The sequence below is a fragment of the Bradyrhizobium sp. WSM4873 genome (assembly GCF_055811355.1).
Genome location: NZ_JBVVPS010000036.1, coordinates 1 through 56,580, shown reverse-complemented (window position 1 = coordinate 56,580; position 56,580 = coordinate 1). Strand labels below are relative to the sequence as shown.

52 protein-coding genes and 1 tRNA gene (1 of these 53 only partly in view) are annotated in these 56,580 nt (G+C 63.9%); 24 read left to right on the top strand and 29 right to left on the bottom strand.

Annotated elements, in window-relative coordinates; genetic code table 11:
* Positions 1 to 10, bottom strand: partial view of a LysR family transcriptional regulator gene (locus AC0L21_RS32205; protein WP_473265706.1) — the start only. It extends 902 nt beyond the left edge of the window; the window shows 10 of its 912 coding nt (coding positions 1–10); its start codon is at positions 8 to 10; the stop codon falls past the left edge of the window.
* A gap of 276 nt (positions 11 to 286) precedes the next feature.
* Between AC0L21_RS32205 and AC0L21_RS32200 the strand changes: the two genes are divergently transcribed.
* From AC0L21_RS32200 to AC0L21_RS32190, 3 genes are all read left to right on the top strand, one after another.
* A complete protein-coding gene (locus AC0L21_RS32200; RefSeq protein WP_473265705.1) occupies positions 287 to 1,468 on the top strand; it encodes an HlyD family secretion protein in 1,182 nt (393 codons plus the stop codon).
* A gap of 116 nt (positions 1,469 to 1,584) precedes the next feature.
* Positions 1,585 to 3,204, top strand: a complete 1,620-nt coding sequence (locus AC0L21_RS32195) for an MDR family MFS transporter (RefSeq protein ID WP_473265704.1) — start codon at positions 1,585 to 1,587, stop codon at positions 3,202 to 3,204.
* A gap of 29 nt (positions 3,205 to 3,233) precedes the next feature.
* The gene (locus AC0L21_RS32190; RefSeq protein ID WP_007615070.1) at positions 3,234 to 3,695 is read left to right on the top strand and encodes a carboxymuconolactone decarboxylase family protein; all 462 of its coding nucleotides are present in this window, start codon (positions 3,234 to 3,236) and stop codon (positions 3,693 to 3,695) included.
* Between the two features lie 158 nt (positions 3,696 to 3,853).
* Here the strand turns inward: AC0L21_RS32190 and AC0L21_RS32185 are convergent, their stop codons facing one another.
* From AC0L21_RS32185 to AC0L21_RS32160, 6 genes are all read right to left on the bottom strand, one after another.
* The gene (locus AC0L21_RS32185; protein WP_473265703.1) at positions 3,854 to 4,714 is read right to left on the bottom strand and encodes a D-amino-acid transaminase; all 861 of its coding nucleotides are present in this window, start codon (positions 4,712 to 4,714) and stop codon (positions 3,854 to 3,856) included.
* Positions 4,715 to 4,901: 187 nt separating this feature from the next.
* On the bottom strand, positions 4,902 to 5,633 hold the full coding sequence (locus tag AC0L21_RS32180; protein ID WP_473265702.1) for an amino acid ABC transporter ATP-binding protein: 732 nt from the start codon (positions 5,631 to 5,633) through the stop codon (positions 4,902 to 4,904).
* An 8-nt stretch (positions 5,634 to 5,641) separates the two neighbouring features.
* A complete protein-coding gene (locus AC0L21_RS32175; RefSeq protein ID WP_007597029.1) occupies positions 5,642 to 6,334 on the bottom strand; it encodes an amino acid ABC transporter permease in 693 nt (230 codons plus the stop codon).
* Between the two features lie 4 nt (positions 6,335 to 6,338).
* Positions 6,339 to 7,070: an amino acid ABC transporter permease gene (locus AC0L21_RS32170; protein ID WP_473265701.1), complete on the bottom strand. Its 732-nt coding sequence runs from the start codon at positions 7,068 to 7,070 to the stop codon at positions 6,339 to 6,341.
* Between the two features lie 127 nt (positions 7,071 to 7,197).
* Positions 7,198 to 8,109 carry an amino acid ABC transporter substrate-binding protein gene (locus AC0L21_RS32165; protein ID WP_473265700.1) on the bottom strand — a complete coding sequence of 304 codons (912 nt, stop codon included), beginning with the start codon at positions 8,107 to 8,109 and terminating at the stop codon, positions 7,198 to 7,200.
* Between the two features lie 99 nt (positions 8,110 to 8,208).
* The gene (locus AC0L21_RS32160) at positions 8,209 to 9,618 is read right to left on the bottom strand and encodes a M20 family metallopeptidase (protein ID WP_473265699.1); all 1,410 of its coding nucleotides are present in this window, start codon (positions 9,616 to 9,618) and stop codon (positions 8,209 to 8,211) included.
* A 241-nt stretch (positions 9,619 to 9,859) separates the two neighbouring features.
* Here AC0L21_RS32160 and AC0L21_RS32155 point away from each other — a divergent pair, with 241 nt between their 5' ends.
* Positions 9,860 to 11,239 (top strand): LLM class flavin-dependent oxidoreductase, encoded by a 1,380-nt coding sequence (locus tag AC0L21_RS32155; RefSeq protein ID WP_473265698.1) that lies wholly within the window; start codon positions 9,860 to 9,862, stop codon positions 11,237 to 11,239.
* A gap of 162 nt (positions 11,240 to 11,401) precedes the next feature.
* Here AC0L21_RS32155 and AC0L21_RS32150 read toward each other — a convergent pair whose 3' ends face one another.
* The 5 genes from AC0L21_RS32150 to AC0L21_RS32130 all read right to left on the bottom strand — a co-directional run bounded on the left by AC0L21_RS32150 (position 11,402) and on the right by AC0L21_RS32130 (position 17,687).
* Positions 11,402 to 13,063 carry a thiamine pyrophosphate-binding protein gene (locus AC0L21_RS32150; RefSeq protein ID WP_473265697.1) on the bottom strand — a complete coding sequence of 554 codons (1,662 nt, stop codon included), beginning with the start codon at positions 13,061 to 13,063 and terminating at the stop codon, positions 11,402 to 11,404.
* Positions 13,064 to 13,171: 108 nt separating this feature from the next.
* On the bottom strand, positions 13,172 to 13,675 hold the full coding sequence (locus AC0L21_RS32145) for a GFA family protein (RefSeq protein ID WP_473265696.1): 504 nt from the start codon (positions 13,673 to 13,675) through the stop codon (positions 13,172 to 13,174).
* A gap of 162 nt (positions 13,676 to 13,837) precedes the next feature.
* Positions 13,838 to 14,965, bottom strand: coding sequence for an alkene reductase (locus AC0L21_RS32140; RefSeq protein ID WP_473265695.1), 1,128 nt, complete (start codon positions 14,963 to 14,965; stop codon positions 13,838 to 13,840).
* A gap of 157 nt (positions 14,966 to 15,122) precedes the next feature.
* Positions 15,123 to 15,986 carry an outer membrane protein gene (locus AC0L21_RS32135; RefSeq protein WP_473265694.1) on the bottom strand — a complete coding sequence of 288 codons (864 nt, stop codon included), beginning with the start codon at positions 15,984 to 15,986 and terminating at the stop codon, positions 15,123 to 15,125.
* A gap of 204 nt (positions 15,987 to 16,190) precedes the next feature.
* Entirely contained in the window at positions 16,191 to 17,687 is a 1,497-nt protein-coding gene (locus AC0L21_RS32130; RefSeq protein ID WP_473265693.1) for an aldehyde dehydrogenase family protein, read from the bottom strand.
* Positions 17,688 to 17,883: 196 nt separating this feature from the next.
* Here AC0L21_RS32130 and AC0L21_RS32125 point away from each other — a divergent pair, with 196 nt between their 5' ends.
* Positions 17,884 to 18,729 (top strand): SDR family NAD(P)-dependent oxidoreductase, encoded by an 846-nt coding sequence (locus AC0L21_RS32125; RefSeq protein ID WP_473265692.1) that lies wholly within the window; start codon positions 17,884 to 17,886, stop codon positions 18,727 to 18,729.
* Between the two features lie 87 nt (positions 18,730 to 18,816).
* Here the strand turns inward: AC0L21_RS32125 and AC0L21_RS32120 are convergent, their stop codons facing one another.
* From AC0L21_RS32120 to AC0L21_RS32095, 6 genes are all read right to left on the bottom strand, one after another.
* The gene (locus AC0L21_RS32120; RefSeq protein ID WP_007615092.1) at positions 18,817 to 19,023 is read right to left on the bottom strand and encodes a hypothetical protein; all 207 of its coding nucleotides are present in this window, start codon (positions 19,021 to 19,023) and stop codon (positions 18,817 to 18,819) included.
* Positions 19,024 to 19,094: 71 nt separating this feature from the next.
* Positions 19,095 to 19,508: a Rieske (2Fe-2S) protein gene (locus tag AC0L21_RS32115; RefSeq protein WP_027565497.1), complete on the bottom strand. Its 414-nt coding sequence runs from the start codon at positions 19,506 to 19,508 to the stop codon at positions 19,095 to 19,097.
* 15 nt (positions 19,509 to 19,523) lie between these two features.
* Positions 19,524 to 20,636 carry an amidohydrolase family protein gene (locus AC0L21_RS32110; RefSeq protein WP_473265691.1) on the bottom strand — a complete coding sequence of 371 codons (1,113 nt, stop codon included), beginning with the start codon at positions 20,634 to 20,636 and terminating at the stop codon, positions 19,524 to 19,526.
* A gap of 14 nt (positions 20,637 to 20,650) precedes the next feature.
* Entirely contained in the window at positions 20,651 to 21,715 is a 1,065-nt protein-coding gene (locus AC0L21_RS32105) for an amidohydrolase family protein (protein WP_473265690.1), read from the bottom strand.
* A gap of 225 nt (positions 21,716 to 21,940) precedes the next feature.
* Positions 21,941 to 22,216: a YiaA/YiaB family inner membrane protein gene (locus tag AC0L21_RS32100; protein ID WP_473265689.1), complete on the bottom strand. Its 276-nt coding sequence runs from the start codon at positions 22,214 to 22,216 to the stop codon at positions 21,941 to 21,943.
* A gap of 38 nt (positions 22,217 to 22,254) precedes the next feature.
* Entirely contained in the window at positions 22,255 to 22,950 is a 696-nt protein-coding gene (locus AC0L21_RS32095) for a PspA/IM30 family protein (protein ID WP_473265688.1), read from the bottom strand.
* A 102-nt stretch (positions 22,951 to 23,052) separates the two neighbouring features.
* Between AC0L21_RS32095 and AC0L21_RS32090 the strand changes: the two genes are divergently transcribed.
* The 3 genes from AC0L21_RS32090 (at position 23,053) to AC0L21_RS32080 (ending at position 26,940) form a co-directional block, all read left to right on the top strand.
* Entirely contained in the window at positions 23,053 to 23,658 is a 606-nt protein-coding gene (locus tag AC0L21_RS32090) for a TetR/AcrR family transcriptional regulator (RefSeq protein WP_473265711.1), read from the top strand.
* 112 nt (positions 23,659 to 23,770) lie between these two features.
* Positions 23,771 to 25,225 (top strand): dihydropyrimidinase, encoded by a 1,455-nt coding sequence (gene hydA, locus AC0L21_RS32085; protein ID WP_473265687.1) that lies wholly within the window; start codon positions 23,771 to 23,773, stop codon positions 25,223 to 25,225.
* A 95-nt stretch (positions 25,226 to 25,320) separates the two neighbouring features.
* Positions 25,321 to 26,940 (top strand): ABC transporter substrate-binding protein, encoded by a 1,620-nt coding sequence (locus tag AC0L21_RS32080; protein ID WP_473265686.1) that lies wholly within the window; start codon positions 25,321 to 25,323, stop codon positions 26,938 to 26,940.
* Here AC0L21_RS32080 and AC0L21_RS32075 read toward each other — a convergent pair.
* The gene (locus tag AC0L21_RS32075) at positions 26,937 to 28,280 is read right to left on the bottom strand and encodes a glycoside hydrolase family 3 N-terminal domain-containing protein (protein ID WP_473265685.1); all 1,344 of its coding nucleotides are present in this window, start codon (positions 28,278 to 28,280) and stop codon (positions 26,937 to 26,939) included. The genes AC0L21_RS32080 and AC0L21_RS32075 overlap by 4 nt on opposite strands.
* Before the next feature lie 187 nt (positions 28,281 to 28,467).
* On the opposite strand from AC0L21_RS32075, the gene AC0L21_RS32070 reads away from it, so the two are divergent.
* The 3 genes from AC0L21_RS32070 to AC0L21_RS32060 are packed head-to-tail and all read left to right on the top strand — an operon-like array spanning position 28,468 to position 32,265.
* Positions 28,468 to 29,958, top strand: a complete 1,491-nt coding sequence (locus AC0L21_RS32070) for a DUF4153 domain-containing protein (RefSeq protein WP_473265684.1) — start codon at positions 28,468 to 28,470, stop codon at positions 29,956 to 29,958.
* A gap of 19 nt (positions 29,959 to 29,977) precedes the next feature.
* Positions 29,978 to 30,682 carry a response regulator transcription factor gene (locus AC0L21_RS32065; RefSeq protein WP_473265683.1) on the top strand — a complete coding sequence of 235 codons (705 nt, stop codon included), beginning with the start codon at positions 29,978 to 29,980 and terminating at the stop codon, positions 30,680 to 30,682.
* The gene (locus AC0L21_RS32060) at positions 30,679 to 32,265 is read left to right on the top strand and encodes an ATP-binding protein (RefSeq protein WP_473265682.1); all 1,587 of its coding nucleotides are present in this window, start codon (positions 30,679 to 30,681) and stop codon (positions 32,263 to 32,265) included. Before AC0L21_RS32065 ends, AC0L21_RS32060 begins: the two co-directional genes overlap by 4 nt.
* On the opposite strand, the gene AC0L21_RS32055 is transcribed toward AC0L21_RS32060, so the two are convergent.
* A complete protein-coding gene (locus AC0L21_RS32055) occupies positions 32,262 to 32,402 on the bottom strand; it encodes a hypothetical protein (RefSeq protein WP_007597071.1) in 141 nt (46 codons plus the stop codon). The two genes, AC0L21_RS32060 and AC0L21_RS32055, sit on opposite strands and share 4 nt — an antisense overlap.
* Before the next feature lie 79 nt (positions 32,403 to 32,481).
* Here AC0L21_RS32055 and AC0L21_RS32050 point away from each other — a divergent pair, with 79 nt between their 5' ends.
* From AC0L21_RS32050 to AC0L21_RS32035, 4 genes are all read left to right on the top strand, one after another.
* Positions 32,482 to 33,051, top strand: a complete 570-nt coding sequence (locus AC0L21_RS32050) for an alpha-ketoglutarate-dependent dioxygenase AlkB (protein WP_473265681.1) — start codon at positions 32,482 to 32,484, stop codon at positions 33,049 to 33,051.
* Between the two features lie 230 nt (positions 33,052 to 33,281).
* The gene (locus AC0L21_RS32045; protein WP_473265680.1) at positions 33,282 to 33,776 is read left to right on the top strand and encodes a hypothetical protein; all 495 of its coding nucleotides are present in this window, start codon (positions 33,282 to 33,284) and stop codon (positions 33,774 to 33,776) included.
* A 133-nt stretch (positions 33,777 to 33,909) separates the two neighbouring features.
* A complete protein-coding gene (locus AC0L21_RS32040) occupies positions 33,910 to 34,839 on the top strand; it encodes an alpha/beta hydrolase (RefSeq protein ID WP_473265679.1) in 930 nt (309 codons plus the stop codon).
* Between the two features lie 409 nt (positions 34,840 to 35,248).
* A complete protein-coding gene (locus AC0L21_RS32035; protein WP_473265710.1) occupies positions 35,249 to 36,472 on the top strand; it encodes an ABC transporter substrate-binding protein in 1,224 nt (407 codons plus the stop codon).
* Positions 36,473 to 36,708: 236 nt separating this feature from the next.
* Here AC0L21_RS32035 and AC0L21_RS32030 read toward each other — a convergent pair whose 3' ends face one another.
* Positions 36,709 to 38,271: an adenylate/guanylate cyclase domain-containing protein gene (locus tag AC0L21_RS32030; RefSeq protein ID WP_473265678.1), complete on the bottom strand. Its 1,563-nt coding sequence runs from the start codon at positions 38,269 to 38,271 to the stop codon at positions 36,709 to 36,711.
* Positions 38,272 to 38,449: 178 nt separating this feature from the next.
* Between AC0L21_RS32030 and AC0L21_RS32025 the strand changes: the two genes are divergently transcribed.
* On the top strand, positions 38,450 to 39,541 hold the full coding sequence (locus tag AC0L21_RS32025) for an enolase C-terminal domain-like protein (protein ID WP_473265677.1): 1,092 nt from the start codon (positions 38,450 to 38,452) through the stop codon (positions 39,539 to 39,541).
* Here AC0L21_RS32025 and AC0L21_RS32020 read toward each other — a convergent pair.
* The 5 genes from AC0L21_RS32020 to cpdR all read right to left on the bottom strand — a co-directional run bounded on the left by AC0L21_RS32020 (position 39,538) and on the right by cpdR (position 42,560).
* Positions 39,538 to 40,812, bottom strand: coding sequence for a lipase family protein (locus tag AC0L21_RS32020; RefSeq protein WP_473265676.1), 1,275 nt, complete (start codon positions 40,810 to 40,812; stop codon positions 39,538 to 39,540). The two genes, AC0L21_RS32025 and AC0L21_RS32020, sit on opposite strands and share 4 nt — an antisense overlap.
* A gap of 187 nt (positions 40,813 to 40,999) precedes the next feature.
* Complete coding sequence (locus AC0L21_RS32015) at positions 41,000 to 41,245, bottom strand: hypothetical protein (RefSeq protein ID WP_473265675.1); 246 nt, start codon at positions 41,243 to 41,245, stop codon at positions 41,000 to 41,002.
* Positions 41,246 to 41,255: 10 nt separating this feature from the next.
* Entirely contained in the window at positions 41,256 to 41,729 is a 474-nt protein-coding gene (locus tag AC0L21_RS32010; RefSeq protein ID WP_473265674.1) for an L-2-amino-thiazoline-4-carboxylic acid hydrolase, read from the bottom strand.
* 322 nt (positions 41,730 to 42,051) lie between these two features.
* Positions 42,052 to 42,126 (bottom strand) — tRNA-Val (locus AC0L21_RS32005).
* Between the two features lie 74 nt (positions 42,127 to 42,200).
* On the bottom strand, positions 42,201 to 42,560 hold the full coding sequence (gene cpdR / locus AC0L21_RS32000) for a cell cycle two-component system response regulator CpdR (protein WP_007597092.1): 360 nt from the start codon (positions 42,558 to 42,560) through the stop codon (positions 42,201 to 42,203).
* 403 nt (positions 42,561 to 42,963) lie between these two features.
* Between cpdR and AC0L21_RS31995 the strand changes: the two genes are divergently transcribed.
* From AC0L21_RS31995 to AC0L21_RS31985, 3 genes are all read left to right on the top strand, one after another.
* Entirely contained in the window at positions 42,964 to 43,854 is an 891-nt protein-coding gene (locus tag AC0L21_RS31995; protein WP_473265673.1) for an N-formylglutamate amidohydrolase, read from the top strand.
* Positions 43,855 to 44,390: 536 nt separating this feature from the next.
* A complete protein-coding gene (hisN, locus tag AC0L21_RS31990) occupies positions 44,391 to 45,173 on the top strand; it encodes a histidinol-phosphatase (RefSeq protein ID WP_473265672.1) in 783 nt (260 codons plus the stop codon).
* 17 nt (positions 45,174 to 45,190) lie between these two features.
* Positions 45,191 to 46,156 (top strand): Bug family tripartite tricarboxylate transporter substrate binding protein, encoded by a 966-nt coding sequence (locus tag AC0L21_RS31985; RefSeq protein ID WP_473265671.1) that lies wholly within the window; start codon positions 45,191 to 45,193, stop codon positions 46,154 to 46,156.
* A gap of 8 nt (positions 46,157 to 46,164) precedes the next feature.
* Here the strand turns inward: AC0L21_RS31985 and AC0L21_RS31980 are convergent, their stop codons facing one another.
* Complete coding sequence (locus AC0L21_RS31980) at positions 46,165 to 47,055, bottom strand: LysR substrate-binding domain-containing protein (protein WP_368507023.1); 891 nt, start codon at positions 47,053 to 47,055, stop codon at positions 46,165 to 46,167.
* 89 nt (positions 47,056 to 47,144) lie between these two features.
* Here AC0L21_RS31980 and AC0L21_RS31975 point away from each other — a divergent pair, with 89 nt between their 5' ends.
* Entirely contained in the window at positions 47,145 to 47,897 is a 753-nt protein-coding gene (locus AC0L21_RS31975) for a sulfite exporter TauE/SafE family protein (protein WP_473265670.1), read from the top strand.
* A 6-nt stretch (positions 47,898 to 47,903) separates the two neighbouring features.
* Here the strand turns inward: AC0L21_RS31975 and AC0L21_RS31970 are convergent, their stop codons facing one another.
* Positions 47,904 to 48,536, bottom strand: a complete 633-nt coding sequence (locus AC0L21_RS31970) for a LysE family translocator (protein WP_473265669.1) — start codon at positions 48,534 to 48,536, stop codon at positions 47,904 to 47,906.
* A 246-nt stretch (positions 48,537 to 48,782) separates the two neighbouring features.
* On the opposite strand from AC0L21_RS31970, the gene AC0L21_RS31965 reads away from it, so the two are divergent.
* Both AC0L21_RS31965 and AC0L21_RS31960 read left to right on the top strand, forming a co-directional pair.
* Positions 48,783 to 50,579, top strand: a complete 1,797-nt coding sequence (locus tag AC0L21_RS31965; protein WP_473265668.1) for an adenylate/guanylate cyclase domain-containing protein — start codon at positions 48,783 to 48,785, stop codon at positions 50,577 to 50,579.
* Positions 50,580 to 50,755: 176 nt separating this feature from the next.
* Positions 50,756 to 53,518 carry a di-heme-cytochrome C peroxidase gene (locus AC0L21_RS31960; RefSeq protein WP_473265667.1) on the top strand — a complete coding sequence of 921 codons (2,763 nt, stop codon included), beginning with the start codon at positions 50,756 to 50,758 and terminating at the stop codon, positions 53,516 to 53,518.
* Positions 53,519 to 53,713: 195 nt separating this feature from the next.
* Here the strand turns inward: AC0L21_RS31960 and AC0L21_RS31955 are convergent, their stop codons facing one another.
* A complete protein-coding gene (locus AC0L21_RS31955; protein ID WP_018453339.1) occupies positions 53,714 to 54,661 on the bottom strand; it encodes an alpha/beta fold hydrolase in 948 nt (315 codons plus the stop codon).
* A gap of 221 nt (positions 54,662 to 54,882) precedes the next feature.
* On the opposite strand from AC0L21_RS31955, the gene AC0L21_RS31950 reads away from it, so the two are divergent.
* Both AC0L21_RS31950 and AC0L21_RS31945 read left to right on the top strand, forming a co-directional pair.
* Positions 54,883 to 55,344: an Hsp20 family protein gene (locus AC0L21_RS31950; RefSeq protein WP_007597127.1), complete on the top strand. Its 462-nt coding sequence runs from the start codon at positions 54,883 to 54,885 to the stop codon at positions 55,342 to 55,344.
* A gap of 319 nt (positions 55,345 to 55,663) precedes the next feature.
* Positions 55,664 to 56,434: an alpha/beta fold hydrolase gene (locus AC0L21_RS31945; RefSeq protein ID WP_473265666.1), complete on the top strand. Its 771-nt coding sequence runs from the start codon at positions 55,664 to 55,666 to the stop codon at positions 56,432 to 56,434.
* Positions 56,435 to 56,580: the final 146 nt, after the last annotated feature.

The following is a 56,580-nucleotide window of genomic DNA, read 5'->3' as shown; positions in this document are numbered from 1 at the left end:
ATCGGTCCATGCCCGCTGATTATCCGCTCTTGATCGACAATCGCAAGGAATTCTGTCCGATTATCCGTCAGGCCATCTCCTGCGCGACATAGCGGACGCGTTAGCCGCAATCCCTCAACAGAAGCGGCAATCACTCTGGGGCAGTCGAACCTCCGGCTCCGTAAACCTTACGCGAAGGCGAGATGGCCGGACTATCCACTCTCAGCGGATAATCCTTCCGGCATTTCGCCGATTATCGATCGAGCGAAGAAGACCGATAGTCTCAGCCAGCCGATAGGAGACTGCCATGTCCGAGATGCCCCGCACCGAAAACTTCCAGCAAGCGACTGAGATAACTCAAGCTTCCCTCACGGCGCCGGTGCGTGGTCCGGCCCGGAATATGGTCCGGCGGGCGGCGTTGGCGCTGGCGTTCTTCGCGGGCACGGTAGCGATTGTCCACTATGGACACGACTACTGGGTCAACGGCCGCTATCTCGAGACAACCGATGACGCCTATGTGAAGGCCGATTCCACGATCATCGCGCCAAAAGTCTCGGGCTACATCGCCAAGGTGCTGGTCAGCGACAACGAAAAGGTCAAAGCGGGCCAGGTGCTGGCGAAGATCGACGACCGCGACTTTAAGGCGGCGCTCGACCAGGCCCGCGCGGATGTCGCTGCGGCGGAAGCGTCGGTACGCAACCTCGACGCCCAGCTCGAACTCCAGCAGCCGATCATCGAGCAGAGCACAGCCGACGTCGCTGCTGCCGACGCGAATCTGAAATTTGCGCAGGAGGAGCGCGCCCGCTACGACGATTTGATGAAGTCGGGCTCCGGCACGATTCAGCGCGCACAACAGACTGACGCTGCGTTGCGCGCCAGCAATGCACAGCTGCAACATGCCAGATCGGGCCTCGTGGCCGCGCAACGCAAGGTCGACGTGCTCACCACCCAGCGCGCGCAGGCTACGGCCCAACTCGAACACGCGCGCGCGGTCGCGGAGCAGGCGACGCTGAATCTCTCCTACACCGAGATTACCGCGCCGGTCGACGGCACGGTCGGCGCCCGCTCATTGCGCGTGGGACAGTTCGTGCAGGCCGGCACGCAATTGATGGCCGTGGTGCCGCTCGATGCGGTCTATGTCGTGGCAAATTTCAAGGAGACGCAACTCACCCATGTCCGCTCCGGCCAGCCGGTCGAGCTGCACGTCGACAGCTTCCGCAACCAGACCCTGCGCGGCCATGTCGACAGCCTGTCGCCGGCGAGCGGCCTTGAATTCGCACTGCTGCCGCCCGACAACGCCACCGGCAATTTCACCAAGATCGTGCAACGGGTACCGGTGAAGATCGTGCTCGACGACCACAGCCTGACCGGCCTGCTGCGCCCCGGCATGTCCGCGGTGCCGACCGTCGACACCAAACAGGCCGTCATGGCCGAGCGCGAGACGGCAAAGCATCTCGCCGACAACGCGGCCCGTCCGAACGGCGGTTGAAGCCGGAAAGGTCCGGCAGGACTATCAAGCCCTGCCGGATGATCCTTCCCAAACTTCGTCGATTATCGAAACCAACTGCCTGATCCATGCTGTCTCCGTAACGAGACGAGGCTTCCATGAGCACGCTCCAAACGACCGTCAACGCCGCCTCCGCCGCCAATATCCCCGCTTCAGTCGCGGCCACCATAACGCCTGCCGTGTCGACCAAGACCTGGATTGCCGTGATCGGCGCGACGCTCGGCGCCTTCATGGCGGTGCTGAACATCCAGATCGTCAATGCGTCGCTCGCCGATATTCAGGGCGCGATCGGCGCTGGCATCGATGACGGCGGCTGGATCTCGACCTCCTATCTGATCGCGGAGATCGTGGTGATCCCGCTCTCGGGCTGGCTGGCGCAGGTGTTCTCGATCCGCATCTATCTCCTCACCAACGCGGTCCTGTTCCTGGTCCTGTCGGCCGCCTGTGCGCTGGCGCAGGACCTGCCGCAGATGATCGTGCTGCGGGCGGTGCAAGGCTTTAGCGGCGGCGTGCTGATTCCGATGGCGTTCACGCTCATCATCACATTGCTGCCGCGCGGAAAGCAGCCGGTCGGCCTTGCGCTGTTCGCGCTGTCGGCGACGTTCGCGCCCGCGATCGGCCCGACCATCGGCGGCTATCTCACCGAGAATTTTGGCTGGCAGTACATCTTCTACGTCAACGTCGTCCCCGGCACGATCATGGTCGGCATGCTCTGGTACGCGCTGGACGCAAAGCCCATGAAGCTGTCGTTGCTGCGCGACGGCGACTGGGCCGGCATCATCACCATGGCGATCGGACTGTCGGCGCTGCAGACCGTGCTCGAGGAAGGCAACAAGGACGACTGGTTCGGCTCGCCCTTCATCGTCAAGCTGTCCGTCATCGCGGCCGTGGCGCTAAGCGCCTTCCTGATCATCGAGCTCACGGTGAAGAAGCCGCTCCTCAACCTGCGTCTGCTGGTCCGCCGCAATTTCGGCTTCGGCATGCTCGCGAATTTCCTGCTGGGAATCGCGCTCTACGGCTCGGTGTTCATCCTGCCGCAATATCTGGCCCGCATCCAGGGCTACAATGCCGAGCAGATCGGCATGGTGCTGGCATGGACCGGCCTGCCGCAGCTCGTGCTGATCCCGCTGGTGCCGCGCCTGATGCAGAAGCTCGATGCGCGGCTCATCATCGGCGTCGGCTTCGTCCTGTTCGCGGCCTCCAACTTCATGAACATCTACATGACGGGCAACTATGCTGCCGATCAATTGCTCTGGCCCAATGTGGTTCGTGCGATCGGCCAGGCGCTGGTGATGGCGCCGCTGTCTGCGGTGGCGACCTCAGGCATCGAACCGGAAAACGCGGGCTCGGCCTCCGGCCTGTTCAACATGATTCGCAATCTCGGCGGCGCCGTCGGCATCGCGCTGTTACAGACCCTGCTGACCAAGCGCGAGCAGTATCACTCCAACGTGCTGATGCAGTCAGTCTCGCTGTTCGAGCAGGCGACGCGGACACGGCTGGAACAGCTCACGCAATATTTCATCAATCACGGCGTGCTCGACCGGGCGGACGCGTTGCATCGCGCCTATGTCGCGATCGGACACATCGTGCAGAAGCAGGCCTATATCCTCGCCTTCAGCGACACTTTCTATCTGCTCGGCGTGGCACTGATCGTCGCGCTGATCGCCACCCTCTTCCTGAAGAAGGCCGGCCACGCCTCGGCCGGCGGCGCCCACTGACATCAACCCAGCAAGCAAGGAGAACGACCATGAAACCCCGCATGAATTTCTACCAGGCCGCACCCGACACGATGAAGGCGCTGATGGCACTGGAAGAGCAGATCCAGTCGACCGGCCTGGAGAAATCGCTGATCGAGCTCGTCAAGATCCGCGCGTCCCAGATCAACGGCTGCGCCTTCTGCATCAATATGCACACCGAAGACGCCCGCAAGCGCGGCGAGACCGAGCAGCGCATCTATCTGCTCAACGCCTGGCGCGAATCCCCGCTCTACACCGACCGCGAGCGCGCCGCGCTGGCCTGGACCGAATCGGTGACGCTGATCTCCGAGACGCATGCGCCCGATGATGTCTACGAGCAGGTCCGCGCGCAATTCTCCGATGCGGAGACGGTGAACCTGACCATGCTGATCGGCGCCATCAATGCCTGGAACAGGATCGCGATCGCGTTCCGTGCGGTTCACCCGGTGAAGGTGAAGGCGTCGGTGGCGTGAGGTGCTGACGCATGAGGCCATACCGCCTCAATACATTCGACTGTCATGCCCCGGCTTGACCGGGGCATCCAGTACGCCGCGGCTTGTCGAGTCCAGCACTCCCGTCACGGAGTACTGGATCGCCCGGTCAAGCCGGGCGATGACACCGAGCGGGTGGCTTAAACCGCCGTCGCCTTGGCGAACTCCACGTAGATCTCGCGCAGCCGCGCGGCAAGCGGGCCGGGCTTGCCGTCGCCGACCTTCTTGCCGTCGATCGCAACCACCGGCTGGACGAACAGCGACGCCGAGGTGGCAAAGGCTTCCTTGGCGGCGAGCGCCTCGGCGACCGTGAAGGAACGCTCCTCGATACGGAGCTGACGCTCTTCCGCCAGCGCCACCACCGCCTTGCGGGTGCAGCCCGGCAGGATCGCGTTGGAGTTCTTGCGGGTCACGATGACGTCGTCATGGGTCAGGATGAACGCCGAGGACGAACCGCCTTCGGTGACGTAGCCGTCTTCCAGCATCCAGGCCTCGCCCGCACCGGCTTCGGCCGCGGCCTGCTTTGCCAGCACTTGCGCGAGCAGTGCCACGCTCTTGATGTCACGCCGCTCCCAGCGGATGTCGGGCACGGTGATCACATTGATGCCGGTCTTGGCTGAGGCGGCGTTGATGATGTCCTTCTCCGACGTGAACATTACCAGGCTCGACTTGACGTCGCCCTTGGGGAAGGCGAAGTCGCGGCCCTTGTCGGCACCACGCGTGACCTGGAGATAGACGAGGCCGTTCTCGACCTTGTTGCGCGCGATCAGCTCCTTCTGGAGCTCGGTGATGCGTTCGACCGTCTCGGGCAGCTTCAGCTGGATCTCGCCGACCGAGCGCTCCAGCCGCGTCAGATGCGAGGCATTGTCGATCAGCTTGCCGTCGAGCACGGCCGAGACCTCGTAGATGCCGTCGGCAAACAGGAAGCCGCGATCGAGCACCGAAATTTTGGCGTCCGAGAGCGGGACGAATGAGCCGTTGACATAGGCGATCGGATCCAAGGCAGGTCTCCTGAGGGCAAAGGGATTTGGCGCGCTTATATGCGAAATGGGGGCGGCGATCACCCCTCTATTCGTCATTCCGGGGCATTCGCGCAGCGAATGAGCCCGGAATCCATTTCCCCTCGTACAATGCCGCCCGATGGATTCCGGGCTCGCGACTACGTCGCGCCCCGGAATGACGGCAGAGCTAGTGGGAGAGGATCTTCGACAAGAATTTCTGCGCGCGGTCGCTGCGGGGCTTGCCGAAGAAATCGTCCTTCGGGGCGTCCTCGACGATCTCGCCGCGATCCATGAAGATCACGCGGTTGGCAACCTTGCGGGCAAAGCCCATCTCGTGGGTGACGACCATCATGGTCATGCCCTCATGGGCAAGGTCTACCATGACGTCGAGCACCTCGCTCACCATTTCGGGGTCGAGCGCCGAGGTCGGCTCGTCGAACAGCATGACAATGGGATCCATTGCGAGCGCGCGAGCGATCGCCACCCGCTGCTGCTGGCCACCGGACAGGTTCGCGGGATACTTTTGCGCCTGTTCCTTCAGGCCGACGCGCTCCAGCAGTTGCATGCCTTTCGCCATCGCCTTGTCGCGCGACCGGTCGAGCACCTTCTGCTGCGCGAGGCAGAGATTGTCGATAATCTTCAGATGCGGAAACAGCTCGAAATGCTGAAACACCATGCCGACACGCGAGCGCAGCTTGGGCAGATTGGTCTTGGGATCGTTGACCTTGGTGCCATCGACGCTGATGTCGCCTTTCTGGAACGGCTCCAGCGCGTTGACGCATTTGATCAGCGTCGACTTGCCCGATCCCGACGGGCCGCAGACCACGACCACCTCGCCCTTGGAGACGTTGGTGGTGCAGTCGGTCAGCACCTGGAAGCTCGGGCTGTACCATTTGTCGACGTGGCTGATCTCGATCATGACAAACTCTATCGAATGATGGCGATGCGCGCCTGCAGGCGGCGAACGCCGAAGGACGCGACACAGGAGATGGTGAAGTAGACGATCGCTGCGAACAGATACATTTCGACCAGACGGCCGTCGCGCTGCGCGACCTTGCTTGCCGCACCGAGGAAATCGGTGATCGACAGCACGTAGACCAGTGAGGTGTCCTGGAACAGCACGATGGTCTGCGTGATCAGCACCGGCAGCATGTTACGGAAGGCCTGCGGCAGCACCACGTAGCGCATGGTCTGGGCGTAAGTCAGGCCGAGCGCGTTGGCTGCGGCCGGCTGGCCGCGCGAGATCGACTGGATGCCGGCACGCATGATCTCGGAGAAGTACGCGGCCTCGAACATGATGAAGGTGATGAGCGAGGATGCGAACGCGCCGACGCTGATCGGGCGCGACGCGCCGGTCACCCACTGCCCGATATAGGGCACCAGGAAGTAGAACCAGAAGATCACCAGCACCAGCGGCAGCGAGCGCATGAAGTCGACATAGACCCCGGCGATGCGGCCCAGGATCTTGAAGCCTGACAGCCGCATCAGCGCGATAGCCGTCCCGAAGATCAGGCCGCCGAGCGCCGCAAGCCCCGTGAGCATCAGCGTGAACGTCATGCCCTCGTAAAACAGATAGGGCAGTGCGCGACGGATGACCTCGAAATCGAAATTGCTGAACATGGTGCTATTTCCCCGTGATGTAGCCGGGGATCGCGACGTAGCGCTCGAGGAAGCGCATTGCGGTCACGACGACGGCGTTGACGAGGAGATAGAGCAGGGTCGCGGCGGTGAAGGCCTCGAACACCTGGAACGAGAATTCCTGCATCGAGCGCGCCTGTCCGGTCAGCTCGAGCAAACCGATGGTGATGGCCACAGCCGTGTTCTTGATGGTGTTGAGGAACTCGGACGTCAGCGGCGGCAGGATGATGCGGAACGCCATCGGCAGCAAGATGTAGCGATAAGCCTGCAAGGTCGTCAGGCCGAGCGCGGTCGCCGCCATCTTCTGCCCGCGCGGGAGCGATCCGATGCCGGCTTGCAATTGCACGGCGACGCGTGCCGACATGAAGAACCCGATGCCGATCGCCGCCGTCCAGAATGGCGCATTGGGCAGCTGCTTCAGCCAGAGGCCGGCAGATTTCGGCAGCAGTTCCGGCAGCACGAAGAACCACAGGAAGAGCTGCACCAGCAGCGGCATGTTGCGGAAGAATTCGACATAGGCAAAGCCGAACCAGTACGCACCCTTCGACGGCAGCGTGCGCATCACGCCCACGAACGATCCGGCGATCAGCGCGATGATCCAGGCGAGCGCACCCGTCTTGAGGGTCAGCACCAGCCCCGACAGCAGCATGTCGAGATAGGTGCCGGTCCCCATCGGGTTCGGCTCGAAGAAAATTCCCCAGTTCCAGTGGTAGTTCACGTGTCCCCCGCGCGAACGCGCCAGTCATGGATGTCCCGGCGCCTATGCAAATGTCCGGCCACTCTCCCTCCAGAATGGCCGGAATATGCTGCCTCTCCCCACGAGGGGGAGAGGCGAACAACTCAGCTTACTTATAGTCGTCCGGGTTTGGCGAGTCCGAGGGTTTCGCGAACTCGTTCTTCAGCTCGGGCGAGATCGGGGTGTTGAGGTTCAGACCCTTCGGCGGGATCTTCTGGGTGAACCACTTGTCGTAGATCTTCTGGCCTTCGCCGGACGTGTAGAGCGCGGCGGTCGCCGCATCGACCACCTTCTTGAACGGCGCGTCGTCCTTGCGCAGCATGATGCCGTAGGGCTCAGGCTTCGAGAACGCGTCCTTGGAAATGACGTAGTCGTCGGGCGACTTCGAGCCGGCCACGAGGCTGGCGAGCAGGATGTCGTCCATCACGAAGGCGACGGCGCGGTCGGTCTCCACCATCAAGAAGGATTCGGCGTGGTCCTTGGCCGGGATGATGTTGGCGCCGAGGCTTTTCGCAACATTGGCTTCGGTGAGCTGCTTGATGTTGGTGGTGCCGGCGGTCGAAACCACCGTCTTGCCCTTGAGGTCGTCGATCGACTTCAGGCCGCTCGACTTCTTGAAGACGTAGCGGCTGGCGGTCAGGTAATGGGTGTTGGTGAAGGCGACCTGCTTCTGGCGCTCGGCATTGTTGGTGGTCGAGCCGCATTCGAGGTCGATGGTGCCGTTCGCCATCAGCGGAATACGCGTCGCCGAGGTCACCGGGTTGAGCTTGACCTCGAGCTTGTCGAGCTTGAGCTCCTTCTTCACGGCGTCGACGATCTTGTAGCAGATGTCCATCGCGAACCCGACGGGCTTCTGGTTGTCGTCGAGATAGGAGAACGGGATCGAGGAGTCGCGGAAGCCGAGCGTAATGGCGCCGGTGTCCTTGATGTTCTTGAGCGTGCCGGTCAGCTCCTCGGCCCCCGCCTGGCTGACAGCGAAGGTCGCGGCGAGCGCGAGGCCGATGCTACGGAAATGTTTCACTTTTTGGTCCCCTTTCAGGATGATGCCGGCGGGATGCAAGCACAAATTGGGTTGGAATAGAATGTGACTTTTGGCTGGATCGCGGCTCCGATTAGCGGCTCAGGCCGGAGGGCGCGTTAGCGGTCCTGTTAGCGCGCTTGGCAATTCCCCGAGATCCCAGAACAGGCCGGCCATCATCGTCAAGGCCTCTTCGGTCAAGGGCAGCAGGATGTGCTCATTGGGCGCATGCTGGGAGCAGCCGGGATAGGAGTGCGGCACCCAGATCGTCGGCAGGCCGAGGAGCTCGGAGAACACGTCGTTGGGCAACGAGCCGCCGAAATTCGGCAGCACCGCCGGCACCTTGCCGGTGGTCTGATGCACCGAATCCGCCGCCCATGTGATCCAGGGGCTGTCGAAATCCGTGCGCGAGGCGGCAAAGCTCTGCGCCGCCCGCACCTCGACCATTGGAAAGCCCTTCTGCGCCAGATGCGCGCGGATCGCCTCGATCAGCCCATCGATCCTGGTGCCGACCACGAAACGCAGTTGCAGCACGGCATTGGCGCGGGCGGGAATGGCGTTGGCCGGCTTCTCGATATTGCCCGACGACATCGCCAGCACTTCGAGCGTGTTCCAGGCATAGAGCCGCTCGGCCGCCGAAAGACCCTCCTCGCCCCAGTTCTCGGCCAACGCCGGCTCGTCCTCGGTGGGCACCACCTGCACGTCCGCAAGATAGCTGCGGATCTGGTTGGTGAGCCGGGGCGGCTTCAGCCCCTCCAGCTGAAGGCGGCCGCGGCCATCGACCAGCGTCGAGATCGCGTTGACCAGAATGGTCGCGGGGTTGGCGAGCACGCCGCCCCAATTGCCGGAGTGATGGCCGCCGTCGCGAAGGTTCACATCGAGATGAATGCGGATGCCGCCACGGCAGCCGAGGAACAGCGTCGGACGGTCGGCGGACAGGCGCGGCCCGTCGGAGGCCATGAACAGATCGGCCTTGAGCGCATCGCGATTGAGATCGCAGACCTTGCCAAGATCCGGCGAACCGATCTCCTCACCCATCTCGATGATGAACTTGGCGTTGAAGCCGAGCATGCCGCCGCGGGCCTCGCGCACCGCACGGAGTGCGGCCATGTTGATGCTGTGCTGGCCCTTGTTGTCGGCGGTACCGCGACCGTAGACACGCGTGCCCGAAACCGTGGTGCGCCAGGGATCGCGGCCGTCGCGCCACTCGCCTTCCATGCCGTCGACGACGTCGCCATGGCCGTAGATCAGAACAGTCGGCGCCGTCTCGCTCTCGCGGTGTTCGGCGAACAGGAACGGCGCCTTGCCGCTGGGAGATTCGATCATCCGGCTTTGGAAATCGAGCGCGGCGAAAGCGGGCACCATCTCCTGTTCCAGATAGGCGCGCAGCTCGACGCTCCGGTTCGGATTCTGGCTCTCGGTCCGGTAGGCGACGCGGCGGTCGAGTTCGGCGAGGAACGCGCCGGATTTGAAATCGTCACGGGCGCGGGCGATGGCATCGGCTCTGGTCATTATTTTCTTTTTTAGGTTGTGAGGCGAAGGAGCATACCTGATGCGGGCAGGCCTCCGAAAGTGGCGGGGACTTCGATAGTCTTGGGATTTCGTTCTTGCTCTCTTGAGATTGGCTTGCCAAGCGCGGCAGCGCCGCCGATTTTGGCCTTGCCAACGTCGCACTATATGCAAGAACTTCGCCAAGTTCGGGCGCAGCTCTATCATTCGAAGAGCGCCCGGTACAGGGCGCCGGGGGACCATCATGGCCAAGCAGATCAGGCTCAATGCATTTGCGATGAATTGCGTCGCGCACCAGTCACCGGGCTTGTGGACCCATCCGCGCGACCGCACTGCCGAATATAACCGCCTGCCCTACTGGATCGATCTTGCCAAAACGCTGGAGCGCGGCCGTTTCGACGGACTGTTCCTGGCCGACGTGCTCGGCGTCTATGACGTCTACGGCAACAGTCCTGACGCAGCCTTGCGCAATGCAGCCCAGTCGCCCTCTAACGATCCGCTGTTGCTGCTGTCGGCAATGGCGGCGGTGACGCAGAATCTCGGCTTCGGCGTCACCAGCAATCTCTCCTTCGAGCCGCCCTATCCGTTCGCGCGGCGGATGTCGACGCTCGATCATCTCACCGAGGGACGAATCGGCTGGAACGTCGTCACCGGCTATCTCGACAGCGCCGCGCGCGGCGCCGGCAAGGACAAGCAGATCGGGCACGACGACCGCTACGAGATCGCGGACGAATATATGGAGGTCGTCTACAAGCTCTGGGAAGGGAGTTGGGAGGACGACGCCGTGCTGCGCGACCGCACGCGCGGCATCTTCACCGATCCCTCAAAAGTTCATCGCGTCAACCATGAGGGCGCGAACTGGCGCATCAACAACACCATCCACCTGAGCGAGCCCTCGCCGCAGCGGACGCCCGTGCTGTACCAGGCCGGCACCTCGCCGCGCGGACGGAAGTTCGCGGCACAGCACGCCGAATGCGTGTTCATGTCGGGGCCGTCGGCCAGGGTGATCGCGCCGCGGGTGTCGGCGATCCGTCACGAGGCCGCCGCGTTCGGGCGCAATCCGGCGGAAATCCTGATGTTCTCGATGATGACGATCATCCTCGGGCGGACGGAGGCCGAGGCAAACGAAAAATACGCCGACTATCGCCGCCACATCAGCCCCGAGGGCGCGCTCGCGCTGATGTCGGGATGGACCGGAATCGACTTCTCCGGCTACGAGCTCGATCAGCAGGTGCGCCATGTCCAGAACGACGCCGGTCGCAGCGCACTCGACAACGTCACCCGCGCCGATCCCGATCGCGTCTGGACCGTGCGCGACGTCATCGAGCATATTGGCGTCGGCGGCGCCGGTCCCGTCGTGGTCGGCACGCCGGAGATGGTCGCTGACAAGATCGAGGCGTGGTTCGAGGCGACCGATGTCGACGGCCTCAACGTCGCCTTCGCGATCTCACCCGGCGATTTCGAGGACATCGCCGATATGCTGGTCCCGGAGCTGACGCGCCGCGGGCGGTACAAGGCGGAGTACGCGCAGGGCACGCTGCGGGAGAAGCTGTTCGGTGACGGGCGTGCGCGACTAGGTGCGCCGCATCCGGCAGCGGGGTATCGGGTGGGGAGGAAGGGATAGCACCCCGAGGTACGCTGTCATGCCCCGGCTTGACCGGAGCATCCAGTACGCCGCGGCGTCTCGACTCAATCACCGCCGCCCTCTGGGATACTGGATCACCGCCTTCGCGGGTGATGACGACTGAAACGTGGCGGACACCAGCGGGGCGCAAGTGACGCTGCCCTACACCTTTCCGTCCACCATCACCTCGATTAGCTTGGTTCCGGGTCGGCCAAACGCCGACGCCAGCGTCGCCTTCAACTCGCGGGGGTCGCTCACCTCGATCGGCTCGCATCCCAACGCCTTCGCCACGCCCGCGAAATCCACCGGCGGATCGACAAAATCCATGCCGACGTAATTGTCGTCGCCATGGAAGGCGAGCAGACGCTGCTTGATGATGCGGTAGCCGCCATTGTTGGCAATGACCACATTGAGCGGCAGCTTGTGATGCGCCGCCGTCCACAGCGACTGGATCGAATACATCGCGCTGCCGTCGCCGGAGAAGCAGACGACGGGGCGATCGGGATTGGCGATGCTGGCGCCGACGGAAGCCGGCAGGCCCCAGCCGATGCCGCCGGAGGCAAGGCCGTGATAGCCGAAGCGGTCGCGGTGTGCACGCAGCGCCGTGATCTGGCGGCTCGAGGTGAGGCCTTCGTCGACCAGGATGGCGTTGGCGGGCATGGACTCGACCATTTGCAGCACCAGCCAGTCCGGATCGATGGGGCTGCGGTCCGCGGCCTTGCCGATCTGCTCGACCAGCGCGGTGCGCCGCGCGGTCCAGTTCTTCGGCGCAAGCTCGGCGAGACGTTGCTTCGCACGTTGCGCCAGGGCAGCGCCGCCCATCTCCTTCAGCACCGGGATCAGCGCACGCAGCGTTTCCTTCAAATCCGCCTTCAGCGCGATCTCGGCACCGTAGTTCTTGGCGATCTCCCAATCGCCGAGACCGATCTGCACGATGCCAAGCCCTTCCGGCAGCGCGTCGACCTCGCTGTAGACCGACATCCGCAGAGGATCGCCGCCAAGCGCGATCAAGAGGTCGTACGGCGCAAGCGTGTCGCGCGCGACTTTCTGGACACGTGCCAGCGTGCCGACGAAGCTCGGGCTCTCCGAAAGGAAGTGCGAGCCGTAGGGTGTCGACGATTGGTACGCGGCCGCACCGAGTAGTTCTGCGAGTTCGGCGGCCTCCATCAGCGCATCGCTCTTGACCACCTCGTCCATGGTGACGATCACGGGACGCTCGGCCCTCAGCAGCCGCGCGGCGAACGCCTTGAGTGTCTCATCCGACGGCCTTGTGCGGGCGTCGATGCGGGTGGAGCGGCCGAGATCGATCCCGGCCTCGCTGTTAAGGATGTCGCCGGGCAACGAAATGAACACGGGCCCGGTCGGCGGCGTGGTCGCGACTTTGGCGGCGCGGCGCACGATGCGCGGCAGATCCTCGAGGCGCGTCACCTCGACCGCCCATTTCACCAGCGGCTCCGCCATGCGCACCAGCGGGCCGTAGAGCACCGGCTCCATCAGGCCGTGGCCTTGCTCCTGCTGGCCCGCGGTCAGAATCATCGGTGTGCCCGTGAACTGGGCGTTGTAGAGCGAGCCCATCGCGTTGCCGAGGCCGGGCGCGACATGGACGTTGCAGGCCACGAGCTTTCCGGAGGCGCGGCTGTAGCCATCGGCAATTGCCACCACCAGGCTCTCCTGCATCGCCATCACATAGGTGAGATCAGGATGGTCCTTCAGCGCATGCATGATCGGTAGTTCGGTGGTGCCGGGATTGCCGAACAGATGCGTGATGCCCTCGTCCTTGAGCAGCGCGAGAAAGGCGGAACGGCCGGTGATCTTGTTCTTCATGTTTCCTCCAGGAGCGGACGTTGCCGCAAGGACGAAGGCATGATGGCCGAAGTTGCTGGACGCGCGCAAGGAAGTCCGCTCATGGCTGCGTTGCGTGGGCGCGCGCCGCTACATCTCTTCGCGGTCGAGCTCGAACGGATCCTCGCCGCCGACGCGCTTTTTCTTTTTCGAGCGCTGCCACACCACACCCGGAAAACCTTTCAGCGGCACCAGCGGCTCGCCGGTATAGGCCCATTCCTGCAGCTCCTCGATCGCGATGTGATAGAGCGGCTGACGGCCGGTGCGCTCGTTGAAGAGCGCGCGGGGGATGTTGACCATATGCGGCCCGCGCGGGCGCTCGTACGTAATCGGCGTGCCGCAATGCGCGCAGAAGCTGCGCGCGGTCTTCGTTGCCTTGTCCTCGTAGCGGGTCAGCGCCGTCTTGCCTGCGGTAATGCGAAACCGCTTCTTCCAGCTTCCGACATAGGTCGCATAGGCGGCGCCGTGGGCGCGACGGCTGGCGGCGGAGTGATCGTGCCAGGCCCAGCGTGCGGGGACGTCAATCTCGAAGGTGACCTTGCCGCAGAGGCATTGGCCGGTGGCAACTCCTGCGGCGGCTGCGGCTTTGGCCATGGTGATTTCCCTGTATTGTCGTCGTGACCACGATAATACATGATTGTCATTCCGGGACGCGACGAAGTCGCGAGCTCGGAATCCATCGCGCGGCATACCTGAAGGCGGAATGGATTCCGGGCTCGATGCTTCGCATCGCCCCGGAATGACAGACGAGAACGCTTACGCCGGCGTCAGCTCGTCATACACCGGATAGTCGGTATAACCCTTCTCCTCGCCGCCGTAGAACGTGGCACGGTTGTACGGGGTGAGAGGGTAATCGTGCTGCAGGCGACGCGCCAAATCGGGGTTGGAAATGAAGATGCGGCCGAAGGCGATGAGGTCGGCATGCCCCTCCGCGATCGCGGCGTTCGCCGTCTCGCCGGTAAATCCGCCGGCGGTCATCAGCACGCCGCTATAGAGCGGACGGAACAGCAGCATTGCCGACGGCACGTTCTGCCAGTTGACTTCGGCGCGCCCCGAGCCGCTGGAGCGGGGTTCGATGAAATGCAGATAGGCAAGACCGAGTTTGTCGAGCGCCTTGACCACGTGCGTGTAGAGCGGCATCGGATCGGGCTCGCCGGAATCATTGGCGATGCCGTGGGGCGACAGCCGCACGCCGACGCGGCTCGCGCCCCAGACGTCGATCGCGGCCTCGGTCACTTCGAGCAGAAGCCGCGCGCGGTTCTCGATCGAGCCGCCATATTGATCGGTGCGCTGGTTGCTGCGTGATTGCAGGAATTGCTCGAGCAGATAGCCGTTGGCGCCGTGGATCTCGACGCCGTCGAAGCCGGCGGCCAGCGCGTTCTTCGCGCCCCGCCTGAAGGCCTCGACAATGCCCTTGACCTCGTCCGTGTCCAGCGCGCGCGGCGTCTCGTAGTCGGAGATCTTGCCGTCGGCGGTCATTGCCTTCATGCCTTCGGCCCTGATCGGGATCGCCGAGGCCGAGACCGGCAGCTCCCCGCCGTGGAAGGAGGAATGCGAGACGCGGCCCACATGCCAGAGCTGGAGAAAGATGATGCCGCCCTTGGCGTGCACGGCGTCGACAACCTTGCGCCAGCCCGCGATCTGCGTCTCCGAATAGATGCCGGGCGTCGCCGGATTGCCGCGACCATGCGAGAGCACAGGCGAGGCCTCGGCAATGAGCAGGCCGCCCTGGGTGGCGCGCTGACCGTAATATTCGGCGTTGAGCGGCCGCGGCGAAAAGCTCTCGCGCTCGGCCCGCATGCGCGTCAACGGCGCCATCGCGACGCGATGCGCGAGCTTGTACGGACCGACCTGCAACGGTTGAAACAACGCCTCGAATTTCATGCTGGCCCCAAAATGGTCGATGAGAGGCGTGGACCATAAGAGAAAGGCTCGCAGCTCGGAAGCTGCATGCGGGGATGGCTGGCCAGCCAAAAGAGGCGACGGAATCAAAAAGCCCCGGGGGTGGTCCCGGGGCTCGTTGCTTGCTCAGAACGGCAGGTCAGTATTTCGCAACGACCGCGCCTGGGCCGAACTTGTAGTTCAAGCCGACCCGTGCGATGTGGCCCGTGAAATTCGCGGTTGAGTCAAAGCCGCGCGCCGGGCCGGGGGCGATCGGGAACAGCGGATTGAAGATGGTGTAGTTCTCGCTGCCGAGATCGTAGTAGAGATATTCGAGCTTGACGCTCCAGTTCGACGCAAAACGGTACTCGCCACCGCCGCCGACCGTCCAGCCCACGCGCCAGCTTTCCACTGCGCCGGCGCTACAGATCACATTGAGGCAGGGCGTGCCGCTCCCACCCGTGGGATCCACGATCGACGTCGATGCCTTGACGTGCCCATAGGCAAGACCGCCGGTCGCGTACAGCATCAAGTCGGGCGTGACGGTGGCACCGATCCGGCCGCGCACGGTCCCCAACCAGTCGACCTTCTGATCTTGCGTGGTCATGATCGTCGGGAAGACCGGCAAGGTTCGGGTCACCGTCGAGCTACCCTTGATGTCGGCCGCCGCGATATCGGCTTCGACGCCCCACACTAACGAGCCCGTCTGCACATTGTAGCCGGCCTGCAAGCCGCCCATTACGCCACGCGCGTTTGTTGCCAGCGAAGCCGGGACAAGGCCGCCCGCCAGTGCGACGTCGAGCACACCCGCGGTGAAGACCGGATCATGCGGCGCGAGATCGTTCGCACCATCGCCCCACCCGTACCCGACATTCACGCCGGCGTAGAAGCCCGACCAATTGTAGGCGACGGGCAGTGGCGACGCCTTGTACGCTGGCGCACGTGCGGTCATATCGGCCGCGAGTGCGGGCTGCGCCGAGGCGACACCCAAAGCCACAAACACGATCGGAGCAAAGCGAAGCATTATCGATATTCCAATTCCGAAGATTGACGGTGACTAGAACTAACCGGCCGACATTCGGAATGGGATAGCAAGTCTTGCAAAAGCGCGGACGACGCGCGCTTTCAAAATCGCATGTAGCGTCCGGGCAACAACCTCAGGTCGCTGCAAGCGCTCTGTCGTCGCAGCAAGCAGGACCGATCGCTGAAGTCCGGACGCGATGGCGCGTTAGGCCGTCTTGATCCAGACGGCCTTGACGTTGAGATATTCCTCGACGTGCTGCTTGCCGGATTCGCGGCCGTAGCCGCTCATCTTGTAGCCGCCGAAGGGCACAGCCGGGTCCATCGCCTGGTAGCAGTTCACCCACACTGAACCGGCACGCAGGCTCTTCGCGACCGCATGCGCCTTGCTGACGTCGCGCGTCCACAGGCCGGAGCCGAGACCGAACGTGGTGGCGTTGGCGCGCTTCACCAACTCGTCCATGTCCTTGAACGCGATCGCGGAGATGACGGGACCAAAAATCTCCTCCTGCGCGATCCGCATATTGTCCTGGACGCCCGCGAACACCGTCGGCGAGACGAAGAAGCCTTTTGCAAGCGCGCCTTCGGTGACGCGGCCACCGCCGGCGAGCGCCTTGGCGCCTTCCTTCTGGCCGATGTCGAGATAGCTGGTGACGCGCTCGAGCTGCTGCTCGGACACCAGTGGTCCGATCTGGGTGTTGGGATCGAGACCGTTGCCGACCTGCAGTTTCTTGCCGAACTCGGCGACGCGGCCGACGAACTCCTCGTAAATCGACTGCTCGACGAACAGCCGGGTGCCGGCGCTGCAGATTTGCCCCGAATTGGCGAACACCGCCATCGCGGCGCCCGGCACGGCCGCATCGAGATCGGCGTCCGCGAACACGATGTCCGGCGACTTGCCGCCGAGTTCGAGCGAGACACGCTTGAGGTTGCCGGCCGAGGCGCGGATGATCGACTGGCCGGTGACATGCGAGCCGGTGAAGGCAACCTTGTCGACGTCGTGGTGCGAGGCAAGCGCCGCGCCCGCAGTCTCGCCATAGCCGGGCACGACGTTGATGACGCCGGGCGGCACGCCCGCTTCCATCGCGAGCTCGGCGATGCGCAGCGAGGTCAGCGGCGCTTCTTCGGCGGGTTTGAGCACGACGGTGCAGCCGGTCGCGATCGCCGGACCGATCTTCCAGATCGTCGCAGTCAGCGGACCGTTCCAGGGAATGATGGCGCCGACGACGCCGATCGGCTCCTTCAGCGTATAGGAGAATATCTCGCCGGGCAGCGAGTTCTCGATGGTCTCCCCGTGAATCGCGGTGGTCTGGCCGGCATAATAGCGCAGCATGCCGACGGCGCGCAGGCGATAGGCGCGGGTACGGCTGAGCGGCGCGCCCATGTCGAGCGTGTCGAGCTGCGACAATTCGTCGAAATTCTTCTCGACGAGGTCGGCAAGCTTCAGGAGCAGGTTCTGCCGCTCGAACGGCTTGACCTTGCCCCACGGCCCTTCGAAGGCGCGGCGAGCGGCAGCAACCGCGCGATCGATATCTTCTTTCTCGCCCTCGGCCACTGTTGCGAGCAGTTCGCCGGTCGCGGGGTTGTGGGTCTCGAAGCGCTTGCCGGAGGCGGCATCGACCCACTTCCCGTCGATCAACATCTGCTTGTAGGACCCATTGGCGAACGGATGGCGCGTGATTGGAATAGCCTGCGACACAGCCATGGCTGAACTCCCTCTCAATTGATGGATTGGTTCGATCTGGGTGGGATCGTTGGTCGATAGAATACTGCGACGCCGGACAGGCGTAAAGGAGAGGCATAAAGTCGGCGCGGAACGAAGACCTCCCATGCCGACTTGTGCAGGGTCGCGCGAGTGCCATGTTATAGCACGACCGAGCCCCCTCCCCGGAGAACGATCGATGCCGCATCCCGCCATCGTCAAAGACAATGTTGCCGTAATCACCGGCGGCGCGTCCGGGATCGGATTCGCCGCGGCTTTGGCGTTCGCGCGCGACGGCATGAAGGTATGTATCGCCGATGTGGATCAGGCGCGGCTGACGGAGGCCGCAACAAGACTGTCATCCATAACGTCTGCCACACATGTGATGACCTTCGCGATCGATGTCAGCAAGGCCGAGAGCGTGGCGGAACTCGAGCGCGCCGTGCGCGAGCGCTTCGGCGACACCGACATCCTCATGAACAATGCGGGCATCCAGCCCGGCAGCACGTTGTTCGGCGAACCTGACAATTGGCAGCGCATCATCAGCGTCAATATGTGGGGCATCATCAACGGCTCGCGCATCTTTGCGCCCAGCATGATCGCGCGCGGCAGGGCGGGGCTCATCATCAACACCGGCTCGAAGCAGGGCATCACCACCCCGCCCGGCGATCCCGCTTACAACGTCTCCAAGGCCGGCGTGAAAGCTTTTACGGAAGCGCTCCAGCACGAACTGCGCAGCACTGCGGGTTGCCGCATCACTGCGCATCTGCTGATTCCCGGCTTCGTCTTCACGAACCTTACCGCGAAGGGCCGGACAGATAAGCCGGCCGGCGCCTGGACGGCCGAGCAGACCGTGAATTTCATGCTGGCGCGGCTGGAGGCCGGCGATTTCTACATCCTGTGCCCGGACAACGACGTCCCGCGCGCGCTCGACGAAAAGCGCATGCTGTGGGCCGCCGGTGACATCGTGGAGAACCGCCCGCCGCTGTCACGCTGGCATCCGGACCATGCGGATGCATTCGCGAAATTCGTGAAGGGGGAGTAGGCGTTTTTCCTTCTTCCCTTGTGGGAGAAGGTGGCGCGAAGCGCCGGATGAGGGTTGCATCCGCACAGGGGGAGAGGGCGAAGAAACCTACAGCGTCTCTTGCTGATGCCCACAATTCTTGCAGGCGAACTTGATGCGGGTCTGGCCCTTTGGCGCCTGCACCCGGTTCGGGGCGCCGCACTTACCGCAGACGGCCTCGATGCGGGTATCACCCTGCTTGACGACGACGGTTTTCTTTTCCATCGATTCGCGGATCAGGCGCTCGGCCTCTTCACGCAGGGATTGTTTCGACAAAGCTCATCTCCGCCACAAATGCGGGCGAGGCTTATCCCACTTGCGGCGAAATCACAATCCGAAACGGCTACTCAGACCTCGACAATCACGTAGCTGTCCTCGACATGCACCGGAAACGTCTCGGCAACATACGGGCCTTTCTGGAGTTCCTCGCCGCGCTCCACCGCGACCGGATATGACCTTATCTTGACGCGCTTCGGATCGAACCACGACTGCCCATTGCGCATGTCGAACTCCCAGCCATGCCAGGGACAGCGCAGCATCTCGCCGACGCGCGAGCGCTGATAGATGCCGGGCTCGGGCGAGGTCAGCCGCGCAACACAGGCCGCTTTCTCCAGCGGCGCGCCTTCGTGCGGGCAGCGGTTCAGCAGCGCGAAGAACTCGCCATTGACGTGGAACACGACAATGTCGCGGCCGGCGACATCGACGACCTTGTTGCCACCGGGTGGGATCTCCGAGGTGGACGCAACGATGTGACGGGCCATACCGTGCAGACCTTCTCAGAACTTGTAGACCGCGCGGGCATTGGTGCTGAATATCTTGGTCCGCTCGGCTTCCGTCAGGGGCGTCTTGAAAGCGAAGCGCGGATCGTCGAAATCCCAGTGCGGATAGTCCGACGAGAACAAGAGACGATCGATGCCGACCCATTCGATCAGCGAGCGCAGGTGCCGGGCTTCGTCAGGTTCGTCGATCGGTTGCGTCGTGAACCAGAAATGCTCGCGGACATATTCTGACGGCTTGCGCTTGAGATGCGGCACCTCGCTGCGGAAGCGCTCGAAATGCTGGTCCATCCGCCACACCGCGGACGGGATCCAACCGAAGCCGCCCTCGATGAAGACGAACTTCAATTTTGGAAAGCGCTCCGGCACACCCTCGATCACGAGACTGGCAAGCTGCGCCGCAATGGTGTGCGCGTTGGACTGGTGCTCCTCGACATAATAAGACGGCCAGCCGCCACCGGTCGGCGCATGCCCGCCATAGCCGCCGACATGGATGCCGAGCGGCAAGCCCAGCGCCTCGGCACGTTCGTAGATCGGCCAATAGCGGCGGCGGCCGAGCGGCTCGTTGGCGCGCGGCGAGACGTTGATCTGGACGTACTCGCCGATTTTCGCGCAGCGTTCGATCTCGGCAATGGCGAGATCAACGCCGTCCTGGCCGACCAGGATCGAAGCCTTCAGGCGCGGGTCGCGATGCGACCAGAACGCCAGCTGCCAGTCGTTGATGGCACGCTGGATTGCGGCGCCGAATTCGAGGTTCTGCTGCGAGAAGATGAAGAGATCGAGCACCTGCAAAATCCCGAACTCGACGTCGAGCGGATCGAGATGCTGCTTCTGCATGAAGGCGAGGTCCGAGCCGGGCGGCCCGCCCGTCGGCGGCCAGGCATCGCGGCGCGCGATCAACGGCGAGGAGCGCGGATAGGGCGTGGTGAACAGATAGGGCGTGCGCAAATGGCTGCCATATTCCTTTAGATGCTGCTGCCAGCGTTTTGGCAGGAACTCGTTGAGATCGTCGACCGAATGCAGGCTCGGATGGACGTCGCAATCGACGATGCGCAGCCGCGAAGCGGCGTGCTTCTCGTCTTCCCGCAGCGGGCGGTCGATGACCTCACTCATGCGAACCTCCAATGTCAGTTGGCGAGCGACAGCCGCGGAAACGTCTCCAGCGGGTTGTCGACGCACATCTTCGAGATGATGCTGCTCGGCAGGTTCGGCGGGATCGGATCGTCGCCGTCGAACTGCCAGTGCGGATAGTCGGACGCGAACAGGAACATCTTCTCAGAGCCGATCTGGTCGATGATGTCCTCGACGCTTCTGGCGTCGCCCGGCGCGTCGAACGGCTGCATGGTGACGCGAAAATTATCGCGGATGATCGCAGCCGGCTCGCGCTCGACCCAGGGCACCTCGACGCGCACCCCTCGCCAGGTCTTGTTGGCGCGCCACATGAAGGCCGGCAGCCAGCTCACGCCCGATTCTATCAGCACGACCTTGAGGCTCGGAAACTTGCCGAACACGCCCTCATAGATCAGGCTCAAGATCTGCGCCTGAAACGCCTGCGCCTCGACGAAGTAATATTCGTAGCGGTGCGACGGCCAGCCGGCCGAACTCGGCGCCTGCCGATATTGCGTGCCGGCATGGATCGCGAGCGGCAGCTTGTATTTCTCGGCGAGCCGATAGACCGGCCAAAAATGCCGCCGTCCCAAGAGCGTCTCGCCCTGCGCCAGCACGAGGATCGAGACGAAGCGGTGATCGCCGGCGCGGCGCTCGATCTCCTCGATCGCCAGATCCGGGTCCTGCATCGGCACCACGATCGAGGCGCGCAAGCGCGGATCGCGCGACAGCCACTCAGTCGCGATCCAGTCGTTGATCGCCTTGCAGAAGTCGGCCGCCATGTAGGGGTCGAACACGGCCTGCGCACCATACAGCACGTTGAGAATCGCGTGGCTGGCACCTAACTGCTCGAATGCGCCCTTCTGTACCATCGCAAGATCGGAACCAGGCTTTGCGCCGTTCGCCGGACGCCAGTCGGCGCGGCCGCTTAGCGGCATGCCGGGCGGATAGGAGGTGAGATCGAGCCCGTCGATGGCGCGGCTCACGACCTGCTCTTTCCAGTGATCGCTGAGATAGGGCAGTAGCGTCGTGCGCGTGCCACCAACCGCCGGGTGGATGTCGCAGTCGATCCGCGTCGCTGCCATGAGGTTCCTCGCCGAGACCTTGTAAGCACATCTTATTGGCGGCGTTGTTGTGCGCCGCCTGTGAAGACTGCCCCTGCCCGTGCTATTGCGCAAGAGCGCACGCCCGCGGGATCGTCATGGCTCTGTTGCATTTCGCAGGCGCGATATGAGGTGACGAAATGCGCTCCGGCGCCGAAGCAGCGGAGTGCATTGCTCCGCTGCTTCCTTGCGGATTGTCTATGCTTGTCAAGCCGCCTTGGAGACTTCCATCAGCAGACGTTCCGCCTTGGCATCCTCGATGCGGTTCACCATCCGGCTGCTTTCGTGATTGTCGCGGATGGTCTTGGTCAGAGTGACGCAGGTCTGGATCAGCATCACGATTCCCATGGTGAGATAGCCCTTCATCCAGAAATCGATCGGCAGGAAGAAGACGCCAACGGCGACGAGGAAGGCGGAGGCTGCGAAGGACACGTAAGTGAAGGTCACCCAGGCGCCGCTGTGGAGCTGGCCGTTCTGGTTCATGATGGTCTCCTGTTGGTTCGAATGATGATGGATTGGGATCAGACAGTCGGCGTACGCTTGGACCTCAACCGCGCCAGCACGTCGTCCGCGGTCGTCTTGAGCCGGAGGCCAAAACCCTGCTCGGCGAGTTTTTCGGCGGTGGCGAGCGGACCGGTGGCCGCATCGAGTTCGACCAGCGCGTCGTCGGCGGCCTGGGCTTCCATCTGCCGCTCACGAAGACGCCTCAAAGTGCTCTCCGCCTCCGGCAGCGTTGATTCGTAGGGACGTGCCGCCTCGATGCCGCTGCGGCGAAGCGAGCGCACCGCTTCCGAGGCACGGGCGACGCGGCGGCCGCGGTCGAGCTCGGTGATGCGGGCCTGCGCGCTTGCGACGTGCCGCTTCAGCCGGGCAATCTCGCTCGCGAACAAGGCGCGTGCCGTCAGCGCGGCATCGCGATCGGCCTCGAGGCCCGCGATGGCTTCGGCGGCGTCGTTGGCGAGATCCTCGCGGCCGCCATCGAGCGCCGCAACCGCGCGCGTCTCGAGATCGGCGATGCGGGTGACGGTCGCCTCGAGCTTGCGGCCTTCCTGCTGGTCCTGTGCGATCGCCAGCGCCAAGGTCCGTTTGCCGCGCTCGAGGGCGGCGGCCGCGTCGCGCATCTGTTGATCGAGGATCAAAAGGGCTGTCCGGTCTTCCAGCTCCTCGCCGGCGGCGGCCACGCTACCGCGGAAAAGTGTCACAACGGTCTTGAACATCTGAAGCTCCTTGTTATGAGCGTTGCTCACAGATGGTTTGTAGCAAGAAACTTGAACTTCGTTCAAGAAATGTTTGAGCAACGCTCAGAAATTTGGTTGCAGATGACTAAGGCATTGGAACGCCGGGAGAAACTTCGATCCGATCTGATCCTGGCGGCGGAACGAATGATCGCCGACAGGGGACTGGCGGGCCTAAAAACCCGCGATCTCGCCAGCGAGATCGGCTGCGCCAACGGCGCGGTCTACAATCTCGTAGCCGATGTGGACGAGCTGATCCTGCGAGTTGGCTCGCGCACGTTGCACCGGCTCGACGAGGCCCTGAGCGCGGCGGAAGGCGCGGGCGAGCCGTCGCCTGAGAGGCTGGTCCGCATCGCCCTCGTCTATTGCGATTTCGCCGCGGAAAATCTCGAACTATGGCGTGCGCTGTTCGAGCACCGCATGGCAGCCGACAAGCCCCTCCCCGACTGGTCCATCGACGACCAGCTGCAGCTGTTCCGCCACGTCTCCAAGCCGCTGGCCGCGCTGTTTCCAAAACGCAGTCGGGAGGAGCTCGGCATCACCGCGCGCAGCCTGTTCTCGGCGGTGCATGGCATGGTGGCGCTGGGACTGGAGCAGAAACTGGTCGCGGTACCGCTGCCGGCGCTCCGGAAGGAAATTGCGGGCCTGGTGCGCGCGATGGTCGACGGACTGATCGCGCGGGCGGCGTAGATGCCGAGAGAACACGGCTCAACTGTCGGCGGCGCCTGACTAAAATTTCACCTGTCGCATCGCATGCGGCGCGCTTAGCGTCGCGAGGATTACGCCTCTCTCCGGAGCTCCAATGCCCCTCCTCATCCGCGGCGGCACCGTCGTCAATCATGATCATTCGCGCCGGGCGGACGTGCTGATCGACGGCGCGACCGTCGTCGCGGTCGGGCAGTCGCTCGATGCGCCCACCGGCAGCGAGATCGTCGATGCCGGCGGCGCCTACGTTATCCCGGGCGGCATCGATCCGCACACCCATCTCGAAATGCCGTTCATGGGCACGGTCACCGCGGACGATTTCGAATCGGGAACCAAGGCGGCGCTGGCCGGTGGCACCACCATGGTGGTGGATTTCTGCCTGACCGATCCTGGCCAGTCGATGCTCGCGGCCTATCAGGAGTGGCGGCACAAATCCGAGAAGGCGGCTTCCGACTACGGCTTCCACATGGCGGTAACGTCGTGGTCGAAGCAGATCCATGACGAGATGGAGACCGTGGTCAAAACCTACGGCATCAACACCTTCAAGCACTTCATGGCCTACAAGGGCGCGCTGATGGTGAACGACGACGAGCTCTACAACTCGTTCGCTCGCTGCGCCCATCTCGGCGCCATGCCCGTCGTGCATGCGGAGAACGGCGACGTCGTCGCCTTGATGCAGGAGGCGCTGATCGCGCGCGGTGTCACCGGGCCCGAGGGACACGCTTATTCACGACCGCCGGAGGTCGAGGGCGAAGCCACCAACCGCGCCATCATGATCGCCGACATGACGGGGACGCCGATCTACATCGTGCATACCAGCTGCCGCGAAGCGCATGAGGCGATCGCGCGCGCACGTGCGGCGGGCAAGCGCGTCTATGGCGAGCCGTTGATCCAGCATTTGCTGCTGGACGCCGGTGAATATCAGAACAAGGACTGGGATCATTCCGCGCAGCGCGTGATGTCGCCGCCGTTCCGCGACAGGTCGCATCAGGATAGTCTTTGGGCCGGTCTGCAAGCTGGCTCGCTGCAGGTGGTCGCGACCGACCACTGCGCCTTCACCACCGAGCAGAAGCGATTCGGGCTCGGCGATTTCAGAAAGATCCCGAACGGCACCGGCGGCCTCGAAGATCGCCTCGCGCTGCTGTGGACCGCGGGCGTCACCACGGGACGGCTGACGAAGGAAGAGTTCGTCGCGGTGACCTCTGCGAACATCGCCCGCATCCTCAACATCTATCCGCGCAAGGGCGCGGTCGCCGTCGGCTCGGACGCCGACGTCGTGGTTTGGGATCCCAAGGCGAGCAGGACCATTAGCGCGAAACGGCAGATGAGCCGGATCGATTACAACGTGTTCGAGGGCTTTTCCTGCACCGGCGGACCGGCGGCGACGCTGTCGCGCGGCCGAATCGTCTGGAACGATGGCGATCTGCGTGCCGAGGCCGGCGACGGCCATTATGTCGAGCGCCCGGCGTTCTCGCCGGTGCATGTCGCCAATTCCACCTGGAAAGAGCTGACTGCCCCGCGGGCCGTGAGCCGCGGAGCGGTGACGCCGTAGGATTGAGGTGCGCGCAGCGTGCGACGCCGTGAGGCGCGGCCGATGGCATGCGCCTTGCCTCTTTATGGTGCAAATCTCTCAAGAGTGAGCCCCCCATGAGCGCATCATCATTCGAACTAAACCGCCGCAGCGTGCTCGGCGGCTTCGGCCTCGCCGGAATAACGGCCGTTGCGCCGCGTTTCGCCCGGGCGCAGGGTCGTGCCGAGACGCTGCTGGTGGTGCAGGAGCTCGGGCCAAACTCGCTCGACATGCAGGGCGTCGGCTCCAACCAGACCGTGAACGGGCTGTCCTGGAATTGCTACGATCGCCTGCTGAGCTACGCCTCCAAGAACCTCCCCGACGGCACGCTGTCTTATGACCGCGAGAAGCTCGCACCTGAACTCGCCGAGAGCTTCGAGGTTGCGGCCGACGGCATGTCCTGCACTTTCAAATTGCGGAAGGACGCAAAATTCCACGACGGTACACCGGTCACCGCAAAGGACGTCAAATGGTCGTTCGACCGCGCGGTGAAGGTCGGCGGCTTTCCGACCTTTCAGATGTCGGCGGGGTCGCTGGAAAAGCCCGAGCAGTTCGTCGTAGTCGACGACCACACCTTCCGCATCGACTATGTGCGCAAGGACAAGATGCTGCTGTTCAACGTCGCGGTGGTCGTGCCCTTCATCATCAACTCGGAGCTCGCGAAAAAGAACGCGACGGCGGAAGACCCTTGGGCGCTGGCCTGGCTCAGGAACAACGAGGCAGGCGGCGGCGCTTACAGGATCGAAAGCTGGAAGCCGGGCAGCGAGACCGTGCTGGCGCGCTTCGACGATTGGAAGTGTGGACCTCTCCCGAAGCTCCGGCGCGTGATCGCGCGCGACGTCCCCTCCGCCGGCACCCGCCGCGCCATGCTGGAACGAGGCGATGCGGATATCTCCAGCGGCTTTGCGCCGCGTGACTTCGAGCAGATCATTCGGGAGGGCAAGGTCAAGGTCTCGGGCGTGCCGATCCCGAATGCGCTCTGGTCCGTCGCGCTCAACGCGGCAAAGCCGCCGTTCGACAATGTGAAGCTGCGCCAAGCCGTCGCCTGGGCGATGCCTTATGAGCAGATCCAGAGCAGCGCGTTCTTCGGACGCGCCGTTCCGATGTATGGCGGAGCGGCGGACGTCTCAAAGCCAGTGTGGCCGCAACCGTTTCCCTACGTCACCGATCTCGACAAGGCCAAGGCCCTGATGAAGGAGGCAGGCTTCGAGTCAGGGCTGGAGACGACGTTGTCGCTCGACACCGGCACGGCCACGGTCGGCGAGCCGACCGCGATCCTGATCCAGGAGAGCCTCGCCAAGATCGGAATCAAGGCGGCGATCGAGAAGATCCCCGGCGCGAACTGGCGCACCACACTGAACAAGAAGGAGCTGCCGCTCGCGCTGAATCGTTTCAGCGGCTGGCTCGATTATCCCGAATACTACTTCTACTGGAATTTCCACGGCAACAATTCGATCTTCAACATCTCCTCCTACCAGAACAAGGAAATGGACGCGCTGATCGACACGGCGCGGTTCACCACGGATACCGCCGAGTACGACAAGGCCGTCAAGGATTTCATCGCGCTCTGCATGCGCGACGTTCCCGTCATTCCGCTCAACCAGCCGATCCACGACGTCGCCATGCAGAAGGCCATCACCGGTTACGAATTCTGGTTTCATCGCGAGCCTGACTACCGGCAGTTCGCGAAGGGCTAGTTTTGGCGGGCGACGCTCACAGGGCGTGAGGCGGCTCGCGCCTGTTCGGACGGGAAACCCCGCGCGAGCCGCGCTTCGCTCGCGCGCAGCATCGCCGTATCGAGCTTGCCCTGCCGCGATCCATCCAGAGCACAAGCGAAAATCCGGTAGAATTGCGCGCCGTCATAGGCAACCAGCAGCAGATCGACCCCCGCGTTGATGGCCTCGACCACGGCCTGGCAGACGTCGTGCTGGTAGATCGCGCCCATGACGAGATCGTCGGTCATGACGACGCCCTGATAGCCCCATTTGTCGCGAATGATCCCCTCGACGACACGCTTCGAATGCGAGGCGGCGCGACCGGGATCGACGGCCGTGAGCGTGACATGCCCGACCATGATCGCGCTGCGCGAATGCGACAGCACCTCGCGGAACGGAAGCCAGTCGGTTGCCTCCAACTCCTTCACCGGCGTGTTGAGATTGGCACTGAAATGATGGGTGTCGGTGCGCACGCGGCCGATGCCGGGAAAATGCTTCAGTGTGGCGCCGACCCCGGATTCTTCCAACCCGCGCACATAGGCGCGCGCGATCGCGCCGACGACGGCCGGATCGGTCGCAATCGCGCGCTGGCCGATGAGTGTGTGAAAATCGAGGCGATTGCGCCGGCCCGGCGGCTTGAGATCGAGCACCGGTGCGAGATTGAGGTTGACGCCGAGCCCGGCGAGTTCACGTCCGTGGATGCGGCCGAACTCTGCCGCCTTGGCCTGTTGGTCATCGGGGGCAAGCCCGGCAAGCGTCGCCAGCGCCGGCAGCTTCGTCAGCGGCGGCGCAAGATGCCCGACGATGCCGCCCTCCTGGTCCGCGGCCACGACCAGCGGCGGCAGGCCGGCGGCGCGCCGCTTGTCCTGGAGTGCCGCGATCTCGGTGCGCAACGTCTCGACGGACCGGCCCCGGACGTTGTGCCGGGTGACGTAGACGCCGCCGATCAATCCTTGCTCGGCGAGGCGCGCTACCTCGGTAAACGAGGAATAGCCGACCATGAAGTGAGGTCCGAGCTGATGCGCCTCGGCCGCACTGGCGGCAAGAACATCGCGCTTGCGCAGTTCAAATTTAAGGTGCGCCGCCGACATCAGGAGCGGCGGAACGCACCAGAGCATGACGAGCAGCTTGCCGGCGATGCTCCGCCAGCGCCCGCGGTGCAGCAGCACGATGGCGATGACGATGCTTGTGACGACAATCGCGATGTTTCCGACGCCGCGCAGCATGAACAGATAAGGATCGTTCTTGTTCGCGGCCGCAAATGCGACGAGAGGCGCGGCAAGCCAGAGCAGAATGAGACCGATGCGGTTGAGGGATTGCATGATGCGTCACGCCCAATGTGATGAACGCATCGCACCTATCAAAGCGATTTGCGCCGCGTAAGGACCAAAAGCGCGCCTGCACATAATCTGCAAAAGACTCCTGAAGCCGTGCAGACGACGATCCCGCCTTCTGCACAAACGACGTTCAGACTTCGTGGTGCCAACATTCACGAAAGGTCATTTGAACATGACGAGCCTGGCTTCGACGATAGCAGCGGACCTCCAGCCGATCAGGCCTTCCTCCATTCCTGCCAAGCTTGGCGTCGCACTGGCACTGGCTGCGCTCGCCGACTGGCTGTTCTATGGCCCGCGTATCGGGCTATCGCTGACGCTCTTTGCGATCGCGACGGCTTGCGTGTCGATGCTGTTCAATCATGCGGCACTCGATCCGCGGCGCGCCAAGATCGGTGCAGCCATTCTCGTCGCGGGTCTCGTGCCGGCGACAGAGGACCTTAATGCCCTGTCCTTCCTGATCCTCGTCGCGGCACTGCTCTTGGCACTGCTGCTCGCGAGCAATTCGGAGACGACGGGCTCGGCGGACCGTGCCCGGGCGCTACGAAACTTTGTCTTGCTCGGACCCTTCAGGGTCTTCCCCGAAGCGCTTCAAATCTTCAACATGTCGGCACTCACCCGGAGCATCGCACTCTGGCTTCTGCCTGCAGCGCTGAGCACTGTGTTCATCGCACTGTTCGCCGCAGCCAATCCGCTGATCGAGCAGTGGGTGTTCCTGCTCGATCCAAAGCTCATCCTCGACTATATCAGCATCCCGCGCGTGCTGTTCTGGATCGTGATGCTGGCGCTGGTCTGGCCGTTCATCCATGTGCGCTGGCGGCGCGGGACGATTGCCACCACGACGGTCGTCGATGGCCCCGTGCCGCCGCCGCTGCCGTCCCAAGTCTCGGCTCAGTTCCTAGGCCCCTCCACCATCCTGCGCTCGCTGATCCTGTTCAACCTGCTGTTCGCTGCGCAATCGATCCTCGACGGTATCTATCTCTGGGGGCATGTCGCGCTGCCGACAAATTTGACCTATGCGGCCTATGCCCATCGCGGCGCCTATCCGCTGATCGCGACCGCACTGCTCGCCGCCGCCTTCGTGCTGGTGGCGATGCGCCCGGGCGGTCCGGCGGAGAAATCGAAGATCATCCGGCCGCTGGTGTATCTCTGGGTGGGACAGAACGTTCTGCTCGTCGCCTCCTCCATCCTTCGCCTCGAGCTTTACGTCGACATCTACATGCTGACCTACTGGCGCATCGCGGCCTTCATCTGGATGGGACTGGTGGCGCTAGGGCTGATCCTGATCGTCGCCCGTATCGTGCTCAGCAGGTCCAACCAATGGCTCGTCGGCGCCAATCTGATCGCGTTAACGATCGCGCTGTATGGCTGCTCGCTGGTGAACTTCGATGCATTCATCGCCGACTATAATCTGAGCCACAGCAACGAAATGTCGGGTAAAGGCTTGAGCATCGACGCCAACTATCTCCTCACCCTCGGGCCGCAGGCGCTGCCTGCCCTCGACAAGGTCATCGCTCATCGCCCGGGCGACAACTGCCTTGTGTCGCGGCGCGATCGGCTTGTAGAAGTCCAGCGTCAGGATCTGGCCTGGCGGAGCTGGGGCTTCCGGAATTGGCGGCTCCAGCGCAGGCTGGACGCGCTGGCGAAAGCTCGGTCGGCGGGCTGACGAAGCAGCGGAGAGATTCTTGGCGCATCGCATTCTCATCGTCGACGACGAAGGCCATATCCGCGAGGTCATCCGCGTCGCTTTGAGGAAAGCCGGCATGGACGTGATCGAGGCGCGCGACGGCAAGGAGGCGCTGAGCCGCTTTGCCGCCGATAGGCCTGACCTGATCGTACTCGACATCGGCATGCCCGAATTCGACGGCCTCGATGTCTGCCGGGAAATCCGCAAGAGCTCCGACGTGCCGATCCTGTTCCTGTCGGCCCGCGACGAGGAGATCGACCGCATCCTCGGCCTCGAGATCGGCGGCGATGACTACGTGACGAAGCCCTTCAGTCCGCGCGAGCTGGTGGCGCGGGTCAATGTCATCCTGCGCCGTCTCGGCCCGCGCAATGGCGAGGCCAAGGCGGGGCCGTCGGCCCTCGCGCAAGGCGGCCTGCTGATCGATCCCGAGCAGCATGTCGCGTCCTTCGCTGGCACGCCGCTGAAGCTGACCGCGATCGAGTTCGGCATCTTGCGCGCGTTCCTGACCCGGCCGACCTCGGTGTTCAATCGCGAGCAGCTGATGCGGGCGGCCTACCAGCTCAACATCCAGGTCTCCGACCGCACTATCGACAGCCACATCCGCAACATCCGCGCCAAGCTCGCGGCGCAGGCCTGCGACAACGTCATCGAGACCATCCACAGCGTCGGCTTCAAGCTCGGCCGCTGCGAGAAAGAGGCATGAGCGCCGCGCCCGACAAATGGCGGCCGTCGCTCACTCTCGTGATCTTCACGGTGCTGGCGACCGTCGGCGTGCTGCCGCTGGTCGGCCTGTTCTTCTTCCGTCTCTACGACAACCAGCTGATCCGCCAGACCCAGGCCGAGCTGATTGCGCAGAGCCGCGTGCTCGCGACGATCTATGCGCAGGAAGTCACAGCAAGGCTCGATAGCGGCCTCACGCTCGGCGCGGAGGTACCATCAGGCGTGCTGCCCGACCCCGGCGACCAAGTCACCCCGATCCGGCCAGCGCTCGATCTCACCGCCAACGATCTGTTGCGGCGACGGCCCGACGCGCAAGCAGCAATCCAGCCGGCGCAGCCAGCCTATGTCGAGATCGGTGCAAGGCTGACGCCGATCCTCCGCGAGACCCAGAAGGTGACGCTGGCGGGCTTCCGGATCCTCGATCCCCAAGGCGTGGTGATCGCGGGGCGGCAGGAGGTCGGGCAATCGCTCGCCCATATCGAGGAGGTCGCGGACGCGCTGCATGGGCAATACCGCGCCACCCTGCGCAACCGCGTGCCCGACAAGCCGCCGCCGTCGATCTATTCCTTCAGCCGCGGCCTCGGCGTCCACGTGTTTTCGGCAATGCCTGTTATCGTCAACAACCGCGTCGCGGGGGTGATCTACACGACGCGGACGCCGAGCAACATCTTCGACCATCTCTACCAGGAGCGGGCCAAGTTCGTGCTGGCGGGTCTTGCCGTGGTTCTCGGCACGATCGCGATTGGCCTCGTATTCTCGCGCACTATCACGCTGCCGATGCGCGAGCTGATCGACCGCGCCACCAGAATAGGGCGCGGCGACCGCGAGGCGTTCAGACCGTTGCGGCACTACGGCACGCGCGAGTTCGCCCAGCTCTCGCACAGCTTCCTCGGCATGGCCGAACAGCTCGCGCGGCGCTCGGACTATATCGCGACCTTCTCGGCCCACCTCACCCACGAACTGAAATCGCCGCTGACCTCGATCAAGGGCGCCGCCGAGCTGTTGCAGGATTCGGTTCAGGGCAAAGCGGGCAGCCTGACGCTGGTCGAGCAGGAGATGTTCATCGCCAACATCCTGTCCGACACAAAGCGGCTGGAAGCGATGGCGCAGCGGCTTCGCGAACTCGCGCGTGCCGAAAGCCTGCCGCAAAACGAGCGCACGGAATTGGCGCCCGTGATTGCCGACCTCAGGAGCCGGTTTCCCGTGAGCTCAATCGAGGCCAGCGGCAGCCTCGACCTGATGATCGGCATGTCGGCTGAGAAGGCGCTGATCGTGCTGTCGCATCTCGCCGACAATGCTATGCGGCACAAGGCGGGGACCATCAGGCTGGAGGCGATCGACGAGCGCACGACCCTGCGTCTGACGGTAAGCAATGACGGCGAGCCGATCTCGGCGCCGAACCGCGACAGGATCTTCGACGCGTTCTTCACCACCCGCCGCGACCAGGGCGGCACCGGGATGGGGCTGGCGATCGCGCGCGCAGTCATGGCGAGCCATGGCGGCTCGATCAGGCTCAAGCCGACCGATCGGGGCGCAGCGTTCGAGCTGCAGTTTCCAATGGGCTAGATCGCGAACACCCAGGCGGCGACGATGGTGCCGATGGTGACCAGACCGGCGATGGTCCAGCCGGCGGCGTATTCCAGCTCAGGATGACCGGTCGCCCGCATGATCTCTGCCGGATCGGCGGTATGCTTCTCTGCCATGACAGCCTCGCACGTTACTTTCCGCGTATATGTAAGTCGCATCGGCCGCTATTAGGTTCCATCACGGAAATGCGAGGAAATGACGCAGTTTGGTTTGTTCGCCAATCCGCAAGCAGGGCCTGCCGGCCTTCGCTACATCGAAGACTTCGTCGAGGCCGCCGTCGAGCAGGCGCTCATCGGCCGCATCGCAGCATTGCCGCTCCAGCGCTTCCAGTTCGGCGCCTTCGAGGGCAACCGCCGGGTGGCGGCCTTTGGCTATCGCTACGACTACACATGGCAGCGGCTGGCCGAGGCCGAGCCGATCCCGGACTGGGTCGTCCCCGTCGCGCGGCAGGTCGAGGCATGGGCGGGGCTCGCCGACGGCAGCGTGCGGCAGGTGCTCTGTACCGAATACGAAGCTGGCGTCGGCATCGGCTGGCATCGCGACAAGCCGCATTTCGACAAGATCCTCGGCCTGTCGCTCGGCTCGTCCTGCAAATTCCGCTTCCGCCGCCGTAGCGACGACAAATGGGAGCGCCACACGCTCGAAGCCCGGCCGCGCTCGCTTTACATGATGGACGGCGGGGCGCGGTCGCAATGGGAGCACAGCATCCCGCCGGTCGAGGCGCGCCGCTATTCCATCACCTTCCGGACGATGAAGCAGGCCTGACCGGCCGGCCAAACAAAAAACGTGAAAACAACCCCATGCACAGTAGAACGGCCGTGTCGGCGCGAGGCTCGGCCGCGCGCCATAACCGTTTGACACCTCGGGACAAAACAGCCGTACCGCGCAAAGGCGCAAGGCCCGGCGAACTTGCCTTCTAATTCGCGTTTACATGCTAAACTGGTTCCACGCGCCGCGCGGGAGGGAAGCCGCGACTGCAGGTCCAGGGAGGCAAGATGAAAGCCGGTCGATTGATCCTCGCTTGCGCCCTCGTTGTCGCAACCGCCCCCGGCTTCGCCGATGCATCCGACGCGACGGCTGCAAAAGTCTCGGGCTCGACGGCGCTGGCGCTCGCGGGGGTGATCGCGCCGCTGTCGTCGGTGCTGTCCGGCGCCGAGAAGAAGGCGATGGCGATGCTGTTCGCCGCCAACAGCGACATTCCCTACAAGAAGCCGATCGTGGTGACCGCCGATCGAATCGTCTGTCGCGCCGGCAATGTCGACATCACCGTGCGGAACTGCGAGGTCACCTTCGGCAAGAAGACTAGGACGGTGAACGGCTCCACGGCCAGCGAGATCTTCGCCACCGAAGCCTTGGCCGGCATTCCGCCCGACGGCGCCGCAGGATCGAATTTCGAGAGCCTGACCAAGCTGAGCTGCACGATCGACCCCAATGCCATCCGCCGAAAGGACGGCACCGGGGCGGATTGCACCTTCCAGCCGGGAAATTGATCCACGCGCGGAGACGAGCCGGGAGAACCATGGGTGCCGTGAAATCGCCTCATGACCAGCTAACTAATAAGGCGAATTGAAAAGACGGGCCAAACGCGCGAGCCCATATCGGGCACGCAGGGCCAACACCGACATGAAGAATTTCCTCGCATTTTTTCTGATCCTGGGCGTGACGGCAGCCTCCGCGCACGGCCCCCTACCGATGTGGCCGGCCGCGCCATCCGACGTTGTCCGGGTCGGCCTCACCGACAACGACACCACCGCGGGCGGCACCGCGCGGCTGTGCGAGCAGGTCACCTTCTCGCGCGGCCTGCGCTACGGCGAGAGCGAAGCCAATGTGCTCGATGTCGCCACCGCCACGACCAAGGCGGATACGCCGCGGCCGGTGCTGCTATTCGTGACCGGCGACACCTTCACCGGCGACCGCGCCGCGCCGGAGCTGTCGCGGCAGATCCAGGACCAGGCCATGTGCTTTGCTGCCCGCAACGACATGATCGGCGTGCGCGTCAACTACCGGCTGGCGCCCTCGGCGACGTGGCCGGCGGGTGCGACCGACGTAGCGGCGGCGCTGTCCTGGGTCCACGGCAATATCGACCTGTTCAACGGCGATGCCCGCGAAATCGTCGCGGTCGGCTACGGCGCCGGTGCCTTCCATGTCGCCACCCTGCTGGCCCATCCCGAACTCCAGACCGACCGCGCCGATGTCGCGGCGGTCGTGCTGGTGTCCGGGGTCTACCGCGCCGGCAAGGACGCGAGCGATAGCGAGAAGGCCTATCTCGGCAGCGACGCCAGCCAGTACAACAAGCGATCGGTCTTTCCCGGCATCCTCAATGTCGACGTCCCGATCGTGCTGGCCTGGGCCGCGGATGATTCCGCCGGCATCACGGCGCAGGGCGAAACCCTGAAGAAGACGCTCTGCGGCGCCGGCCATTGTCCGCGTAGCGCGCTGCTGCGCAGCCGCGACGGCATCGCGAGCGCCTTCGGCCTCGACGGCTCCGGCGACAGCCTCGCCGAACCGACGCTGCTGCTGGTGCATCAGCTCGAGGCGCGCGGGCTGCCGTAGGGGTTTGCCTGCCAGCCGTACGCTAACGGCACACTCCTTTTGCTGGGCTACCCCTCTCCCCCGCCCTCCCCCACAAGGGGGGAGGGAGCGCAGTGTGCCCCGGGTGAAAATAGGGCTCACCAGCTCGATGAGCTCACAGAGCCAAAGCCAATTGTGATCACCTGAAGCAGCGATACGCACAACTGCGTTCCCTCCCCCCTTGTGGGGGAGGGTTAGGGAGAGGGGTGCCACACGGGGACTCTCTCGATCGTCGGCGCGTCAGCACGCCTGCCGCTTTCCGTCGGACTCAATAGGCGCCGCGTCGAAGCGCGCCATCCAGCCACAGCTTTGACAAACGCTTGACGTAGATCAACTCCTCTTGCTGCGGAGTGAGCCGACCTCGTTGGGGGCCAACGACAAGGTGTTGAGCATGGGCGTCACCGGCAGGATGCTGTTCGTTTCGATGATCGCGTTCGCGTCGCTCGGCGCGATGTCCGAGCAACGCGCCGATCAACCCACCGCCGACAACGAAATTCGTATCGGCAATGTCATGCCGTATTCGGGACCGCTCTCGGAGTTCGGCGCCATCGGCCAGGCGGAAGCCGCCTATTTCGACATGGTCAATGCGCGCGGCGGTATCAACGGCCGCAAGATCCGCTTCATCACCCGCGACGACAATTCCGACCCGACGACCGCGCTGGAGCTGACCCGCAAGCTGGTCGAGACGGACGACGTGCATTTGATGTTCGGCTCGTTCGGCACGCCGGGCAATCTCGCCGCGCGCTGGTATCTGAACGCGAAGAAAATTCCGCAACTGTTCGTCGCCTCCGGCGACGAGGAGCTGAGCCAGGCCAAGGCGTTTCCCTGGACCATGGGTTGGCAGCCGTCGTTCCGGTCGGAGGGGCGCATCTATGCCAACTATCTCCAGGCCTATTATCCCAGGAAGAAGATCGTCGTGCTCTGGCAGAACGACCAGTTCGGGCGTGCGCTTCTCAAGGGCATGGAGGAAGGTCTTGGCGATCTGAACCGTCTCGTCCTCGTCGACATCGCTTTCGACATTGCCGATGAGCATCTCGACGGACACGTCTCGATCCTCAAGCGCGCCGGCGCCGATATTTTCGTCTTTCTCGGCGTGCCGTCGACGGCGTCCAAGGTGATCAAGCTGGCGGCGTCACTGAAATGGCGCCCGGTCTTCATCGTCAATGACGCCTCCGCCTCGATCGCCAACGCGATGGCGCCCGCAGGCCTGGAGAATTCCTCCGGCGTGATCTCGGCGGCCTTTCTGAAGGACCCGAGCGATCCCGCATGGAAGGACGATCCCGCCATGAAGGACTGGTTCACTTTCATGGACAAGTACCATCACGACGAAAGCACCAACAGCAGCGCTGCACTCTTTGGCTACGCCGCGGCAGAGGCGCTGACGCAAGTGCTGAAGCAGTGCGGCAACGACCTCTCGCGCGAGAACATCATGCGTCAGGCAGCTTCGCTGAGGAATTATCAGCCTTCGGTCGCGCTGCCCAACATCAGGATGAACACCTCGCCAACCAGCTACCTGCCGATCAGGCAGATGCGGCTGGTCCAGTTCGACGGGCGCTCGTGGCAACCGTTCGGCGACGTGATCGAGACGGCGTTTACGGAAGGTGCCGCGCGGTAAGGTGACTCACGACGCCCTTTTGCTGGGCTACCCCTCTCCCCCGCCCTCCCCCACAAAGGGGGAGGGAGCCGAGCGGAATACGGAGCGACGTTGCACCATGATCGACGGCCGCGATAGTTGGACAACGTCGCCACATCAAAAGTGCGTTCCCTCCCCCCTTGTGGGGGAGGGTTAGGGAGAGGGGTGCCACACGAGAACTCTCCCGATCAGAAAAGCCGCTATGTAAGTTCGCTTCCTCACGCCGGCTTCAGCGAGGCCAGCGCGTTCTCCAGCAGCGAGCGCACCCGCGCCGCGTCGCCGGATTTGACCACCGCCGGATCAAGATAGAGCTCCAGCCCCGGTGCGCGCTCGCTGATGATACCGTTTGTCTCCACTGAAGCGTCGTTCAGCGCATCCACGGAGTACGGAATCACTTCGCGGCTGATGCCTTTCATCGTGATCGCGGGCAGCGCGTGAGCGCGGACGATGTCGCTGACCAGCGCGAAGCTCTCGTAGCTCAGCACGATGCCGCCGGGCTCGGCGATCGATTGCAGGCGCGCGGCGAGGTTCGCCTCCGCACCGATGATGGTGTAGTCCATGCGATCGCTGCTGCCGAAATTGCCGACATTGCAATAGCCCGAATTGATGCCCATGCGGGCCTTGAACGGCAGCTCGATGCCGGAGGCGCGCCATTTCGCATTGAGCTCGGTGAGGCGATGCTGCATGCGCCAGGCCATCTGGAGGCAGGCCTGCGCGTCCGCGCGGTCGCCCTTGGTCTCGGGGTCACCGAAGAAGATCAGCATGGCATCGCCGATGAACTTGTCGATGGTGCCGCCAAATTCGTGGGCGACCGCCGACATCTCGGTGAAATATTCGTTGAGGAGTTGGGTCAGCAACTCCGGCTGGAGCCGCTCCGCCGTCGCGGTGAAGTTCTGGATGTCCGAGAAGAAGATGGTGAGCTTCTTGCGCTCGGTGTGGATGGTCACGTCCTTCTGGCCGGAGAAGATGCTCTTGTAGACCTGCGGCGGGATGTAGCGCGAGATCTTCATCGACAGCGAAGCCAGGAAGTCGTTGGCGGATTCGAGCTCCTTGTTCATGCCTTTGATGCGGCTCGCCTGGCGGCGCTGCAGCGAGAGGAACGACAAGCCGCTGCCGGCGGCGATCAGGAAATAGGCCAACAGGAACTTGAACGAGAAAATGTTGGCGGCGATCGGCTGGGCGATGATCACCTCCTGGATGCCTCTGACGTCACCGACCTTCCAGTCCTTCTTCGGGCTCTCGGGGTGGCTGTTGTGGCAGCTGACGCAGGCCGGGCCCATCGTGACAGGCGCGATCAGCCGGACCTTGTCGTTGAACAGCGAGGTCTCCGTCTCAACGATCTTCTGCTCGGGGTCGGCGCGCAGGGCTTCCAGCGCGTCCTTCTCGAACTTGTCGAGCTGATGCGGGGCGCGGTTCTGGAACGGGAAGTCCGAGACGAAACGGTAGGTGATGTTTTCCTGCTGCGCCCCGATTACTCGGCCAAGCTCCAGCGACAGCGTGGCCGGGATCGGGATCGCGCCGGGGACGGATTCGTAGTTGTGAACGACTTTCGTCGAGCCATTTGGATTGGCGAGGATGCGGCCAACCACGTTGGACGCGTAATAGCTGCGGACGCTGGTAATGACCGAATTGAGATCGACGGCCTGCCGACGCAGCGCCGTCTTGCTCAGCTCCGTGAGATCCAGCCACACGGCCAGCGGCAGGGCGAGCAGCAGGAAGGCGATCGCGGCACCAGTCAGGATACCGCTTTTGCGCTGCTCTTCGGCGACCTCTTGTTTCACTCTTTGGCTCCGTTGTGAGCGTTCTTGTCTCGGACCCGAGGATTTGCGGCACAGAGCCAATAAACGCGCTCCCGCGCAACCCCATTTCATGGTGGTCGCGCCAAGCCGCTTTTCGTTTCATCGCGAATGTTTAAAGATCGGCGTTAATCTGTACTCACTCCGCCGGGAGATCCAGCAAATGACCGAGACCATCCGCATCAAGCGCTTCAATGCGCGCTCCGTGATCGTGCCGATGAAACTGCCGCTACAGACCTCGACTGGGGCGGTCGCAAAGGCGCCGCTGGTGCTGATCGACTGCGAGACCGACCTGGGCGCAACCGGCCACGCCTATCTGTTCTCGATCACCCCATCGGCCTTGAAGCCGCTGGCGGCGATGGTCGCGGAAATGTCAGAGCTGCTTGCGGGCGACGAGCTGCTGCCGTTCGAGATCGAGCGCAAGCTGACCCAGCGCTTCACGCTACTGGGGCTCGCTGGCCTGCAGCGGCTGGCGCAATCCGGCATCGATATGGCGGCATGGGACGCGCTGGCGCGCGCACGCGGCCTGCCCCTCGCGCGCCTGCTCGGCGGCACACCGAAACCGGTCAGGGCCTACAATTCGAAGGGGCTCGGCATCATGCCGGCGGGTGCCGCGGTGGAGGAAGCCCACAAGTTGCTGGCCGAGGGCTTTCAGGCCGCGAAGATCCGCGTCGGCCGTCCCGATGCGCGGGAAGACCTGAAAGTGGTGCGGGCGGTGCGCAAGGCCGTCGGCGACGACGTGACCTTGATGTGCGACTACAACCAGGCGCTGACGGTCACCGAGGCCATCCGCCGCGGCGAGATGCTCGACGATGAGGGCCTGACCTGGATCGAGGAGCCGATTCGTCACGACGATTATGAGGGCAACGCCCGTATCGCGGACGCGCTGCGCACGCCGGTCCAGATCGGCGAGAATTTCGACAGCGCCTTCGCGATGCAGACCGCGCTCTCAGCGGAAGCCTGCGACTACGTGATGCCCGACGTGCAGCGCATCGGCGGCGTCACCGGCTGGGTCCGCGCCGCCGCGCTGGCGCACGCCGCCGGGATCGAGATGTCAACTCATCTGTTCTCGGAAATCAGCGCGCATCTTTTGTGCGTGACGCCGACCGCGCATTGGCTGGAATATGTCGACTGGGCCGACGCGGTGCTGGCGACCCGTTTGCAGATCAAGGACGGCTTTGCGCTGCCGGGCGAGGAGCCCGGCAACGGGATCGCGTGGAACGAGGCGGCGGTGACGAAGTATCTGGTGAGTTAATCGTTGAAAGCGAGGCCTTTCTCCGGTTCGCCCGGAGCACCGGGCTCGGCAATTCCCGCGCAATTGCCCTGCGGCTTTTGTCCGGCGAGCATGCCGCGGAAGAACGCGAGCGCATCCGGGAAGGCCGCGTGGAGGCCACCATTGTGTGTCGCGCCGGGATAGGTCTTCCAGACCACGTCGTTGCCGGCCGCGCACAGCGCCGCAACTTCGGCATATTGCCGCGTGGGGACCAGCGTGGAATCGGCAAGACCGGTCCCGAGCAGCACTGGCACCTTCAGGCGCACGGCCTTCATGTCCGTGATCGGCGTCAGCCGCGCCATCACATTGGCGATGGGCTCGACATAGACGTTCTCGGCGGCAATGCCGTCCTTGCGCGCGACCTCGCGCATCTCAGGCGTGCAGCTTTCACGCGCCGCCTTCAGGACCGACTTGCCCTTGTCGGAGACGAGATCGTCGGCCGACGGCGCGCCATCCGGCAACGAGCCGCCGAGCAGCATCAGCGACGTATAGATCGGCGAGGCGATCGCGGTCGTCTGCGGCGGCTTGTAGGGACCATCGGGGAACGTGGACACCAGGCCCGTGGCCACGGTGGCGATCAGCGGCACGTCGGGCGCATAGCTTTCCGCGATCACGGTCGCGCCCATGGCCGCGCCCGAGCCTTGCGATTGTCCTGTGACGAAAACCTTTGAAGCGAGCTTGTCGCGATATTCGGCAAGCGTGGCACGCACGCCATCGAGCACGGAGCGCCCTTCCGCCTCCCAGATCAGATAAGGATGCGGTCCCGCTCCGCCGAGCCCCTGATAATCGGTCGCCACCACCGCAAACCCGTTCTCGAGCCAGCGCTGGATGTAGGTGGCATCGCGCGGCTTGTGCCCGGTCCAGGACGGCGCACAGGAATCCGACACGCCGAGCGTGCCATGCGCCCAGGCAACCAGCGGCCAGCCTCCGGCCGGCTGCTCGCCCTTGGGCAGGTAGACCGTACCGCTCACCGGCACGATACCGGCATGCCAGCGCAGATCCGTCGACGTGTAGAGGATGCGTTCGGCGACAGCGGCGCTCGTGATCTCCGGCTGCGCCAGCATCGGCTCCTTGCGCAGCACCACGCCGGGACTTTCGGGGAGGGCTTGGGACCAGCGATAAAAGCCGGACAGGTCCTGATCGCCGACTTTCGGGCCCACCGGCAGCGACGAATCCGCGTGTGCTTGCGCCATCGCGAGGCCTGTGACGACGGCGAGCGCCATCACGAATTTCGGACTCGGGGTTTTGAACATCGGCGTCTCCAGTTCCCTTGCAGTGTGCCGCATTTTTGTTGGCGGGTTGATTGCCGCAGCAATGCACTTTCCGCGTCGATTATGGAGACGATCGCGCGCGGGTCCAAGTCTATTTCAGGCAAGTCTTTTGCAGACACGTCTTTTCGGACACGTCTGTTCAGAGATGGGCAGATGCCGATCTGCGTAGCTACCAGGTTTCCGCGCCGGGGATTTTCTTGCGCACCGCCCGGCGCTGGATCCAGATGCAACGGCGCACGGCCGTATTGGAGCGGCCGACTGCGGATATTCCTTGGCCGGCCTGCAGCAGTGGCGCCACGCTTTCGCGCAGCGCGCGGCAGCGCTGGAGCTCAGCCTGCCAGTCGATGATGGCTGCGTCGGCCCGCGACGCAATCAGCGCCAGCGCAGCCACGGCAAGACAGCTCACCCGCATCATCTGGTGTTCCTCACTGTGATCCCTCTCCATCCCGCCGGTAGCGGAAGTCGCAATGGCCGGCTCCCTGCATGATCGTCTGCGTCCGCGTGAGCTTGACGTCGGAGCCGAAACCTTCCGCGGCCGCGAAGTCGGCGGTGCAGATCAGGAGAAAGCCGAGTTCGGGCTCGCCAAGCGCCTTGTAGAACTCGGCATAGGCGCAGCGCGTGACGTCGAAGGCGAATGAATCCTGCGACTGTTCGATGATGTCATAGGCGAGCGCGTCGTCGCGAGCGTAGGTTTTGAACGCCGACGACACCGCCTTGCCGAGATCGCTCTCGTTCTTGGCTTTCCAGAATTCCTCGCCGAAATGGCGATAGAGATCGCCGAGGGTGTTGCGCACCAGCGCGTTGGCACGCGCCTCGCCGAGCTCGGCCTGGAGCGCCTTGACGAGGGGCACGAGCACCTGTGCCTGCATCGTTGCTTGCTCGATGACGGAAATGCTCATGGGCGGCCCCGCGTCTGAGACGACGGTAGCACATCGATGTTGCTATAGGAGGTTGTGGCGTGCGGGACCGAGGTCCCGACGAAACGTCCGTCTACGCTCTTCGAGCTACGCCGGACACGCTTCGCCGCAATGACATTGGTGGCTTGCCCAGCCGTAGCTCGCGGCGGCAGCCCGCCTGCGCTCTTTGGGCTTCGGCGTGGCATCCTTCACTCGCTTCGCGAGCGAAGATTGCGGCTTGCCGAGCCGAAGCTCGCGGCAAAAAGTCCGCCTGCGCCCGTTGGGTTTCGGCGCGACATCCTTCTCTCGCTTCGCGAGCGAAGGATGGTGGGCGCGACAGGGATCGAACCTGTGACCCCTACCATGTCAAGGTAGTGCTCTCCCGCTGAGCTACGCGCCCTAGATGTCGTCTAGATCGGGTCGGGTCCCTATAACGGCTCAGGGGAGCCGGTGCAAGGACGGAAGGGGGCCGATTTAGGCCGCCAGCATCTTGTTCACTTCACTGACCAATTCGCGCAAATGCACGGGCTTGGACAGCACCTTGGCGTTCTTGGGGGCGTCCGAATCCGAGTTCAGGGCAACCGCGGCGAAGCCGGTGATGAACATGATCTTGATGTCGGGGTCGAGTTCCGAGGCCCGGCGGGCGAGCTCGATGCCGTCCATCTCCGGCATCACGATGTCGGTGAGCAGCATCTCGAACGGCTCTTCCCGCAGCCGCTGGTAGGCGGCCATGCCGTTATCGTGGGACGAGACCTGAAAACCGGCGTTTTCCAGCGCCTTGACCAGGAAACGGCGCATGTCGTTGTCGTCTTCGGCGAGCAGGATCTTTGGCATGGCGGAAATGTCGAATCCCCAGAGGATATCAGCAGAGGTCACTAAGCCCGACGGAGGGTAAATATGGGGTGAAAATATTTACCCTGAGCCGGCTGTGCTTGCCGGCCCCCTTGTGAACCTGAAAGCAGTTCGAAGCAATCGAGCCGTACCTGCTGGTCCCCATCTCGCTGCCCGCAGGGTTAAGACATGTTCCAGCGCAGATCTCATCTTTTCGCTTGGCAGGATGGTTGCGATTCCGGACAATGACGACACATAAGAGCCGCCTGATCGGCCGAATCAATGCGTTGAGACCGGTGCCGGGGCTTGTTGGATCGTGCGGCGCTAAGGGCGAAGCCTGATACCGAGAGGCAAAGCCTGATTGCCAAGGGACGGAGCCTGACACCAAGGGATGAAGCCTGAGAAGATGACCCGGTTTGACGGCGACAAGTCGCCAGCGTTCGAGATCGTTGAGCCCGCGCAATGGCGCGCGCCGGTTATCTTCAACTCGCCCCATTCGGGCTCGACCTATCCGGACGAATTCCTCAGCGCCTCCAGGATCGACCTGCCGACGCTGCGGCGTTCCGAAGATTCCTTCATGGACGAGCTGATCGGCCATCTCAGCGAGCGCGGCTTTCCGACCGTGCGGGTCAATTTTCCGCGCTCCTATGTCGACGTCAATCGTGAGCCCTATGAGCTCGATCCCCGGATGTTCACCGGGCGCCTGCCGAGCTTTGCCAACACCCGCTCGATGCGGGTCGCCGGCGGGCTCGGCACCATTCCGCGCGTGGTCGGCGACGGCCAGGAGATCTATCGCGAGCGCATCATGGTCGACGACGCGCTGGGACGGATCGAGACGCTATACAAGCCCTATCATCGCGCGCTGCGCCGGCTGATCAACAAGGTGCACCAGATGTTCGGCACCGTGGTCCTGGTCGACTGCCATTCGATGCCCTCGGTCGGCGTCTCCCGCGATGAGCCGCGCCGGCCCGACATCGTGATCGGCGACCGCTACGGCACGAGCTGCACGCCGCTATTGCCCGACCGGGTCGAGGAGACCATGGCCGGACTCGGCTATTCGATCGGCCGGAACAAGCCTTATGCCGGCGGCTTCATCACCGAGCATTACGGCAACCCGGCCAGTGGCCTGCACGCCGTGCAGCTCGAGCTCAACCGCGCGATCTACATGGACGAGCGGCGGCGCGAGCGCACTCCGCGCTTTGCGCAAGTGGCGTCGGACTTCGGCGTGCTCGCCGACGTGCTGGCGACCACGGTCCCGTTCGGCGATCTCGGCCCGTTCCAGGCCGCGGCGGAATAGTCGCGACGTTTTTCTTCGGACGATCGGGTTGGGCGATCAGCGCGAGCGCGTTTCGCGGCGCGCATTGAAATGAAAGCCGACGCTGAAAGAAATGAGAGGCTGAAAGAAAAAAGGGCCGCTTCTAATGAAGAAGCGGCCCAAGTCTAGGGAGGAAACGCCCAAGGAGGGCAGCAGTAACGCGAGAAGCGCTACCGCACCGCAACAATATGCGGCCGCGACGCACAAAGTGCAAGGGCTTTCGAGCGATTTCCCATGCAATGAGGACATAGCTCGGTTGCTTCCAGAGAAACCCAGATTCAGTTCCTTTGATAAGGAAATTCAATGGGTTGATAGTCATTTGCATACGAACAAGGCAAGCCCGGAACTAAGGTTTCAACTCAATGATCGATATTTGCCCAGCGGATGTCTTCGACGAGGCGAACGCTTCCCGCATCCAAAATACCAGGGTGCAAGAGCAAGACAGCGCTGCACGATTCTTCCGATTTGAGCTAGGCAGGAGTGAGCTTCACCCGACTTTCGCTTTTTGAGGATACGCCGTGACGGTGATCGATTTCTCCGCCTTCATCGGACGGCTCGCCACCGCCTCCGGCGAAACCATCCTGCCGTTCTTCCGCACCTCGCTGTCGATCGAGGACAAGAGCAAGACCAAGGATTTCGACCCCGTGACCGAGGCCGACCGCGCCGCGGAGGCGGTAATGCGGCGTCTGATCAAGGCCAACTTTCCCCAGCACGGCATCGTCGGGGAGGAGTTCGGCAACGAGCGCGAGGATTCGGACTATGTCTGGGTGCTCGACCCCATCGACGGCACCAAATCCTTCATCGGCGGCTTTCCGATCTGGGGCACGCTGATCGCGCTCCTGCACAAGGGCACGCCGGTCTACGGCATGATGCACCAGCCCTTCATCGGCGAACGCTTTTCCGGCGACAGCGGCTCGGCACATTATAAAGGCCCCTCCGGCGAGCGCCGGCTCCAGGTCCGGCGCTGTGCTTCGCTGTCGGAGGCGACGACCTACACCACCAGCCCGCTGCTGATGAACGAGCGCGACCGCGCCATCTTCGGCCGCATCGAGAAGGGCGCGCGGCTGTCGCGCTATGGCGGCGACTGCTACTCCTATTGCATGCTGGCGGCAGGTCACGTCGATCTCGTGGTCGAGACCGAGCTGAAGCCTTACGACATCGCAGCGCTGATCCCGATCGTGACCGGCGCCGGCGGCGTCGTCACCACCTGGGAAGGCAAGCCGGCGCAGGGCGGCGGCCGCATCGTCGCAGCCGGCGACGCCAGGGTTCACGAAGAAGCACTGAAACTGCTCAACGGATAGGCGATACAGGAGCCTGCATGACGAACTGTCGCAAGCTCCTTCTCGCGGCCTTGCTTCTGTTTCCGACGCTGGCCTGCGCCCAGAGTTTCCCGGCCAAGCCGATCAAGCTGATCGTGCCGTTCCCGGCCGGCGGCCCCAACGACATCATCGCGCGGGTGATCGGCCAGCGCATGTCGGAGCTATCAGGACAGCCCGTGCTGATCGACAATCGCGGCGGCCAGGGCGGCGTGCTCGGCACCGATGCCGTCTCCAAGGCTGCAGCTGACGGCTACACCATCGCGATCTCCAGCGCCGGCGCGCTGGCGATCAGCCCGAGCATGGAGAGGGTCGCCTACGATACGCTCAACGACCTCACGCCGGTGACGCTGGTTGCGACCGTGCCGGAAATGCTCGTTGTCGCCACCAACGTCCCCGCAAAGGACATCGCGGAATTGATCGCGCTCGCCAAGGCGCAGCCGGGAAAACTCAACTTCGCCTCCTCCGGCCCCGGCAGCCTGCCGCATCTCGCCGGTGAATTGTTCAAGCTCACCGCAAAGATCGACATCGTGCATGTGCCCTATCGCGGCGCCGCTCCCGCCGTGAACGATCTGCTGGGCCAGCAGGTGCAGTTGACGTTTCTGGATCTCCCCGTGCTGCTGCCGCAGATCAAGGCGGGCGCCCTGCGGCCGATCGCGGTCGGCTCCGCCGAGCGTTCGCCGACGGCGCCTGACGTGCCGACCACGGCGGAAGCCGGCTTTGCCGATCTGCGCATCGAGAACTGGTACGGCATGGTTGCGCCGAAGGGCACGCCGAAGGAGATCGTCACCGCGCTGCATGCCCTCGCCACGAAGGCGATGGCGGATCCCGCGGTGAAGGAAAAGCTCGCCGCCCAAGGCGCAACGCTGGTCGGCGATGAGCCAGAGCATTTTCGCACATTCATCGCGGACGAGACCAAGAAATGGGCGAAGGTGATCAAGGACGCCGGGGTGGAGACGGCGAAGTAGCGCACAGCTCACACTGCCGCCGCCCGCAGATGCTCCACCAGCATCTTCGCCGGGCGCGGCAGCGTCTTGAAGCTTCGCGCGCAGATCACGAGTTTGCGGTTGGCCCAGCTATCGCGCAGGCGGACCATGGCGAGCGGCATCAGTTTTGCGCAGCGGCGGGCCGCGGCTTCGGGCACCAGGGCAACGCCGACATCGGCGGCGACCATCTGGCAGATCGCATCAAAGTCGCGCAGGCGCGCACGGTAATGCGGCCGCATGCCGAGCCGGGCGGCGTGCTTCGAAATATGCACCTGAAGCGCGGTGGCGCTGGTGAGCCCGACGAAGTCGCAAGCGCCCGCCTCCTGGAAATCGATCGCGCGGCGGCCTGCGAACGGACCGCGCCTGGACGTCACCAGCGTCAGGCGATCCTCGCTGAAGGCGAATCGCTCGATGTGATCGGGCAGCGCATGCTCGGCTGCGAAGCCGAGATCGGCCGCGCCCGCAGTGATCGCGGCCGCGATGTCGGTGCTCTCGCGCTCCTCGATGTCGATGGCGACGTCGCGATGCTCGCGCAGGAAGCCGGCGAGCGCCTTCGGCAGATGCTCCGAGAGGCCGGAGGTATTGGCGAGGAAATGCACGCTCGCGCGCACGCCGCTGGCAAAGCCGGCGAGATCGCCGCGCATGGCGTCGATCTGGTGAATGACGAGACGGGCGTGATCGAGCAGGCTCTCGCCGGCCGAGGTCAACTCAACGCCGCGGCGCCCGCGCTTGAGCAGGGCGACGCCGAGCGCATCCTCCAGCCCCTTGATGCGTGCGCTGGCTGAGGCTAGCGCCAGATGCGACCGCTCCGCGCCGCGGGTGATGCTGCGTTGGTCGGCGACCGCGATGAACAGCTGGAGGTCGACGAGGTCGAAGCGCATCCCGGGCCCCTTCAGCCTTCGCTCTAGACGAAGGCTCTCTCCGCAACCTACAGATTGTGCCGGCGCGCCGCATCGGTCAATGTGCAGATATGATCGACCCGCTCCTCATTCTCATCGCCGCCGTCTTCCTCATCGCCGGATTCGTCAAGGGCGTGGTCGGGCTCGGGCTGCCGACGGTGTCCATGGGCCTGCTCGCGGTGAGCATGGCGCCGAGCCGCGCGATCGCCATCGTGATCGTGCCCGCCATCGTCACCAACATCTGGCAGACTTTCGTCGGCCCCCATCTGCGTGACATCCTGAGGCGGCTGTGGCCGCTGATGATCGGCACCGTGATCGGGTGCTGGCTCAATGCCGGCGCGCTCACCGGCCCACATGCGCGCTACGGCACGATCGTGCTCGGCGTGCTCCTGGTCGTCTACGCGATCATCGGGCTGAACAAATTCCAGTTCCACGTTGCGCCAAAGAACGAGAAATGGGTCGGCGGCGTGGTCGGTGTGGTCACCGGCGTGATCTCGGCCTCGACCGGCGTGCAGGTGATCCCCTCGATGCCATTCATGCAGGCGATCGGCATGGAAAAGGACGAGCTGGTGCAGGCGCTCGGCGTGTTTTTCACGACAGCGACACTGGCGCTCGCCTTCAATCTCACCGCGGACGGATTGCTGACGCCGGCCAATGCGGTGCCGGGCGCCGTCGGCATGGCCTGCGCGTTTGCCGGCATGTACATCGGGCAAACGGTGCGGGCGCGGATGCCGGCGGAAGCGTTTCGCCGCTGGTTCCTGATCGCGATGATCCTGCTCGGCCTCTATCTCGCCGGCAGCGCCCTGCTGAAGGAATTCGCGTAAAGGGCGTTACCGCGTCTCCAGCATGGCGACGCGGATACCGAGATAGATGAAGAGGCCGCCGAGGGCACGGTTGACCCAAGCGACCGCGCCTTCGGAGCTCCGCAAGCGGTGGGCGGCCCTTGCCGCGAACGCCGCCAGCACCAGGCACCACAGCGTTCCCGTGCAGATGAAGATCAGGCCGAGCGTCAGGAAAGCGAGCGGCTTGTGCGCCGAGTCGGCTGCGACGAATTGCGGCAGGAAGGCCAGGAAGAACAGCGCGACCTTGGGATTGAGCGCGTTGGTGAAGACGCCCTGGAGGAAAACCCGCCGCAGCGAGCTTTGCACCGGCTCGTCGATGGCCGAGGCCGGCACCGGGCGCGACCATAGCATCTGAAGCCCGGTCACGACGAGATAGGCTGCTCCGACCAGCTTCAGGATCGAGAACGCGGTCGACGAGGCCATCAGCAGGGCCGAAAGGCCGATCGCTGCGCCCGCGACGTGGAAAAAGCAGCCGCAACTGATGCCCAGCGCGGCCGCGGCGCCACCTCGCCAGCCCAGCTGCATGCTGCGGCCGATCACATAGACCGTATCAGGCCCCGGCGTGATGTTGAGCAGCACGCCTGACAGGACGAAGAGCCAGATTTCGTGAATGCCCAGCATGTGTTACGTGCCTCCGTCGCCCAACCATGGCCCAAGAGGCCGGCTTAGTGGGTTCGCTCGTCCCCGTCCACTGCCGGGATTGCCGAGGATTTACCTCGAATTTGCAATGCGGTTCGTACTTTCGCTCAGCCTCATCTGCTCTATAAGGAACGGGTTCTTTGAACGTGGGATTCGAGGCAACTGCCACGCCGTGGCCGGTCCTCGATCTCTTCCAAGTCTCTTGCAAGTCTCTTGGAGCTCCGGAATATGGAAAGACGTCTGGCTGCCATTGTCTGCGCCGATGTCGCCGGCTATTCGCGCATGATGGGCACCGATGAGGCCGGCACCCATGCCGCCTTCAAGGCCCATCGCAGTGCGATCCATCCCATCATCCTCAATCACGGCGGCCGCGTCGTCAAAAACACCGGCGACGGCTTCCTGCTGGAATTCCCCTCGATCGTCGGCGCCACCGAGGCCGCGATCGCGATGCAGACGCTGATGGCGGAGCGCAATCACCATCTGCCCGCCGATCGCGCCATGCAGTTTCGCCTCGGCATCCACATGGGCGACGTCATCGCCGACGAGGACGAGGTCTTCGGTGACGATGTCAACATTGCCGTCCGCCTCGAATCCGTGGCGAGCCCCGGCGGCTTCGCGATCTCGGCCAAGGCCTACAAGGAGGCCGGCAAGCATCTCACCGTGCCGCTGGTTGATGCCGGCAACCACCGCTTCAAGAACATCAAGGATCCGATCGGGGTCTGGACCTGGACGCCTGAGGGTGCACCGGCGCTTGCGCCCGCGCTGAGGGAGGCATCCGCCCTCTCGCAGCAGTATCGCACCGCGATCGTCGGCGTGCTGCCTTTCGCCAATCTCAGCGACGCACAGGACGAGTATTTCTCCGACGGCCTGACCGAGGATTTGATCCACGCGCTGTCGCTGCAATCCTTCTATCGCGTGCTGAGCCGCAACTCGACCTTCGTGTTCAAGGGTAACAACGTCAGCACCCGCCTGATCGCGCGGGAGATCGACGCCAGCTATCTGATCCAGGGTTCGGTGCGGCGTGCCGGAGCCAAGATCCGCGTCACCGCCGAGCTGATCGCGCCGGAGACCGGCGAGCAGCTCTGGACAGGCCGCTACGACCGCGACATCGGCGATCTCTTCGCGATGCAGGACGAGATCACCACCAACCTGTCCGCCGCCATCGCCACCGAGATCGTCCGGGCCGAGGCCTCGGCGCCGGCGCGGCTCTCGACCGACGTCACCGCCTGGGACCGCTTCCTCAAAGGGCTGTCGCACTATTATCGGCAAACCAAGGAAGACCTGGCTATCGCCGTCGACCTGTTCCGGGAGGCCATCAGGCTCGAGCCCAAGCTGTCGATTGCGCACGCCTATCTCGCCACGATCCAGATCCAGAGCATCCACTTCGGCTGGGTCAAGGGCACGCGCGAGATGTGGGCCGAGGCGATGAAGCTTGCCGAAACCAGCGTTCGGCTCGACCCACGTTCGTCATTTGCGTTCTCGATCCTGTCCTGGACCCACGCGCTGGAGGGCCATTACGAGGCCGCGATGGACGCCGCCAAGCGCGCCGTCGCGCTCAACCCCTACGACAACGGCGCGCGCGGCGTGCTCGGCATCTGCCATTTCGCCATCGGCGAGCACCGCGAGGCGATCGAGTTGTTCTCGATGGCCGCGCAGCGCGACAACAGCGATCCGCGCTACCAATGGGCCGCGCTGAACGCCTTCAGCCATTATCTGCTGGGCCAATATGACGCGACCCTGTCATGGGCCCGGGAACAGCTCTACATCAACCCGAACCATTTGCAGGCGCTGGCGATCCGCGCCGCGGCGCTGGCGCAATTGGGACGCGCCGGCGAGGCGGTCGAGGCGACGCGCGTGCTCATGGCTAACTACCCGACCCTGAATGTCGACCGTCATTTGCGCAATTTCCACTGGAAGCGGCCCGAGGACCTCGCCCATTACCGCACCGGACTCTTGAATGCGGGCGTGCCGCTCGGCAAACTGACCCTGGTCTCGAGCGACGTCAAACGCGTCGTCGAATCCTGAGGGCCAGCCGCGGCCACGCGGCAATGTCCCCTCCGCCTTTGATTGACACGACAGTGAATTCAGCCACACTCCGCTACACGCTGAAGTAGTATAATGTATTGTCGGTTTGTCAGAACTTTCCGCGCTCTATCGCCGCGTCTGTATTTCACGATTCGCCGTTTTCAGGATTTTGGGCCATGCATGACTCCGCTCCGAAGCCCCCCTTCGACCCCTCGATCCAGGTCTCGCCGAACAATCCTTGTCCATTCCTCCGCGGCCTCGTCGGCGAGGGGTTTGTTGACGGCGGAACCGTCCCGCTCGGCACGCTGTCGCAAACGATCGCGAATGCGAGCGGCGAGACCGGGCTGAAGAAGGTCTCGGCCCGCATCCAGGTCCGCGGCGTCGCGCTCATCGCCAACGGTCTCGGTCACATCCTGAAGAGCATATTTTCGGGCGCGCAGCTCGACGCGTTGCGTGGCGGCCCTCTCGACAAGCGCGGTGCCGGCTCGCGCGTCCTCGGCGTCGACGGCAAGGTCGATGAGGACGAGCTCGCGCGATTTGCGAGCTTCGGCCGGAACTACCAGGATCCGAACGGCGGCGGCTCTGAGCCCGGTCTCAACGCCTCGGAAATCGGCGTCTTCATGCGCGACAACCTGAAGCGGGCCGGCAGCGCCGCGCGCTGGTACTACCCCCTGCTGATGAAGTTCGAATGGCCGATCCTCCTGAAGATCGTGGGCAAGGGCGCGGGTGAGGACCGCTATCTCAGCGTGGCCGACGTGCGCACTCTGTTCAACGAGCGGCAATTCCCTGCTCGCATCAACCAGCGGCTCGTCTCGCAGCCGGTGTCGACCTGCCAGCGCGTGGTGCGGGGCGCCTTCAAGGTTGCGGCCCTGCTCGTCGTCCTCGGTCTCGCCTTGCTCGTTGCGGTCGCCGAATTCCCCGACCCGGTGCGTGCCATGCTGCCGCAAAAGGGAATTCTCGTGAATCTCCTGCCGCCGCCCTTGCCCACGATCCCCGAAACGAAGGCGGCCTTTTGGCTCGAACAGAACTGGTCACTGAAGGACAGGCACTGGTTTCACCATGCCAGCCAGGGCACCGCGACCTTCCCGGTGCCCTATGAATGGTTCATGGCCCTGGAGCAGCCGCGCCTGCATCTGTTCTCTCGGCCGGGCATGATGACGGACAGCGCCTATCTCGAGCGCTTCGGGTTCATTCCGAGCCCGCAGTCGATCCAGACCGACGCGACGTCACTGCGGCGCTTCGGCTACGCCAATGTCTACGAGACGACGCAGGTGCCGGACTGGTCGACCAGATGGACGCCGGCGGAGAACGTCGACGGCCTGCCGGTCGGCTTCGCACGGATGACCGGTGTCGTCGATCCCGCGACGGGCCGTCGCGAGGAGGACAAGATCGGGCTGACCTGCGCGGCCTGCCATACCGGCCAGATCCACTACCAGGGCGTGGACGTACGTTTCGACGGCGGCCCGGCCATGACCGACCTGAAGAAGCTCGAGCTCTCCACCGGCCTGTCGATCGCCTACACGCTCTACGTGCCGTTCCGCTTCCAGCGCTTCGCCGATCGCGTGCTCGGCCCCGATGCCAGCAAGACCGACCGCAACGCGCTCAAGCAGAAGCTCAGCGCGATCGGCAACTTCCTGATCGACTGGGCGCAGCTCCAGCAAAAGACGGTCGAAGCCAAGAAGACCTGGAACGGCAGGCAGCAGCAGGACACCGAGGAGGGGTTCGGTCGCCTCGACGCTCTCAATCGCATCGGCAATCAGGTGTTTTCTCAGGATCTCGCGCTGAGCGGGCTCAAGGGATTCGAGAAGAACCTGCACGCCCAGGATGCCCCGGTCAGCTATCCCCCGATCTGGACCGTGCCTTGGTTCAAGTTCGCCCAGTACGACGCCTCGATCGAGCAGCCGCTGATCCGCAACGCCGGCGAAGCCCTCGGCGTGACCGCGCTGCTCAACCTGTCCGACGCCTACCCGGAGGACAGGCTGTGGCGCTCCTCGGTTCATATCAACACGCTCGGCTGGATCGAGGACATGCTCAGGGGGCCAGATCCGTTCAAGACGGCAGATCCCTCCACCGGTCCGAAGTTCGGCGGCCTGCTGGCGCCGAAATGGCCCTCGCAGATCCTCGGCGACAATTGGAGGCTCGATCAGAAGAAGATCGACAATGGCCGCAAGATCTACGCTGAGATGTGTTCCGGATGCCATTTGCCGGCGATCGACACCCCGGCTTTCTGGTCTTCGGGACATTGGGAGCCGAGCGGCGACAGCAAGGTGCTGAACGCGGTGACGATCCCTCTCGACGAGATCAAGACGGATCCCGAACAGTCGCTCGTGCTCAGCAACAGGATCGTCGATTTGCCCGGCTTCCTGAAGGTGAATACGGCCGACCTCCAGAAATGGTGGCAATGCGACGTCTCGACCGCGAGCTCGCCGACCGAGATGGTATATGCGCTCGGGCTGATGACGGTGGTGGATCTCGTCGCCCGCAAATGGATGGACGACGAGAAGACTCCGGACGCCGAGCGGGCGAAATTGTGGAATCTGGCGCGCAAGAACTGCCTCAATCCGGTGGGGGGAGCACGCTATCGGGCACGGCCGCTGAACGGCATCTGGGCCACGGCGCCCTATCTGCACAACGGTTCGGTGCCGTCTCTCTACTGGCTGCTGAAGCCTGCGAGCGAGCGCCCGCAAAAATTCTGCATGGGCCGCCGCGACTATGATCCCATCACCGTCGGGTTTGCGGTCACCGCCGACGAGAAATGCAAGACGGGTGAAACCAAATTCTCGGCGGGCTCGGAGAAGGATCCGATCCAGGGCAACAGCGTGCTCGGCCATTCCTTCGAGCGCAAGCCGGGCGAGGAAAAACGTCCCGGCGTCATCGGTCGCGTGTTCAAGGACGACAACGAGCGCTACGATCTGATCGAGTATCTGAAAACGCTGTAGTCGAGCTCTGTCCCAAGCACGCCGCCCACATCCTGAGGAGCCCGCACAAGCGGGCGTCTCCAAAGATAGCCGCGGGCGAGAGCCGGGCCTTCATGGTTCGAGACGCGCGTTCCGCGCTCCTCACCATGAGGGTCTTGCGAACTAAGCGAGGCGAGGGAGCGCACCTCGCGCGCAGCAGCCATTCACTTCAAATCCTCACTTGAACAGCGGCGTGCCCGGCACGAAGGCGTCGAAGGCTGCCCAGAATTGGGAGCGGTAGCGGTCCTGCTCCTGGAGAATCTCGTGCTTGGCGCCGGCGATCACGAGATGGGACCCGGCGCGCAAATGATAGGCGAACTCCTCGATCGCCGCGATCGAGACCACGGTGTCGCTGGAGGCCGCCAGCATCAGGATCGGCTGACGGATCTCGGACGGGTAGTTTTTGCCCTTGAAGGTGTTCATCGCGCGGAAGGCGGTATCGGCCCACGCAACCGTCGGTGACGCCAGCCCGAGGGTCGGATCCTCCTCCAGGATCGCGGCATTGCGCGCATAGCGCACGGGATCGCTGGTCAGCGGATTGTTGATGAAGGGATTGAGCCCGGTGATCTGGTCGCTGCCGCCGGGAACATAACGGCCGCCCATCCCCAACACGCGCATCGTCTTCAGCAGAGCCCGCGCCGGAAACGAGGTGGCGCGGCCGGGGAGGTCGATCATCGGCGCAGACAGCACCATGCGGTCGAACCAGCGCTTGCCCGCATGCGCCACCCGCAGCATCACCGTGCCGCCCATGGAGTGGGCGAGCGCGAAGAAGGGCGGCGGGCAATCCGGCAGCACCACCTGCTGCACGAAGGTCTCGACGTCGATCTCGAAATCGGCGAAGTCGCGAACATAGCCCTTGCGCGGATCGCGCAGACGGCGCGAGGAGTGGCCCTGGCCGCGCCAGTCGATCATCGCCACAGCAAAGCCGCGGTCGCGCAAATCGCGCACGGTCTCGAAATACTTTTCGATCTGCTCGCTGCGTCCGGTGAAGACGCAGACGGTGCCCTTGCGGTTCGCCGGCGGCGCCCAGCGCGCAAAGCGCAGCTCGACGCCATCAGGGGTTTTGATGGTGCCGCTGACGACGTCTTCGGGAACGGGATTGGATGGTATCGAGACCAGCGTCATGATGGGGAGGGCTTGGGCACGAAGTGCTGCAAATCAGGGGGCGGGAGCGCCGAAAAGGCCAAGTATCCGCCCTCTTGAACGCCGTTCTCGTCAACCCATATCACCTTGGTGCAGGCCGCTACCAGTGTTTCGGAACCGGAACATCAGGCTGCACACAGACGAAAGCCCGGCCCGATTGGCGGGCGGGTTACTCAAACAGTCGCTCAATGGAGGACTTGACCATGCGTACCTACGACCTGACCCCCTTCTACCGTTCCACCGTGGGCTTCGACCGCCTCTTCAACCTGCTCGACCAGGCCGGTTCGGACGGCAGCCCCGGTTATCCCCCCTACAACATCGAGCGCACCGGCGAGAACGACTACCGCATCACTGTTGCGGTCTCGGGCTTTGCCAAGGATGAGCTCTCCATCGTCGCGAAGGAAAACACGCTGACGATCAAGGGCGAGAAAGTCGCCAACGAGAACTCGAAGGCCGAAGTGCTGTACCGCGGCATCGCCGCGCGTGCCTTCGAGCGCGCCTTCCAGCTTGCCGACTTCGTGCAGGTGAAGAACGCCTCGCTCGAAAACGGGCTGCTTCATGTCGACCTCGTCCGCGAGATTCCCGAAGCGAAGAAGCCGCGCCAGATCGCGATCAACACCGGTGCGCAGGGCGCACAGGTGATCGAGAACTCCGTAGCCGCGTAAATCACGGACGTCACTTCCAGGTTGCGAAAACGCCCCGGTGCCCCGGGGCGTTTTTTTGTTTTTGTTCGGCTCTCCTCGTCCCCGCGAAACCAGGAAATCCTACCGCGAGACCTAGAATCGTGCGGGGACGGAATACCGAACGGGATATCCGCCATACCTTCCCTGCGCCGATGGTCTCGGCCTTTGCCGGGACGTCAGCGATTGCTGGACTGCGTTGCTGGGGTGTTGCACCGCATCACAGAGCGGTGAATTGGCGTAACGCCGTCGCCCCGCGCGTCGTCATTTGGCTATCGAACCGAAAACAAGACGGAGAACGATCATGACTTTCTGGCGCAGCTTTTTCGTCGCCGCGAGCCTGCTGGCGGCCCCGCTCAGCCTCGCTCACGCGCAGACGCCGCAGACCGTGAAGGCCAGGAACGTCGTGCTGGTGCACGGCGCATGGGCCGACGGCTCGAGCTGGTCCGAGGTGATCCCGATCCTTCAGGCCGCTGGCCTCAACGTCACTGCCGTACAAAATCCGCTGTCGTCGCTTGCGGACTCCGTCGAGGCGACCAAGCGCGTGCTGGCCGAACAGGAGGGGCCGACCGTGCTGGTCGCGCATTCCTGGGGCGGCACCGTGATCAGCCAGGTCGGCACCGATCCGAAGGTCACCGGTCTCGTCTATGTCGCCGCACGTGCGCCCGATGCCAGCGAGGATTTTGTCGCGCTGTCGAAGCAATTCCCGACCGGCCCCGTGCGTGCCGGCATCATTGAGCGCGACGGCTACACCAAGCTCTCGGAAGACGCCTTCCTGAAGTATTTCGCCAATGGCGTGAAGCCGGAGCAGGCCAAGGAGCTCTACGCCGTGCAATGGCCGACCGCCGCCTCGATCTTTGCCGGTCGCACCACCGAGGCGGCATGGCATTCGAAGCCGAGCTGGTACGTGGTATCGAAGAACGACTACACGATCAATCCGGATCTCGAACGCTTCCTCGCCAAGCGCATGAACGCAACCACGATCGAGCTCGATGCCGGACACCTCTCGTTGGTGTCGCATCCGAAGGACGTGGCGAATTTGATCCTGGAAGCGGCGGGGTATGGCCGCAGCTGAGTGGCGCTTGTCATGGTGCAGAAGGCGCCTGAATGCTCAGGCGCCTTTTGCTTTTGTGCCCAATCTCCCCAACCAAGGGGAGGGGGGGAAACCAGGGGGACCCCGTGGGGGGTTTGGGGGGCGGGCAGAAAAAACCCCCCCGATTT

Coding starts and splice junctions, on each gene's coding strand:
- AC0L21_RS32075 (WP_473265685.1), bottom strand. CDS start 28,280: ATGCAATCCCTCAACCGCATCGGTCTCATTCTGCTCTGGCTTGCCGCG.
- AC0L21_RS32060 (WP_473265682.1), top strand. CDS start 30,679: ATGAGCGCCGCGCCCGACAAATGGCGGCCGTCGCTCACTCTCGTGATC.
- AC0L21_RS31995 (WP_473265673.1), top strand. CDS start 42,964: ATGACCCGGTTTGACGGCGACAAGTCGCCAGCGTTCGAGATCGTTGAG.
- AC0L21_RS32200 (WP_473265705.1), top strand. CDS start 287: ATGTCCGAGATGCCCCGCACCGAAAACTTCCAGCAAGCGACTGAGATA.
- AC0L21_RS32055 (WP_007597071.1), bottom strand. CDS start 32,402: ATGGCAGAGAAGCATACCGCCGATCCGGCAGAGATCATGCGGGCGACC.
- AC0L21_RS32095 (WP_473265688.1), bottom strand. CDS start 22,950: ATGTTCAAGACCGTTGTGACACTTTTCCGCGGTAGCGTGGCCGCCGCC.
- AC0L21_RS31960 (WP_473265667.1), top strand. CDS start 50,756: ATGCATGACTCCGCTCCGAAGCCCCCCTTCGACCCCTCGATCCAGGTC.
- AC0L21_RS32125 (WP_473265692.1), top strand. CDS start 17,884: ATGCCGCATCCCGCCATCGTCAAAGACAATGTTGCCGTAATCACCGGC.
- AC0L21_RS32050 (WP_473265681.1), top strand. CDS start 32,482: ATGACGCAGTTTGGTTTGTTCGCCAATCCGCAAGCAGGGCCTGCCGGC.
- AC0L21_RS32045 (WP_473265680.1), top strand. CDS start 33,282: ATGAAAGCCGGTCGATTGATCCTCGCTTGCGCCCTCGTTGTCGCAACC.
- AC0L21_RS31955 (WP_018453339.1), bottom strand. CDS start 54,661: ATGACGCTGGTCTCGATACCATCCAATCCCGTTCCCGAAGACGTCGTC.
- AC0L21_RS32195 (WP_473265704.1), top strand. CDS start 1,585: ATGAGCACGCTCCAAACGACCGTCAACGCCGCCTCCGCCGCCAATATC.
- AC0L21_RS32040 (WP_473265679.1), top strand. CDS start 33,910: ATGAAGAATTTCCTCGCATTTTTTCTGATCCTGGGCGTGACGGCAGCC.
- AC0L21_RS32025 (WP_473265677.1), top strand. CDS start 38,450: ATGACCGAGACCATCCGCATCAAGCGCTTCAATGCGCGCTCCGTGATC.
- AC0L21_RS31975 (WP_473265670.1), top strand. CDS start 47,145: ATGATCGACCCGCTCCTCATTCTCATCGCCGCCGTCTTCCTCATCGCC.
- AC0L21_RS32015 (WP_473265675.1), bottom strand. CDS start 41,245: ATGATGCGGGTGAGCTGTCTTGCCGTGGCTGCGCTGGCGCTGATTGCG.
- AC0L21_RS32130 (WP_473265693.1), bottom strand. CDS start 17,687: ATGGCTGTGTCGCAGGCTATTCCAATCACGCGCCATCCGTTCGCCAAT.
- AC0L21_RS32110 (WP_473265691.1), bottom strand. CDS start 20,636: ATGAGTGAGGTCATCGACCGCCCGCTGCGGGAAGACGAGAAGCACGCC.
- hydA (WP_473265687.1), top strand. CDS start 23,771: ATGCCCCTCCTCATCCGCGGCGGCACCGTCGTCAATCATGATCATTCG.
- AC0L21_RS32020 (WP_473265676.1), bottom strand. CDS start 40,812: ATGTTCAAAACCCCGAGTCCGAAATTCGTGATGGCGCTCGCCGTCGTC.
- AC0L21_RS32080 (WP_473265686.1), top strand. CDS start 25,321: ATGAGCGCATCATCATTCGAACTAAACCGCCGCAGCGTGCTCGGCGGC.
- AC0L21_RS32115 (WP_027565497.1), bottom strand. CDS start 19,508: ATGGCCCGTCACATCGTTGCGTCCACCTCGGAGATCCCACCCGGTGGC.
- AC0L21_RS32070 (WP_473265684.1), top strand. CDS start 28,468: ATGACGAGCCTGGCTTCGACGATAGCAGCGGACCTCCAGCCGATCAGG.
- AC0L21_RS32135 (WP_473265694.1), bottom strand. CDS start 15,986: ATGCTTCGCTTTGCTCCGATCGTGTTTGTGGCTTTGGGTGTCGCCTCG.
- AC0L21_RS31965 (WP_473265668.1), top strand. CDS start 48,783: ATGGAAAGACGTCTGGCTGCCATTGTCTGCGCCGATGTCGCCGGCTAT.
- AC0L21_RS32105 (WP_473265690.1), bottom strand. CDS start 21,715: ATGGCAGCGACGCGGATCGACTGCGACATCCACCCGGCGGTTGGTGGC.
- AC0L21_RS32100 (WP_473265689.1), bottom strand. CDS start 22,216: ATGAACCAGAACGGCCAGCTCCACAGCGGCGCCTGGGTGACCTTCACT.
- AC0L21_RS31980 (WP_368507023.1), bottom strand. CDS start 47,055: ATGCGCTTCGACCTCGTCGACCTCCAGCTGTTCATCGCGGTCGCCGAC.
- AC0L21_RS31945 (WP_473265666.1), top strand. CDS start 55,664: ATGACTTTCTGGCGCAGCTTTTTCGTCGCCGCGAGCCTGCTGGCGGCC.
- AC0L21_RS32180 (WP_473265702.1), bottom strand. CDS start 5,633: ATGATCGAGATCAGCCACGTCGACAAATGGTACAGCCCGAGCTTCCAG.
- AC0L21_RS32190 (WP_007615070.1), top strand. CDS start 3,234: ATGAAACCCCGCATGAATTTCTACCAGGCCGCACCCGACACGATGAAG.
- AC0L21_RS32090 (WP_473265711.1), top strand. CDS start 23,053: ATGACTAAGGCATTGGAACGCCGGGAGAAACTTCGATCCGATCTGATC.
- AC0L21_RS31950 (WP_007597127.1), top strand. CDS start 54,883: ATGCGTACCTACGACCTGACCCCCTTCTACCGTTCCACCGTGGGCTTC.
- AC0L21_RS31970 (WP_473265669.1), bottom strand. CDS start 48,536: ATGCTGGGCATTCACGAAATCTGGCTCTTCGTCCTGTCAGGCGTGCTG.
- cpdR (WP_007597092.1), bottom strand. CDS start 42,560: ATGCCAAAGATCCTGCTCGCCGAAGACGACAACGACATGCGCCGTTTC.
- AC0L21_RS32145 (WP_473265696.1), bottom strand. CDS start 13,675: ATGGCCAAAGCCGCAGCCGCCGCAGGAGTTGCCACCGGCCAATGCCTC.
- AC0L21_RS32150 (WP_473265697.1), bottom strand. CDS start 13,063: ATGAAGAACAAGATCACCGGCCGTTCCGCCTTTCTCGCGCTGCTCAAG.
- AC0L21_RS32155 (WP_473265698.1), top strand. CDS start 9,860: ATGGCCAAGCAGATCAGGCTCAATGCATTTGCGATGAATTGCGTCGCG.
- AC0L21_RS32140 (WP_473265695.1), bottom strand. CDS start 14,965: ATGAAATTCGAGGCGTTGTTTCAACCGTTGCAGGTCGGTCCGTACAAG.
- AC0L21_RS31985 (WP_473265671.1), top strand. CDS start 45,191: ATGACGAACTGTCGCAAGCTCCTTCTCGCGGCCTTGCTTCTGTTTCCG.
- AC0L21_RS32175 (WP_007597029.1), bottom strand. CDS start 6,334: ATGTTCAGCAATTTCGATTTCGAGGTCATCCGTCGCGCACTGCCCTAT.
- AC0L21_RS32160 (WP_473265699.1), bottom strand. CDS start 9,618: ATGACCAGAGCCGATGCCATCGCCCGCGCCCGTGACGATTTCAAATCC.
- AC0L21_RS32010 (WP_473265674.1), bottom strand. CDS start 41,729: ATGAGCATTTCCGTCATCGAGCAAGCAACGATGCAGGCACAGGTGCTC.
- AC0L21_RS32035 (WP_473265710.1), top strand. CDS start 35,249: ATGGGCGTCACCGGCAGGATGCTGTTCGTTTCGATGATCGCGTTCGCG.